The following is a 57671-nucleotide window of genomic DNA, read 5'->3' as shown; positions in this document are numbered from 1 at the left end:
ATTGCCCGTCGTCTCTGAAGACTCGACAGTTTCAGCGTCGTACTCAAGGCCAAGCCACCACGTTCGATACGCTGTCACCTCGAAGTCCTGTGAAACCACGTAGAAGGCTTCGTGATGGAGATAGTCAAGATACTCTGAGTGAACCTCGTCCACTGAAACTCCCACAGTAATCGGGTCTGGGTTGACTGGTGTCTGTGACTGTCGGTCCACGGCGTATGCGTCGGTGGTCGTCTCCGTGCTCGATTGCAGGGTGTCGTACTGGTCGTGAGTCCATTCCGATGGTTGGTCGCCACCGAAGGGCGTCTCCGTAGTGAGTTGGTGTTTCAACCGATAGTCGAGAGCTCCGTTATGCGAGTAGTGGAGAGAGTGCGATGCGTCTGACCGTTCGTAGGCGATGAGTGCGCGCGCGACATCCCCTGTGGAATCAGCGGGCAAATTGTGTGCGCCCGCACCCCTGTCGGGCGCACAAAAACACGGCCAATCGTTTACTTTGAATGGGTGATCGAAGACTGGTAAGCAGACAGGGTTGCGCACATATTGGACAGAGAGTATAGAACTCGGCCGGGATTGGTAGCTGGGTGGGAGTGAACGAGGCCGGGTGCTCGCGTCCGAAGGACGTGGTCGGCTCTCGAGCGACTATCTGGGCCGGGTAGTGCTGAGAGGCCCAAATATCTTGCAGAGCCGACCGCGAGCACCCGGGGACGTTCAAGATAGTCCTTGACGCCACTCCGATCTGCAATCGTAGCTTCCTGACCAGAAGGCTAGTTGGTAGCATGGCGTTTACTGTGTGATTTAACCAACAAACGGTTGGTGGTTCTCATGGCTGTTGGGCTACCACATTTTTGAACTCTTTCACATCCTGTCCAGAAGTCCACGGCTAGCGCAACGAGGGGTTGTCGCCCTCTACTACCCTGGCAAATAGGAGATTCAGTGACTGGGTGCTTTTACTGACCCTGTTTTCTGGATGATTTACCGGAGTTAGAGTTACCGCTGGTGGTTTGTTGCGCAAACTGCTCCCACTGCTCAAGTACGTTATCAACTACCTCCAACGTCTCCTGTTTTGAATATTCGTTCACCGTAGCCTCGTAGTCGTCTTTCAGCCACTTCTCCAGTTTATCACGGATGTCGTTTCGCAAGGTGTTGATTGCTGGTCGGAACTTCTTCTTTTCGACAAGCCGTTCACTCCGCTCAGATTTTTTGCGTAACGCCGTTTTTCGCTCTGGTGGATTCCGTGTGAAGCCACTTTCGGGAATCCACTCAATTAACGTGGACAACTGCTTGGCGGTCGGGACGACTACTGTGGTAGTTATCTCACCAGTGTTTGGTTCGGGAACTTCGAAGATCACTTCATACGTATCCGCAGGGTACGGAATGTTTGCTGTGACGGCTCTTTGTCGTGGCGTACGTTTTTCATCGGTGAAGAACGACACATACTGCGGGACAGTAATGCTTTCGAGGGTGTCCCCGTTGACGTTAATAACCCTTACCGACACACCGTCTTGGGCCGTTTGAACCAATCCTGAACCTATCTCCCTCATTTGGTCGACGAGCAATTCACTCGTATCCGTTATCGTCCCGGAAACAGACATTACTCGGTCTTTCAGTGTGCCTTCCTCTGGAACTGGATCGAAGCCGCTCTCAATGAGGAGTTTGAACGTTTTTGCGTCCATCCAGGAACCGTTGTGAGCCATAAACGAGTTCGCTCCCGTAATGGCACCCACGTGGCTTTGGGACAGGTAATACGTGGTTGAGTAGAGGTCAGGTGTAGCGTGAGCAGTATCGCCGTCGTCTGCTAAAGACGACGGATACTGAGTGTTGATGAAGTGGTGTCCTACCTCCATCTCGGCTGTAGCGGGCGGTGCACTAATCAGAACTCCTGTTGAGGCTGGGGGTTGAAGATCCTGCACGCCATCGCCGTCCGCATCTTCTGGGTAAATCGGTTCCACACCACGAAGACTAGACTCATCGAATTCCCACCAGTTGTGAAAGTCAAAGTACTTCTCAGGAAGCATTGCTATCGTTACATCGAATGCCGAGATTTCCATCTGGGGATTCTTAATCACGTCACCATTCTTTACAGAGAACACTTCTCCATCGTCACCATTCGTGACCGGTGTAAGGTCATTGAGCGTTTGTTGAACAAAAATGAAATCTTGCGCTCGGGAGAATGTTTTTTTGTATTCGCCTTTTACGTATCCCGCAGTGTACCGGTAGATATTGACCCGATGCGTCGGGAACAGGAACTGCATCTGCTTCGCAATTTGTTCCACCTTGTCCACATAGGAGAAACGCGAGTCTTCAAGCGTCCCGTAGTCGTCAGGCCGCTCGACGGGCATCACACCAACGTTCAACGCAGGCATCGTAACGATTGACACCTCACTCTCGTCCTCGCCAATTGTGAGTTCTTGGTCTGCCGTTTCCAACCCCTCTCCCGTCACTGTAAGTGAGACTGTATCGCCCTCCTCAACAGTAAACACGGGCGAATCGAAGTTTCCATTGTCCACCAGTTTATCGAACAGGGCAACATCACTTGTGACAACGTCTTGGACCGTCGCTGCTTGAATCATTAGCTCACCTTGTGTTTCTCCATTTACCGCAACAGACACAGTCACTGGACCGCCAAGTTGGTCTACGTTCTCCCCCGTGATGTCAAACATGAACGCGGTCGCCTTGTTTGCGACCAATGGGGGATCACTCAGGTGAGTGTCGTCGGTTAAGAATTCCGAATCATTAATCACATCTTTGTTATTGTCTAGACGGCTATTCTCCACACTTTGAACAAGTCGTGGATTCGTAATACTGATACTTGTTGTTGTCTTTGCGTTAGGCCTGACTGCGGCTTTGTAAATCGTTACGTCGTCAATTCGACCGGTGTAGTAGCGTGTGTTGGGGTACTCTGGTTGCCCACCAAGGTATGCAGGTCCAGTCGGGTTGATGTCTCCTTGGTGGTCGACTGCTGTGCCGATGGGCTCGTAGTCTACGTATAATTCGATTTGGTCTGCGTCAGTGTCACGAACGGCATCCACTCGATGCCACTGCCCGTTGGTATACGTGGTGTCCGACTTCACATGGTCGTTCCCAAGGGAGGGATCATCTTTAACTCTGAATGCCAAACGTCCCTCGCCTTCGCCGTTATCAAAAAGTGTGATCCGGAACCGTTCGTTGCTATCCCCTCGCTTCGCAAACAGTGTTTCATTCCCACCGCTTACACCGTCCGACTTGAACCAGAACGAAACAGTGTACGACCCATTGAGGGGATCAAGTGTATCTTCTTGGCCAAGACGGACGTAAGAGTTGTTAGATTTATCAAAATTGATGACGGTACCGCCGTGGTCGGTCACACGGTCGGCTCGTACAATCTCACCGGTGTGCCCGTTGCCACTTCGGTCAACCACGGTTGTTCCAGTCCCTTCAAAGTCATAGTTCGCCTCTGGACTCGGCGTGTCAAGATACTTCCCAAGCAGTTGGTATTCTCGTATCGGAACATCACACGCCGTATAGCAAAGATCCGGCGCCCGGTGTTCTGTGATGACTAGTTTAAATTGCTTCCCTTCGAGGGGGTCACTCTCGAATGTGTGCCGCACATCAGGCGTCCCATCACCTGTGACAGACCCTGAGAACACCTTCTTCAATGACCAAGAATCGGATGGAGAATCACGGGCGTAGAGTTCATATTCGGTAACGTCTCGGTCACCGCCCGTCCCAATTCGGAGGTAATCTTCCGTAACGCGGGCCTGATGTGGTAGCGTAAAAATAGCAATAATCGTGTTTGGGTTACCAGCCACCTGCCACTGCGTGTCTGGATCATCATCAATCATATCCACTGGGCTTCCTTTCCATGTATCTTGGGTGATGTCTGCTGTAGCTCCGTTTGTTTTGGCGTTCACGAATGTTTTCTCAGATTGCGCTGACACCGTTAGTGTAGAAAATCCAATAGTGGAAGCGAGAGTACCAGTAAGTTTCAACAAATCCCGCCGCGGAATTGAATGGGCGTTGTTTGCAGTATGACGCTGGTCACGTCCATATTCAGAGCCAAAGCCGATGTTGTCTTTGTCAGACATACCTCATCAATAGGGACAAAGTATGTTTGTTATACACTGTTTGAAATTCGACAAGTGAATCCTGAATATGGCCAACTTAATAGAGTGTAATTGAGATGACTTAACGGTAACGCTTTGCGGGCGAGAGATGAAACCACAGTTTCCGAATTAAGTACTTAAACCAGGCTGTGGCTCGGCAAAACACCCCAATAATACCTGAAAGATAATGTATTTATCAATATGCACGAGAGTCTTAACGTAAGCACGGTGCGTCGGAGGGCAATAGACGGGAACCCTGGTCCTGCAGGTTCAAGTCCTGCTGGGGCATGATGGCAGTTCGGAGAGTACTGTCATCAACTTACTCCGGCAAATAGACAAGGAAATTATCATTTCCGGCATTCTCAGCACCGCCTTTGCAACAACTGGCGTGGCGTTTCCGGTTATCCTAGCGCTCATCGCGTACATCGTCATTCAGGCGAAGAACGTTGCCCTCATTCCTTCGGCCGCTACCTGGTGAGAATAATCTATCTCACTCTGAAATTGGACGGCTTGTATCGATCCTGGTACTCAGTTCTCATTGTGGCGCTGCCAGCGAGCATCCTGAATGAGTTCAACCAGATAGCGACTTAGGCTTAGTCCTTCTTCGTCGGCTTCTTCCTGTCATTGGCCTTTGTGCTGGCGATGACAGTAGATATCGACGCTGGTCATTCCTTCGCCTATTCCCTTATTATCGTCCATCAGTCGACGGGGCACTAATGGTCCATCAGTCATCAAGAACCGCCATATGGTTAGATGGTTGTCTGGATATTAATGATACTGCTCGGTTGAGATTACGCGTCTTGAGTCTCCTCGGGGCCAAATTTATTTAGCAGGTCTTCAATGATGAGTTCTTCGCGCTTCTCAATGAACTCGGAGAAGTTCTCTAAGCGGTGGAGGTCCTCGTTCTGTGGGATGTGATGCTTCTCGAAGTAAGAGTCGTCCTGGGATTCCAGCCATTCGAGGAAAGACTGGCCGCTCTTTGAGCGGTTTTCGTTCTCGTTGAGAAGTTGGAGGTTGCCAATTCGGTCTTTGAGTTCCACGTATCGTTTTGCCTCAACAGGGTCTAGTCCATAGTCTTGAACCAGCGTTTCCGTGTCGAACTGGTCCTGTGGGAAGATGTGGTCGACATCATGTCGCGTGTTACTCCGGGCTGGTCCAGGGTGGTAGAGCAACGAGAGGAACGAGAAGGTCTTTCGACTCCCGTATTCAAGGCTGTCGAGTTGCAGTTCCAGTAGGTCACGGTCGAATCTGGAGACACGCCCATCGCTTCGTAGTTCACGGTGAATCTCGTCGCCGGGGAACGTCATAGCAGGCGCAGTCTGCATTAGTGACCGTGCTCGTTCGATGGCTCCTCGTCCGACAGAGAACGTGCCGTTGAGAATTGACGTACAGAGCCATTGATGAATCTCTTCTCTAGCTGAAATCTCCTCGTGACCGCTACTCCATTCGAGGTTCGGATTGTCGTTGATATAGAAGAAATATGCAACCGGGACGAGGGCGTTCCGACTTGTGAGACTGCGAGAGTCAAGGCCGAAGTCAACAATAAGGTCAACAGCGTTTCGTACTGCCTGCTGCATCTTGCCGTTGTCCGTCCAGGTCTGCTTCATCCTCTGGAGGTTCGATTGGTTGAAGTGACGAACTGATTCAGAGGTCGGCAAGTCGGAGCACATCAGGAGATTGCGAAGCGCGAAGTCAATATCGAAGCTAAACCCAGCGTCCTGGCGTCGACGATTGAGGTCGTCGATGAACTCTGTAATCTCCTCTCGAGCATTGATGGCGTTTACACCGCCTCCATTCGCCCACTGAGCAGTTGCGATAGAGAGCAGGACTTCGGAGGTACTGAGTTGGGTTCCGCCGCGATTTGTCCGAATGAACATATCAAGGACCTTCCCCAAGTCATCCTCTTCTTTCTCGTCGTAGTTGATGAGGCTGCGTTCGTGAACAGCGCGATAAAGAGCAGTGAGGTTCTTATTGATGAACTTCCACTGCGACGGATGGTCGATATTCTGCTCAGAGAGTTCGCCATCAATCTCTTCGGTGATATCGTGAATACCGTCGTATTCGTTGAGTTTGAGGATGTCCTTAGCCCGATACCAGTATTCGTCTTCAGACATCTCGGGGTCAGTTTTGAACTCGAGCTCATACCGCATCTTGAGGTCGTCGTCGCTAATCTCGTTGGGGTCAGAGAGAACGTTGAGATAGAGTTGCTTTCGGTCCCACGCGTTCGGATTCGTCCGGTGGCGGTGTTTCTGCTTGGTCGTCAGCGTCCCCTGTAATCCAATATAGAGCGCGGTGAGTCGCTGTTGACCGTCAAGGACTAATTGAATCCCGTTGGGAACGTCCTCGTAGTCTTCGACCTCGGGATTACGGTGATGGACGTTTCCCAAGCTCTCCGGGTGGACGGGGTCAGTGACGTAATGCTGAACGAATTTGTACTTGATTTGCTCTTGGGCGAGGTCACCCCGAACGCGCCAAAAGAGAAGAGATCCAATTGGGTAGTCTCGGAGGATGGAATCAAAGAGTTGGATGATTTGCTCATCGGTCCAGACAAATTCTCGCTGGATAGCGGGGACGAAGGTCGCCGTATTGAGTTCCTGAATGGCGTTGGCGATAGTTTTAGATTGGAAACTCATTGTCACGAAACTGGCGTGACCCAGCACTAAAAATACTCCCGTTAGATACTATAATTTACCCTACACATATTCCGTGCTCTCGATAGCCTCGATCACATCATCAAGACATGCAGGATCGTATTCCTCATTGACATGATTCACATTCCACAGTCCGGATTCGCAGATTTTCCCGCTCCGGCTATGATGACCTAGCCAATCATCTGGGCGAGCGTCAACGGCCTCTCGCTGGTAGTTACTGAAGAGTGCAATCGTGTTTCGCTCGATGTAGGCCCGTTGACTATCGGTGGTTCCGCGCATCGCTCCTCAATGCGTTCGAAGTCGGTCCCAGAGCGAAGTACTGCTTCCTTCGGAAACCGCATGAGTCCCGATACGAGTTACTCGAAGTTGGTCGCCAGATTCTCGATATTCGTCCGGCACGCAACAACTCTTATTCGGAGCCGTTTCCGAACAACCGCTTCGCCCGCCCCCAGACAGACTCCGACTGTGACTCCTCCTCGTCCGGACTCGCACCAACGACTTGCTCCTCATGGGTTTGATCTGTCGCTTGCTCACGCTCTGCGAGTTCGGCTGTGAGTTGCTCAAGTTCCGCTTCAAGTTCCTCGATGCGGTCGTTCTTCCATTCGAGGAGTGTCTCGAGTTCTTCGACACGCTCGGTCAACAGCCGATTCTTCTCGGTGAGATACGCTTGACTCCGCTCGGACTCGCCACGGCCAGTATCGACAGAGAAGTCCTGAGACGAGTCCTCTCTCGGTTCTGGGTCGTAGAACGCCGACGTATTCTGTACTGCTCGCTCAATCGTCTTCTCGCCATACGTCGACCCGTCGGCGTAGTGGACCTCGTCCTATTTGTCACGAAGTAACCCTGACTGGCGGAACAACTCGTCCATTCGGGGTTGGTCGCCGCCAGTCCAGAACGCCAGCATGTTACAGAGCGCCATATCAGCCTCCGACTGGCTATCGTATCCACCCGTGTTCCCCTTCCAGAGGCGCCCGAACTTCGCGCCATTCGACGCATTCATCGCCTTCTCCAGTAACTTCTCATCCGCAAGATCCACATCGACGCTGGATGGTCCATCCGTCGCGGACTCCTCGTCAGCGCTCTCACGTCGGTCTGGTTCGCCCTCCGAGTCGTCGTCGGTGTCTTGGACGTACTCACGATGGACTGCCGTGAGCGCGTCCTGTCGCCGTGCAACACGCGTCGGTGTCTCCTCAACATGGTCGCCGGTGACTGTAAAGAACCGCGCTGTATCGTACAGCTCGAAACTCCCACGCCGATTCCGACCATCGGGAAGTTCTCCTTTGATAAGCACGTGATACCCGGTGCCGGACGGCGACACCTCCGTGTACGAGTCGAGGCGCTCGATGATGTCCAGCGCCGCGTCGTCAGCATCTCCGGTTTCGGGGTCCCGGCAGTCGTCGAGATCCACGCCGACGATCGGATCATCGTCGGTAAAGACGAACCCGACGCCGTCCGCGTTCCCCGTTTCGATGTAGTCGAGAGCTGTCTCGAACACCGTCCACGTCTCCGAGTCTGTCGAGGACGCGAACTCGCCCGACCCCGGCGTCACCGGAATCTTCGTCATTTTTCCATCCCGTTGCTCTTCCTTCCAGCATACCCACTGCTCGCGCTCACACAACTCATCCGGAAGCACCGAGACCTCGACCAGTGACTCAGAATCCATCTTCATTCCTCCTTGTATAATTCTCTTGGAACATCGCACACCCACTATCACGACGATGATAAAACGGTTCCCGACGAGCAGGCTGACCGTTACCTTGTCCAACGGGTGCAACCCATTCTATAGTGGTTGAGCGCAGGCGGGGATTGTTGGCAGAGTGAACGGGGCTACGAGCATTCAATGGGTTTGAGGATAGCTAATTCGGCATCAACTTCAGCGGTAATATTGAGCCAATAATTCAGGAGTCTGAAGACTTCTCCCAACCACTAGGAGAGATCTGGACCGATGGACTCCAAGCATACCGGGAAATGGATTACGGTCACCAAACGGTCGTGCACAAGGAGACGTACGTATCGCCGGAAAGCGTCCATAGTGACCAAGCTGAGTGCCTATTTTCGCTCGTTCAACCGTGGCTACGGAAGTTCCGTAGCCTGTCCAAGCAGAGCTATAGGCCAGTCGCACCTTCGGCATCGTTCAGTCACTCCATCTGGCTGGCGAATCCATTGCGTCAATCATTGATTGTCTCGTTATCGGGGCTTTCCGCAGTTCTAGAGAAGAGCGCTCCGGTTTAACCAACGATGCGGAGGACTACGATTCTGTGTTGGTTAATTCGTGGGGGTTCAGAACTGATGAACGGGCTTCACGCGGAACGTATCTGGGTCACCGTTCGGCATCTCGTTGGTTCGATCCGAGGACGACTGCGAGAGTCGGTTGACCAGTTCGTCGCGAACCGCTTCACGGCTGACAGTTGTTTCGTGCCAGCCGAGACGCTCGTCGAAATACCGCTTCTGGAACTTCTCGCCGACGTCGTCGACGGCAATGAACTGCGTCCGCTTCACTCCCACAACGCTCGTCGAGACGAACTCAGCACCGACCTCTTCGTGGGTGAGTTCGACGAGCGCGCACTCGACAAAAGAGACGATGCCAGTCGGACTTCTGTCGTGAGGGAGCGTCAGTTCAAGATCTGCCCACGGTTCTTCGCTTGATTGCTCTATCTGTTCGCCACGTAGTCGAGATTGCTGTTGCTCGTGTTCGGATGACATGGTTGTTGAGTGGGTGCCTACGACGACCCCCTCGCCCCTCTCGGGGGCGACAAACACCACCGCGAATCGCATCACCAACCAATGAGCGACTTCTGATACATTTGTTGCAGACGTTCGTCGTTTGATGGCCCCTCGGCCAGAGAGAGCCAGCGGCATTTGCACCGGTGTACCCTAGCCTTCCTTTGGATGATTTTGAAGGTATAGAGGGTATCGTAACAGGCGTAGATTAGACAAGAGGCCCGTCGGGCAGTTTTCAGGCGGTAATGGTGACCTCGACGAACTTCAAGACACGGCTGACTGGAATAATTGTGCTTGACGAAGTGGTGAGAACCCCGAATTCGGGAGAATCGGTATCAAGTCCTGGGCGAAACTCGACAACAGTGAATTCCAGCAGTTGCCGGTAGCTCGTCGCGATTCGTGGGTCAATTACCCTTTTCGGTCGAAAACAAGCAATACAGGGCCTGAAAAGTGCATGACGGAGGTTCTGAACTCTTCGAACTGCTCCTTCTATAAAAATATAAAAATTATGGTAGTTTTCTTACAAACGACAGCTAGTCCTCACGTTCTTCATCCGAAAAGAAACCTTCTGCGTCAGAAAACAACGGGTCCAGGCCATTCCCAGTATTGAGGCCGGGTAGACCTACTATTTCTTCTTGCGATTCCGCAAACCCATCCAGCCCGAATACCTCCTCACCGAACCCTAGATCTACTTCCGGTTCTTCAATCGATATACTGGGTTCCCAATCGAACGCTCCAAAGCTGGATTCTGCCTGTTCAACAGACCCGAGTGCTGGGGTGGTGTGGTGAATATAGAGGATACATTCAGCACGGCGGTATCTTCAGATCACTTGTTTCACAGAATACGATTATAGTGTCTATGCTAGCGGACGACTGCTACAGGTGAAGATCTTGTACGACTGCTAGGTATTGAGAGGACAGCATCTACACCAGCGTGGGTACCCTGATCACCGTTTAACAGCTGACTTCGAAGCGGATGCACTAGATACCCAATTCATCATAGTTACACAGGCTACTCGGCCACCATCCCGTGCGTCAAGCGAACTAAGCTCCCACCTCTCGTTTTGGCCCACATGAACTACTCCAATCGAACTCGGGTACTGAATCGTCTCGTACTGATAGCGTTAAATTTGCGAGGTAGACGGACCCACAATGGACCCCGTGGAATCCGACAATGGTGTCGTTGCCCTCGTTTACAAGGACAACGAACAATACTTCATCATGTCTAATCTCCTTCATGACCGCTTCCATGCTCTCACCAGAATTGAGTGTGTACTCTCCATATAGATGAGCCGCGTCGGGGATTTCAACCGCTGTAATAGGGTCCTGCTTCACTGACCCAGAGCCAAACCCGTTTGCCGTTCCCAGTTCGAAAGTGTGAGAGTCACCACTCAATCGACGGACCGTCAATGATGCCCCGACCTCAGATATCCACACCTCGAATCTATAGGTATCGTTCGCTTCATTCCTAAGATGAACTGTCCGGAGCGGGTGCTCCCGAATTGGATGGATCGGACGTTCGCGTACTGGAGGTGCCGGGCGTTCGCGTATGGCCACCTCGAGTTGGACGCTTGATTCGGTGGATCCGAAGACATTTCGCCACTCCGTGACCGAGAGGTTTCTACCACCTAGTGTCACGAACGAGCTATTGACAGGTGGGCGCTCGTTGATACGAGATCGAACCGTCCGATTCGAATGGTTTGTTGTCAAATAGAGATATACTGTATCACCGGATTCGATCGTGCCGTTGACTGTCGTATGGCTACTATCGTGAGAAGTATCCAACACTAACTCAGGGTCAGATACTTTCGGTCCACGAGTATGAGTGAGAGCGACGATCGAATTGTTTGCGATGAGCGAGACGTTGAACTGGGCGACCTTATTAGTGGTCCACGAGGGGGGCGAAGTACTTGCTTCGTCGATACTTTCGACTGAGTAATGAGATTTGATGGTCACCGAATCTGTTTCAGTGGAATGTCTCTCCCGGACCGTGAACGAACGAATGATTCCTCGTTGGCTAATGGTGACGGTGGTATTGATTTCATCAGTTGTGGATACGCTCGGGACTGGCGCGACAGTCCACTCCGTACTTTCGTTGAACCCCGTCGACGAGTAGGTAAATAACGTTCTGTTGTTTTGAGTGGTTGTTCGGACGTGCTCGTAATCGAGATAGTGGAGATACGGATGAACGTACCGAGACGAGTAGGTGATCATATACGTATCAAAATCGGCGGGAAAACCGTTCCCCCGGGAGTACTCGAACAACGTCGAGGTAGGTCCCTCGTTCCAGGAAGTATAATTAACCATGGTCGCTTCATTGGAAAACCAGTAGCGTGTCGAGTCGTTTTTAGTGTCGACACGCACTTCAGTTTCGCTTCTGCCTTTCTCGACCTCTACAGTATACTGGTAGGTCGTGAATTTTCGATACGTTCCGTTCCCGGTCGGGAGGCGGTCGACTTCCTCCCATTCCGCTCGTTCTCTATACGACGTATCGTCCAATTCGGTCCGATGAGCCTCCATGAGTCGAGTCGTGTTCTCTATCCCCTCGGCAGAGACACCGGGAGGAAAAACGGACGTTACATTCGAGGACTCCGTTGAGGATACTGACTCCGATGGCATTGCTGCCGATTGGGTCGCGATCGGTCGCTGGGATACCAATGGTCCACTGAGGAGTGACCCCATCAGCACGACCAGCACGATAGTGACAGCGAAAACACGTTCACGAACCATGAAAGATCAGCAGAACCTTTGACAGTATTGAACAAAACTAATAGCCACTTATTGCAGGTGCGATGGGCATAACTGACTACTGGTTCTGATAGTCGCAGGTGCAGGTAGCGGTGTTTCTAAGGGTGGTTCGCTGCGCAAGATACATGCACTCTATTCAGTCTAATGAGTCATAAACGATTGAGAATCTTAACAGATTCGCTTTGATCACATTCTATTGGTTCCCAGCGGAGTTAGAACTCTTCGCCGGTAGATTTGGCCTCATCCAATTGGTCGTACATCTCTTCTGGGAAGGGAAGACTTCCCCAGATTGAGTATGGACACTGCTCTTGCCCGATGCAGTACCGCTGCATATCGTCGTTGTCGCAGTTCATCGGAAGCGGGGTGTCGCCTCCAATCGTATTCGAGAACTCGTAGCGAATCTGGTAGTCGGTGACCTGTTCGTCGTACCACGGCCACCGCGAGAAGACATCTTTGAGGTCCGCGACAATTGTCTCGAGGTCACTATCCTGGTACTGTGGCAGCCACATCACCATCCGAGAGAAGTTGTACAGGTCCTTCCGGACTGGCTTTTTCTCGTTGAGGCGTTCGGCCATATTCGCCATGCAGGGGAGTTCGAACAGATCCTCGATTGACTCGACGGTGAGGGGCTGAACCCCACGTGCAGACTCCTGAATCCGATAGTGGTTCGTGTTCCTGTGCTGTCGAATAGTGAGGCTTCGGTGGTCACGCTGGGATGCAAGGAGATTCCCGAGACTCCGAGGACTCGAGATGCGATTACAAACGTCTCGCTTCCAGTCTGCCTCCGGGTCGTACGCCTCCACTGCTTCAAACAGCTCCTTCGCTGAATGGAACTCCCCCAGTAAGACGACCTCGTCTGGAGCGTCTCGAATCGCGTCTCGAAGCACACGGATGGTCCGTTCACCTTGGTCCCAATCTCGCCAGATTCGTTCGTAGTGGCCCGTCTCGATGAAGCGGTCGATGCGCTCTGTGATGGCAGACTCATTCGTCGTTAGCCACGTGAGTTGGTCTTCGGAGAGGTTCTCCTCCTGGACTCGCAGGAGCTTCTTGAACGCACGTCTGGCGTACTCACGATACTTCGTGTCGAAATTACCCACCGGTACGTAGAGGTGGTTGTTCTTGACGCGGGTGAGCAGTTCCCCGGTCTCTCCTCTCTCGGTGTCGGCGCGAATGAGACAGTCCCTCGACGCCGCAGCCACCGGGATTTCAAGATACAACCCCTCACCGAACTCGGGCATCTCCTTGATCCCTGTACAAACGCGACCGGGGTGCGGACCATCCTCTCCGGGGTCTTTTGCGTACAACACCTCTGCAATATCCTGTTGAAAACTCCCGTCACCGAATTCTCGAAGAAGGGACGCGAGGTTGTTGACATAGAGCTCGCGAATATCGTAGAGGACCTGCACCTTTCGCGGTGGGGCGTGCTCGAACTTCGGGTGTGCTTTGACGCAGATCGCACTCAACGTCGCGAGGACGGCGAGAGTTCCGGGTTCGTCGACGAAGGGTTCCTCTGCGGCATCGGCCCTGACGTCTTCTTTGAACGCCGCTGTCCCGAACCGCTCGAGGTCGTTTAACAGATCGTCTGGTTGGTCTTCACCGTCGACGATGTAGCGATTGTAGCCCCGCGTGAACAGCTGGTTGATGCGGGTCGTGCCGTATTCGAGTGGGAGCGTCGCAACGCGATAGGCGGTACGCTCGTCCTCGACTGGCGTAGACTGACTCATGACTGGAGCACCTCCGGTGTCGCAGACTGAACGTCGAAGTTCGGGCTCTCGATTGGCGTGACGATACTGCAGACGTCAGCGTGCAACGAATAGGGTAGTCGGGCGACTCGACGACGGTCGGCTGTAACCACTGGGTCGATGGGGATCTCGTAGGTGTCTTGCAGAAGGTCGTTCAGCACTTCTCGACTCTTGGCGTCGTACCGATGAGCGGGGTCAGTATCGAGGAGATAGACGTGAACGCCCTGACCACTGTACACCACCATCGTCTCCTCGGCGTTGAAGTCATCCTCGAAGATATCTCGCACCTCGAAGCCGTACTCGATGGCTCGTTCGATATCCTCGAACGAATACGGGTAGCCTGCTGGGTCTGCTTCGAGAATCCCCGCGGCATCGAGCAAATCCTCACCGTCCCCTGTAGCATCCTCATCCGAGACTGCTTGCGTTGCTCGCTCTCGGGCTATCGTTTTTGCGTCGATATCGACGAGGAGCACCCACGGCCGTTCCCAGTGATCGAGGGCGTAGTAGACTGCATCGGGACGTGGATCTGGTTTATCGAGCAAGTCAGGATCTGCGAGCGCGAAATCGCTCTGTCCAAGTGGATCGTTTCGTGCTGGATGGCGGATGAACTCGAGGACATCGTCGAACTTATCGAATGCCGCTGTGGTTCGGTCACCAGCGGCGTTCATCTGCCATGTATCTCGTCGGATGAAGTCCTTATCTGGGACTCCGTCTTTCCGTACCGGGTGCGGTTCTCGAAACGCAAGTGCGTACTGTTTCGGCCCCTCTGCTGTGATGAACGCCGGTAGCTCGTCGACGTATGAAGGGAACTCCTTCGCGTAGTACTTGTAGATCTCCTCGCGGGTTGCTTGGCGCCATGTCATGTGTTGAGCTCCTGATCAAGTTTGTTGAAACTCCGAATCGTCGTCAGGCCAGTTGCGTCGAACAATTCAACGGCCTCTCGAATGTCTGAGAACGACCGGGCTGCACGGCCGCTCACACTGCTCTCTATCCGGTCGGCCTCTGAGAGGTGGTCTAACACCTCGACGGCTGTCTCGCGTCTGTTGAACGCCCAGACAGCGTTAGCATCCACTGCACTCTGCTTGTCGTAGTCGTCGACCGGCGCGTGTTTGTTGTTACTCGAGAATTCAGCTTCACCGACCCACACGAGTTCCCCGTCGGCATCGAAGCCAGCGACGTCGAATACGGTCTCCTCATCGTACTCGTAATAGGGTTCGACCTGCTCAACGTCGTCGCGGGCTTCTAACCACAGTTCGAGTAGCTTCACGCCGACTTTGTGTGGCGACTTCTCGCCGATGTCTCCCTGTCCAGGGCCGACCTTGAGCTTCTGGCCGAGCAGTTCACGCCCTGCCGGGAGGACAGTGTAGTACTTCCGACCGCACGCTCGTCCTTCCTCCAGCAGGTCTTGATCGGCGAGCCGTTGCACGTCCAGATCCTCAAAGTCGTTCTTAAATGCGCTCATCGAGTCCAAGAGTGTGTGGTCCGATGCGTCACGATTCATCACGTCGAGGACGCGAGTCAAGAATCGGATGTCGTCGTGAGTGAGTCCGCGCCGTCGGAGTTCGTCATCTGGGACAGTTCCACCACCGGCCTGGACTGGCGACGAAGTGGTTTCGTCGACGGCTGTCTCGTCTTTTTCACCGACTGATTCTCCCGACTCAGTTGACTCGAGATTTCCAAACAACGAGTCAACGGTATCCGTGTTTTTCTCCTCCTCTTCGTCGGCTGTTGAACTATTGGTTGCCTGTCCGATGAACGACGACTGCGTCGATTCCACAGGGCTAGCCGATTCTGCAGATGCCGACGCTTCATCGGTTGGTCTACTCCCCCATCCCTCGTCGTCAGCTGTCTCTGATTCGCTTGCGGTCTCCGAAAGTCCGTACTGGGTCTGTGTTCGCTCCGACAGTCGGGGGAGGGCAACGGTCTCGAAGTGATCCTCCTGTTCGACAGAGAGCGGTTGGTCGCTTTCTGGATGCCCCGGCGCAATCGGGAGCGGCTTCAACGAAAACGGGGCGGGGCCGGTTTCCCCGAACGACGGACTCGGGAGTTGGGCGATCCACTCGCCGCTCGGGAGCGTGTTAATCCGGTTTCGAAGGTCAGTCGGGCTGAGGTCTTCGTGAGCGAGCGACTCCGCGAGGTCGCGCTCAATCGAGATGTTGCCAATGAGCTTCGTCTTGATATTGTTCAGCACCTCGTCGTAGGCCCGCTCGCTCCGATTCCGCACCTGCCCGGGGAACTGCATCACGAGCCCCATGCTCAGGCCGAACGACCGCCCCTGTGGAAGCAGTTGCTCGGAGACGAGCTTCGTGGAAGCGACCGGGGCAGCCTCCTCGATGATGAGATTCGTGAGCTTCTCATAGTCGGTTTGGCCGTCACGCCGGCGTACTTGGACGGCATCCCAGAGGTTACTCAACAGGAGCAGCGTGATTGCTCGCTGTGCCTCCGGGCGGAGGTCTCCGAGGTCGAACAGGATGGTGGCGTCTTCATCGAGGAACTCGCGGAAGTCAAAGTGATTATCCACGTACTCGCCAGCCTCGTTCTGCTCGGGGGCGTGACTGAAGATATGCCGAAGATGCGCGTCTTCTCTGAGTTTGTCGAGACGGTTCCCGACCGCGTCCATCGACACCTGGAACTGGTGGTCATCCTTAGCGAAGTGGCGGGTCAACGATTCCTCGATGCTCTGGTTATCGGCTGAGACGGGGGGAATCGTCTGGTCGCGCTGCATCCGGAGGGCGGCGTCGAAGAGGTCGTCCAGCCCGAACACGTCGCTTCCGTACTCCTCGTCGAAGAGTGCCTTGATTAGGTAGCTGAGAATCTCGTTCGCGACGAACGCCTGCCCGTACTGCTCACGGCCCATGACCATCCGCATGATGTCATGGAAGTGGTCGACCTTGTCTTGAATCGCATCCTCGCGGTTACGCCCGGCTTCGAGCGCGGGCCGGATGTCGAAGAAGGAGAACGCAGGGAGAGTCTCTGGAACACGGAACTGGTAGACGTCGTCCAACCCGTTGAAGCGTTCGTAGTGACACCGCAGGTAGTTCTCGCACATCCCGTCCCCCTTTGGGTCGACGATGACGACAGGTCCCCCCGTTGTCTCTCGGAGAGACAGCGCGTCGTTGAGGATTGCTTTCGACTTCCCGCCGCCGGTCGATGCGAATCGGCCGTAGTGCGTCGTCAAGAGATCCGGGGGGATTCGGATCGGGTTCGGTCGCGGCTCACCGTTCTCGTCGAGCGCGTGCCCGATCGCCATCCCGTCTTGGAACTGTTGAACTAGATCTGGGTTAGGCCACGGAAGCGGATTTCGGCTTTGCTGTTCAGCGCGAGTGCCGCGTGTTCCCTCGACTGTGAGTTGCTCGGACGATGGGACGAGCACGAAGTTTGCGAGTTCCGCCCCGCTGAGGACGAAATCCGGTTGGGTCTTGCCTCGGCCGGTCGCAATCTCTCGATCAAGTAATTGCTGGAGGGCTGTCTGGGCGTTTTTCTCCTTCGTCTTTTCTCGAAAGCCGTCCACACGGAGTCGTTCACCCTCGACTTCGTAATAGGGGCCGTCGACCGGATCGAACACGGGACGAAGTGAGTTCATCTGGGCCGCAATTTCATCGCGGGCTTCATCTTCGGTCGGAACCCCTACTGCTCTGATATTGGCAGTGAACGACCGCTTGGGGTTCTTCGCGTCGATGTACTTAATGCGCTTTGCGACTGGTTCGCTGCGCTGTTTTTCGTCGTGATTACTCCGCTGGTCTTCGACCTCAAGGAGGGAGCCAACGACCTCTTGGAAAAAGGTGTCTCGCCCGTCGATGAGATCCTCTTTCCGGAGTTCAGCGTCGGACTGCCAGCTTGCCCGTCGCTGGAACACAACCTGAAACGCTACGGGTGACGCCGCTTCAGTCAGGTGGTCGACGAGTGACGCCAGAGGTGCGCCGGGCTGGTCGACAGCTACCAAGGCATCGTCACCATCGTCGGAGGCGAAGGGCGTCAACGACGTCATCCAGTCTTTCTTCCGAGTGGCTGAACCGGACCAGCGCACGCCAACTGGCGAGACTGCGTCGATAGTTGGCCGTGCGAGTATCGTCCCCCCTGTCGTCTCGGTTGGCTTTTCGAGCGTCGTTAATGGTTTTTCGTCCGGTATTGCGCTCGGTGGTGCAAGCTCAAGGGCGGTATCCTCGACCTCAACGAAGTGACCCTGGGATGAATCGGCTGTGGCACCACCATCTGCGAATGGGGAAGCCTCCGTCGATGGTGTCTGGTCTTGGTCACGGTCCTCGCTCGCAACCTCGTGCTGCTCGTCTTGATCAAATTCGTACTGCAGTTGCCCTGCTTCATAATGTTCGATGAACTCTGCTCGTGTGAGTTCGACTGGTTGGATAAGCCGAGCGGTGACATCGACGTCGACGCGTTCGATGTCGAACGTCTTTGGATAGATCGAACGAAGGCGTTTTTCGAGTGTGTCGAGATGCTCGTCGGCACCGTAGAAGAATTCGACAGGGTCGTCCGCTCCCCCACTTAGTGCGAGAAACTCGAACCGCGGCGGTGTTTCACTGTAGAGTGGGTTCAGCTTCTGAGCGAGACCCGTCGACTTTGCCGTCGTCAGTTTGTGCAGACTTTCGAGGACCCGAGGGATTCCCTCGGGAGCAAGCCCTTCGGATGTTGGCGTGACTCGGAGATACTCACTCATCGTCCTCCCCCTCTACTGAGCCACCGTCAGGTTTCGCAGAGACAGTTTCTGTCCCTTTTGACTGTCCGTGTGTCGCCTGCTGTTCCAGTTCCTCACGGAACTGCTGGACAGCTGTATCGACTGCTTCCTCACCAGCGCCGGGGAGGGAGGACCGCCGTTGCTCGGTCGGGTCGAAGTCGATAACCTGTTTTTCTTTGTCCATTGCTTGTACCTTCATCCCGCGCCACTCGCCGTCGACGCCGACGAGCGCCTCAGAGAACCCAGCATCCTCGTTACCGGGGACTGCATCCTGCACATAGCGCATCTGTGCGTAATTCAAGCCGAACTCGTCGGCCCACTCCTCGTCCATCCCGTCCAACCGATGGAACTGCTTGACGGCACACTGATCGAGGATAGCTTCGGCTTCGGCGTGTTCGAAGAACTCGTCGACGGTCTGGGTAACCAGTCGAATCGAGAGGTCGTGGTGGCGGTGATGTCGGAACACCGTTTCGAGGAACGCTAGACTCGCGGCGTCCTGCATGATGTACCGCGCCTCGTCGATATAGAACACGACCTCCTTGTCCGTCTCTTTCGCCCGCTCGTACACGAGCGAGATGAGCAACTGCATCGTCAGCGCCGTACTGCTGTCGACGCTACCCTCCTGCTGGGCAAGATCGAGATAGATGACCTTCTCGTCGCGGATGTCGAACTCCGAGGACTTCCCGAGGTTGGCGTGGCGACCATCGTCCTCGAAGGGGCGAAGCTGGTCAAGAAGCCACGTCGCGTCCTCGCGGATCTTTCCAGCCTCTTCGTCGGACCGGACGACGAACTCCTCGGGGTCGTCGACCATGTCCTCGAAGATGTCCATCATATCCCGGATGGTTGGGCTGAGGTTGCTGTGCGTCGAGATATCGTCGGTGATGTCGTTGCGCTTGTAGGCGCGCTTGAGTCCGAGTTCGAGCGTCGTCCGACGGTCACCGAGCGAGATACCGCGTAGTGCGAAGAAGTTCGTCAGGAAGCTCATCGCGTCGTCGAGTTTCTCGTTGAACGGACTCGCGTCCTCACCCATCGCTCGCTGGACGTGCTCGGGTGTCTGACGAATCTCTAGGGGATTCAGGCCGAGCGTCCCACCGACCGTAATGCGTTTCGCATCGAGGGCCTCGGAGACGCCTGCCCAGTTGTTGAGTGGTTCAAGGATAATGCCGATGCGGTCCTTGCTCTGCTCGATGGAGCGGATGAAGTTCTGTTTGGAACTGAACGACTTCCCCGAGCCCGTGTCGCCGACGGTGAACATCGCGTACCCGTTGTCACGGGCGAACGGGTCGATGACGACGGGGCTCTGGTTGTCCTTGTGAATCCCGAACTCGACTCCGCCCTCCTCGAGGATGGTCGCGTTATGCGGCGACGAGAGGAGTGCGCCCACCGCGCCACCGAGGGCGATGGACTCGCGGCCAAACACGTTGTCTCCGATGGGGGCTACCGACTGCAGCGCGAGGTCCTGCCGACAGATTGCGGTCTTCGGCGTGAGGTTCGCTGGGTCGTCGCGGAGAGCACTCTTGACCTTCTGGACCGAGTCCCTGAGGTCATCCTTGTCGGCGGCGCGAACCGTGACGAACATGCCCTGGTCGAAGACGTTCGCACCGCTCTCGACGGCCTTGTATGTTGCAGCGGCTTCGTTCGCTCGCTCTTGTAGATACGCACTCCGGACGCTCTGTTCGAGGTCGGCGTCGACTTGGAGGTCATCAGCGATGTCCTGCAGTTCGTTCCGCGCTCGCTGCTGGTTCTTCGGCGAGATGTGAGCTGTGAGGTCGAATTCGACGTCGGTCAGCTCGAAGAGGTCGCTCAGATAGCCGTCGTTCGGGTAGTCGGCGTAGTCAGCGATGTAGAGCGTCGTCGTCCACTGCTCGCCAACGCGTGCGGCTCGTGTCTCCCACTCGATAGCTGCCGGCGCCGTGACCGTCTTGTGAGATTCGGAGATGTCGTCGAGGAGTTGGCCTTCTGCATGACCCTCCTCAAGCGTCTCCTCGTCAAGGATGTCCGAGAAGTCGACTTCGGGTTCGTCGTCGGCGGTGTGTCGGTCCCAGAGGAGTTTACCGACGACCCCGAGGACCACAACCAGTAGGAAGTAAACTGCCATACCTTCGGGTGACGTTGGGTTCAGAAGCCACTCTGTGAGCTGGGTGAAGGTCCCGCCACCCGCCTGGAGGACGACGTTATGCATTGGTCTCGTCCTCCCGGCGCGAGTGGCCGATGATCGGTTGCTCGCGAACGACGCGGTCTGCTTCGTCGTAGTCGTGCTCTCGCCCGTTCCAGAAATCCATGTTCAGAACGAACAGTTCGACCGTACTGAGCCGGCGAGCAGACCAGCCGGACGCCTGCTGGATGAACTCGGCGCGAACGTCGTTGACGCGGCTGTCGAGTTTCTCGAACATCTGGGCGCGACGTTCGACATCGGTGAGGTCCTCACGTCGCGTCACGAAGGGATTGAACAGGAACCCGATGATAGGGAACTTAGTCAGTTTCTCGGCGGGTGTCCCTTCGTCTCTAAATCGGTCGTAGACTTCGAGCGGCGTGACCTCGACGCCAATGTAGTAGCGAACTTGCTGGATGCCTCGGTCACGCATCTCCTTGGGACGCGTCTCACGGTACTCTTCGAGGAGTTCCCGGAAGATCGGGTTCTGCTTGACGTCTTCGTCGCTGAGTCGGTCCTCGATGGTCTCGGTGATTTGTTCCACCGGGAATGACCGAGTTGTCGCGTGGAATTTGAGCTTCGAGTCGAGTTCCTTGTTAGCGAACTCTTCGCCCGCCTCTTGGAGTTGCGCCCAGTCATCGGACATGGCGAAATCCATGTTCCCTGGGTCAATTTCGATGAACGCCTCCATCGTGCCGTCTGACCGCTGAATTGCACCCGCGCCCGGCCACGCTCGCTTGACGTTCGTGAGGTCTTGCGTTCGCTCGTCCGGTTTGAACGGCGTGTAGTTCGCGAGCCCGCCGTCGTTTCGCTCTGTCTCGTTTGTACTACTGTCTGCTTCCTCTGGAGCACTGAACGTAACTCGCGGACGCTTGGCGTAGCGGTAGACGTCCTTCGTCCACGTCCATGCATTCAGGTGGTCAGGAGAGACGTAGATGACTGCAACACCGAACCCGAATCCGCCCGCTACGAACGGGAGGGAGAGTGATTCGATTCCAGTGAGGCCAGCAATGAACAGGCCGATAATCGGGAGAGCAATGAGTACGCCAACATCTCCTTCCTCAATGTTGAGGTAGGGAATACGGCTCTCTTCGCCGAACTGGTTCATGATGCGCCGCGCTGCCGCGTCTGGGTCTGTCGACATTAGTGAATACCTCGATCATACTCCATTCCGCGTTTGTCACTCGATACATCTGCTGTAGACCCGCTCGGGTCATTCTCTGTCCGACGGTACGACGGTGTACCCCCATCCTTGCTTCCGTGCCCGCCTCGATCGGCAGCTTTCTGTGCTATGGCTTGACCGGCTGCTGCTTTCGGCCCCCAGCGCGCTGCGGTCGTCGCCACACCAGCGCCGCCGACATACGCACCGGCTGCGACACCGCCGATAAGAGCAGCACCTTTCGTCGCACCTCCCACGACCTTTGCAGTCAGCGGAGTCGCGTACTTGAACGTCTTCCAGGTCACATAGAGGGCGACGAACGGTAGGGACGCAGCGACAAGGTACTTGAGAAATGCTGTACCTGGCGTTAGCGAGTCTCCAGCGTATATGAGGTCGTATCCTTTGAGAACCATTGCTGTTGGGAGTGGCAGGACAGCTAGGGGAACGAATCGTTTGGTGAATCCCATTGCGATATCCGAAATAATGGGGATATTTCCATAGGCGAGGGCGAACGCAATCGGCATTCCGTACAGGTAGACGTAGAGTAAGATCATACGAATGTAAAATAGGGCCTCCAAAGCCCACATCGAAACTCCACCAAAGAAGGCGAATAATAGGCCCAGACCAGGGTTGGTGATGGATACACCCAGGAACTGTAGCATTGCTGCAGCTACTGAGGAGAGGTCAGGCATCAAGGCGATAGTGAATCCATCAACCAGAAACAACGTAATAGCACCAATCCAGTACCACGTGATTATCAGGAATGCACCGACCCATGCCGTTTTCTTGGTTTTTCGGGCTTCGTAGGCACTACCCACGTTGAATATTCGAATAGTATGACGGCCCTGTACGTTCATTACGAGCAGTAGCAGAGCAATGAGCATAATTTCGCCACCGACGAGTCCATCTTGAATCGCTGGCCACGGTGCATTACTTGGCTCACCGAAGATGAACGTTCCATCTGTCTGTGGTGTTGGTGTTCCAAACATCTCCTCGGTCAGAGTCTGATACCCTGACCGGAGTCCGTCCATGAATAGACCAATAACCCACTCAACGACGTCCTTGAACCCTTCCAGTACGACATCTATCAGGTCCACCATCGTCAGGCCTCCGTGATCGTGACTTCACAATCACTCATCTCATTAGATCCAGAGTACTCCACATCGAACACTTTCGTGACCTCATTCCCACTAGCTCTCGTCTTGACGAGAACTGTGAATTGTCCACTATTGCCGTCAGGGGAACACCCCGTTCCTTTCTCAGACTCTGACCCAAAGGGGAACGAGTTGCTGAAGAGGTCTACTGTCTCTCCAGGGGCAACAACCACCTGTTCAGTTTCGTACATCCCACTTCCTTGGGGTTCTTCAATGGGATTTGGAACATCTCCGGAAAACACCAGTTCAACAACCGCATCTGGGCCTGTCCCGGAGTTTGTTATAGTGACGAACGCCTCACCGTTCTTCAACCGGTCTGTTTCCGTGTCACCGTAGACCTCGTCCCACGGCTTGTCAGGATTATTCCGGTAGAGTCCAACGTCCTGAATCTGAACCTCCGGTACGATATCCGTCGTGCTCTCTACGACTGTCTCCTCACCTTTCAGAGCGACGACCTGGTACTCTCCTGGCTCGTAAGCAGTTCCGACCTCGAACGAGACTTGTTGGACCCCTGCGGCCACATCACGCTTTCCGAATAGCTCTCCATTAGGCGGGATGAGGTTGACTTGGTCAACGTCGGCTTCTGTCGAGAGTTCGACGACGAGCGTCGTTCCATCGACGGCGACTCGCTTGAATGGTCCCTGACTTTCTGGAGAGGTTGTCTCGACACCGGGAGTTCCGGAGTTTCCGCTGTTGTCCAGACAGCCAGCTACGCTCACAAGCGTAGCGCCTGTGACTGTTCGGAGGGCGTTTCTTCGACTGATGTGTGGATGATCTCGGGTCATGAGTTTCGTTGGAAGATGTCTTCTGGACCGAGCATTCGGAGGAGGCGGTGTCCCGCGTAGAACATCACGAAGAAGGGGATGAACTGCCAGCCGACCTCGAAAATGAACGCGAACCAGCCATCGATGGTTCCGAGTGGATGCCACCGGGCGGTCGCCGTATCACTCACGTAGGCCGGGCGATGTCCGAGCCACGACCCAGGATGATACCGGGCCCTGTAGATACCGGGCTCAGTAATGGTCAGGATGGCTACTCCAGAGGAGTTGGTTTCGACCTTCCGATCGGCGATGGTGATGTAGCCATTACGTTGATTGCCGCCAATGGGGAATCGACGGGCACTATCGTTGAGGACGATGGGTGCGCCAGTCTGGTTGTCACGCAGTTCGATTCGGACTGTAGCCTGCGACTGGTTTTGCTGGAGTACTTCGACGGAGAGGTTACTACGCCGAAGCTGTCGTTCGGAACCGGCGTTGGGTTCGACAATGGATGCGTTCACGCCGCGAACGATGCCTGCAACGTGAAGTGCCTCTCTGTCAACGGCCTCAGCACGGACACCCACACCGTACGTCGTCTCGTAGGACTGATTGACGACCTCGATGGTGACGTTCTCACCGATGGTTCCCGCCGGGGAAGGTCGGTCAGTTCCCCACGTGTCGATGATCTCCGGGCCGTCCCGGACGGGTTCAGCACGCGGTCCGATCCGGGATGGATACGCGTGGACATACACGGGGATAGCATCGGACTCGACTTCGGCGCTGTCTGTCCGATTCGATTTGACGAGCGTATCCCAGTTTGTGTTGCGGGCGGTGTAGAACCGCCAGACACCACGCACGCTCGCGTTCCCCTCGTCGGTGAGCGTGTACCCTTGCCACGGCCGAGACTGGAAGATAGCCACGCCAGCATCGCCATTGGGGTACTCAGCGTAGTAGGGGGACGCAGAGAGGTCGTAGATCTCAACGTCGGTCGAGTCCGAGACGTTTCGCGTCTCCTCACGGTAGACGATGTCAACGTCAGTTCCGTTGACCACGTCGGTCCGTATCGTCTTCTTCAACCGAACGTGAATCTCCGCTTCGAGTGTGAGGGCCGCGCTCCAGTCATCATCTATCTGGTAGTCGATGGCCGGCGTGTGCGACCCACCGGTCCTCGCGATGGTCTCCTCGTCTTTCTTCAGGCGTACTTCCTCGATGTCGTGTTCCGTGAGCGACCACTCGACGGTCCTGTTCTCGGAGGAACTCCCGTTCGGCACGCGGACGCGATAATCGACGAGTCCGCGCATCGTCCCATTCGGGGCAATGTAGAGTGGGGTGTCACCGGATTCGAGGTGGCCACGGGTCGACGGTTGAAGCGCGAACACAGTCGCATGGGCATCCTCGATGAACACACCGTCGTCAAGCGATGCGTGAGGCGGATGCACAGACGTATCTGAACCTCCGGCTTCGAGGTCCTCGAAGTCGTTTCGAGTCCACGTTGCAGCAGTTGCGGGCGGCCGCTTGAACGTGATGTCCGTTCCGTTTGCGAGCTGGTGGATTGACGTCCGCTCGTCACCGTAGCGTTGGCGGTACTCCTCTTGACTGATGTAATTATCCGCGTCGCGCGACCAAAGTGTCGCCGACTCGTTCTCGGTGAGTCCATTTCCTTCCGTCCCCGGCCGCGGTGGGATTGCTGTGACGATACCTGTGACTAAGCTCGTCATGAACAGGACGGCCATGAGTATGGAGCGTTCTCGTTGTTCCATGAGGGCTCGCAATGGAGGTCGTGAAGTGGCTTACCAGGGGACGAGGTCGACACACTGTGCCAGCGGGAGGCCCATCATCGATCCGGCGACTGTGTAGAGTGGGCCGAGGACGACGAGGACAATGGTGGACTTCATCGCTGAGCGTTTGTGGCGCTTGAGGGCCTTCTTCTGCTCGGGATTGAGGGTGAACATCTCGATGAGGGAGTCGGCCTGCCAGACGACGGCGAGACCGACGATGCCCAGCCCGGTTGTCAGCTGGAAGAACCCCTCAATCATTCCAGGGAGGTTGTCAGCACTGCAGACCGCGCTCTGAGAGGTTACTGCATCTTGGGTCGTTTGTTGAGCGAGCGCTGGCTCAACTACTATGAGCGAGAGTACTGCGATGGTGAAGGGGAGTTTTAGACCAACAGTACTCCGTATCGTGGTCTTCGGCTTTTCTTGCAGGGAGTCGGTATCTGATTGTTGCATACGTGGCTGTGGTTGGCTGTTCCACCACCCGATTGATTGCGGGGGTATCGCGGGGACGTGGAATCAGCGTTCAGTTTTACCACAGACAGACGGGGTATATGAATCTGAACATACGAACGTATTTCTTGGTGTCTATTTGTATGTTCTAGTATTCTATAGGAGGTCTAGGGAACCAATCGGTAAGTATATACATCTGTTCGGATGAGAGTGAAACTATCCACATGTATCGAGAAGTTAATTGGGCGGTACCGGCTGACCCATACATTCTCGAAGAACTAGGGAAGTATGAGGGCTGGCACACAGCAAAGAACCTCGAAATCAATACGGACTTCAGCCGACAATGGATTTCCCAGCGCTGTCCAATCTTTGTTGATCACGATCTTGCTGAGCGTCATGGCGAGGAACCTGCGTACCGGATTACTGAACTCGGCGAGCAAGTTCTCGCTGGCGACGTCGAGTACGAAGAACTCAGCGAGACAGAAGATTGATTCGTTCCTGACGGGGAAACTGTCTAGTTTACCTCCTCGACTGGCGTTCGTTCATCGAGTGCCTGATGCGGTCGTTGAACGTTATATCGGGCGTGGTATTGAGCCTGTTCAGCGTATAATAGCCGCCGAATCCGAACGGTCAGACTTCGCCTTGTTTGTCGAGTTCGTTGCGCGCTTCGAACACGACGCTCGGATCCATGTTGAGTTCGTGAGTATACGACCTGCCGCCGCTCTGGCCTTGGTTCACCTCGTTGCGAATCAGGAACCCTCCCCTCAAGGAACGAGCTACGTCAGCGGCGAGTGAGTAGGATAGGGTAGTTCATAAACACCGTCTCCTAGCAACGAACACTCCAAATGTACTCTCACTATGTAACCACACCACGAGTACCGCTTGAACACTCCAAACCTACTCACTCCCTCTTTCGAGATACCGACCCTCCGAGACGCTTATCCCCCGCTAACACCCAAAATCTACTCTCACTCCAAGAGTTCGCCTCGGAACCGTATCCTCACCTGCCACGACGCCCACCGTATGACACGCCAAACAGCCACTGTCTCGACTGCCAGTACGTCTTCATCGTCAACCGAATGCCCGAGACGACCACCTGCGGCCGGTGTCGCTCTGACCACTAGTTCAGGAAACTCAAGTATTACTGCCAGAGCGAGGACGCCGCGGTAGGACCGGAACGCCGCCGGTTGGGCATATATCTCATAGAGCTAGAAGAGCTGGGCATCGATCTTGTAGAGCGGAAAGACGGGATTCAGATTCAATTAGCTGAGTTTGAGTTAGATATGCACTGGCGTGACGCTCTTTCAGTGTACGCTACTCGGCATGAAGACCACTGTACGAAGTTTGCTCGCGCAGTCTTTGAGCGTGCAGAGCGAGCGGATCTTCTCGATACAGTAGGGCCAACAAAGCAGAAGTTCATCGACTATCTGGAGTCTGGACTCGTCGAACGGGATTTCAGAGAACTGTTTTGATCAGTCGCGGAGGTCGGCGACCGACTGACCGACCTCTCGGACATGGTCACTTCGCTCAAGGTCAAGTTCCTCGGCGAGGTAATCGACCGTCTCTTCAAGGCTCATACCGGAAGAAAGTCGTCCAAGCGGTATGAACTTAGTGCTGTACTAGGTATCCTGATTTGATAGCGAGTTTGAGAAACCGAGAAGCTCGGAGGGTAGTGAATGGGTTCACCACGGCCGAACAGTTGAGATAATATTTACATGAGAAAGAACTTGCCAGAGGCGGGTGTCCTTATCCACTTGGAGTGTGGCTGTAGAGATATGGCACCACATCAGAGCGATCAAATCGATCCGAGAGTCGTAGATGCCATTAGCTCGCTTGGAAACTCTCAACGGTTGCGGATTTTACTTGCCTTGAGTGAAGTGGTGCGAGAACATCACGAACCGCATCACACAATGACATTCACGGAACTATATGATGCAGTTGGCATAGACAGCTCGTCGCAATTCTCGTATCATCTAGATCAACTCGTCGGGCAGTTCGTCACTGAAACTCCGAACGGATATCGCTTGACGGATAGTGGAACAAGGATTGTTCGTGTTATCCGCTCTGGAGTGTACGAAAGTACATCAGCGTTAGAGGACCGAGAGATTGCTGGCGCTTGTTTGTTCTGCGACGAGACGTCTCTACTGGCGACTCTCGACGCTGACCTGTTTCGTATTCGATGCATGTCGTGTGACGCGATTCTCATCACCCTTTCCTCTCCCCAGAGCCAAACGCGTAACCGGGCCCCTACAGAGATTTACGAGAGTTTCGGCTACCGCATATGGAGTATGTATATTCAGCTCCGAGGAGGTGTTTGTCCGGAGTGCTTCGGACCTGTCGATACAGAAGTCGATCAGTACGAACACGGTGAAAGCGTACAGTACATCCACAATAGCTCGTGTCGCGAATGTCAACATCTGGTCAGCATGCCGGTCGAACTACCGGTTGCGTTTCATCCCGCAGTTCTCTATCTGTTCTGGGAACATGGGATCTCCGTACTCGATATCCCCCTGTGGGAGCTGTACGAGTACACTACGTCCGACGTGTTTGCCACAAACATCGTCTCTATGGAGCCGTTCGTAGCCGACTTCACGATTACCTTGGAAGAAGAGGTTCTGTCCCTCAGAATGGACGATACTGCAACGGTCACACTCGAATCGTGGATTCAGGACTGATCATATCCTCGTAACTGCCATCCGCCTGTATTTCCATAAATCGGCATCAGATCGCGTGGATCCTCGCCGTCTGTCTCAAACTTCTTTGAGTTGTACCTCTGACAAAATGTCAGCAGAACAATAATACTTATCCCTATAACGACGTTGAGTGCCTCTATGGATAATTCAATACGGACAACAGGCGACGACAGGTTCGCTTTGAGGTGCATCAATGACCGCAATTGAGATCAACGGTCTCACCAAACGGTTCGGGGACGTCGTTGCCGTCGATGACTTTACACTCCGGGTCAAAGAAGGAGAGATATTCGGGTTTCTCGGCCCGAACGGCGCGGGAAAATCAACCACCATCGACATCTTGCTCGACTTTATCCGGCCAACCGATGGGACTGTGACGGTACTCGGCCACGATGCCCAGACTGAGGGAGAGGCGGTCCGGCGACGGACGGGAGTCCTTCCCGACGCGTATCACGTCTACGATCGACTTACCGGTCGGCAACATCTGGAGTTCGTCTTGGAGATTAAAGACGCGGACGAGGACGTGAACGCGCTCCTCGAACGGGTTCGCATCGCCGACGCCGCCGACCGGAAAGCGGGCGGGTACTCGAAGGGGATGCGGCAGCGGCTGGTCCTCGCTATGGCGCTCGTTGGTGATCCAGATTTGCTCGTTCTTGACGAGCCGTCTACCGGACTGGATCCGAACGGTGCCCGCGAGATGCGGGAGATCATCAGAGAAGAGAACGACCGAGGAACGACGGTGTTCTTCTCCAGCCACGTGATGGAGCAGGTTGAGGCAGTTTGCGACCGCGTAGCGATCATCAATCGCGGCCAGCTCGTCGCCGTCGATACCATCGATGGTCTCCGCGACGCGACCGAAACAGGTGAAGTTCTGTACGTGTCCGTCTCCAAACTCGACGAGTCTACCGTCGAGCGAGTCGCCAAACTTGACGGTGTTGGGAGTGCATCGATTGACGACGCCCGGCTCCGGGTTATCGTGGATGGTGCCTCAAAGTTCGCCGTCCTGCGAACAATCGACGCCGACGTCACGTCGGTTCAGGATTTCTCGGTTGTCGAGTCCTCGCTCGAAGATCTGTTCGTTCGTTACACCGGGGACGAACAGGAGGTCAGGAAATGACGTGGCTGGCGATTGCAAAGAAGGACTTCCGAGACGCCGTCCAGTCACGGGCGCTCTGGGCGCTCGTGGCAGTGTTCGTCCTTTTTTCTCTCATTTCGACGTATGCGTACGTTGAGATTCCTGAGATGTTCGGTGAATCGGCAGGGGCGACGTTCGCTGGTCTCGTCTTCTTCACAGTCGGTCTCACCGGACTGTTCGTCCCCCTTGCGGCGATCGTGGTCTGTTACAAGTCCCTCGCGGGCGAACGCGAACTCGGGAGTATCAAGCTGTTACTCTCATTACCGACCAACCGGCTGAACGTCTTCACCGGGAAGGTCGTCGGTCGGGCAGCCGTCCTTATGTTCGGTCTCGGCGTCGGCCTCCTCGCTGGGGTCGGATTCGGCTCTGTATTGCTCGGGATACTTGACCCCCTTTCGACGCTAGTATTCATTCTCGTAACACTCGGCTTTGCGGCGGTTTACGCGGGGATCATGGTGGGGCTTTCGGCGACGACTGGGTCTACCTCACGTGCAACTACATTTGCACTCGGGTTCTTCGTCGTCTTTGAGCTATTCTGGGACGTCGTACCGATGGCGCTCGTCTACGTCGTCAACGGGTTCAGCCTCCCGTCTACGATGCCCGAGTGGGTCTTCCTCATCGGTCAGGTGCCGCCGTCTTCGGCGTATCTCTCGACGGTCGTCGCTCTCTTGCCTAGGATCGCAGAGGCGGCCGGTGCAGTACCCACCCAGACGGGTGTCGGAGTGGAAGTAGCTGCAGCTGAGCCGGATCCGTTCTACCTGACCCCGGAAGTGGGAATCGTGGTTCTCGCACTCTGGCTCGTCGTTCCGTTCCTCATCGGGTACTACCAGTTCAACATTGCAGATCTGTAGCGCCAACTGTCCAAACACTACAGACCAACCACGATGATGACCAATGAACACACGGAGATCTCCCGCCCAACGAAGAAAGCGACTTCTCTCATTGGAGGCGTCTAAGGAGCCATGGCATCGCTAATCACCAAACGAATCGGACAGTACCGAATTACGTCGTTCTTCGTGCTGACGTACACGCTTTCGTGGACGCTCGATGCCATCCCGAAACTCCTCGAAATGGATCCATCGTGGGGGAGATGGTTCATCGAAGGATTCCTCAGCCCGCTTTCACCGGGAGTTGCTGCTGCAATTGTCCTGTGGGCGAGTGGCGAGAGTGTCAGGAAGTGGCTCAGCGACGTCTTTTCCTGGCGCATCCATCCGAAATGGTATGCCGCCGCGATCCTGATCCCATTCGCCATCACGTACGCGGCCGGAGCCGTCTCGTGGGCGCTCGGCGGTCCAATCGACTGGGCGGCCTTCGATTTCGATCCGATTACGATCGTCATCGGGATCATTCTCGGGACGTTCATCGGCGGTGGACAGGAGGAGTTCGGGTGGCGAGGATTCGCTCAGCCCGAATTGCAAGAGCGGTATGGCGGGTTGTCCGCGGCCCTCATCATCGGTGTATTCTGGGGGCTATGGCATCTACCTCAGTTCATTCCTGGCGGGTTCCGCGCAGACTGGCCGCTCGAGCTCATCGTTGCCTACTTCGTCGGGATTATCGCGTTCTCCGTGCTCCTCGGGTGGGTCTTCAACGGATCGAACGGGAGCGTTCTGTTGGCCATGCTGATGCACGGAACCGACAACGCGACGACCGGACAGGTTCCGCTCGATCTGGACGTCGTCCTCGTCGGTGAGGCCATCGACTGGAGCACGCTCGTCACGCTGAACGGATCACACGCGGTTATCACGTGGGCGGTCGTACTGCTCGTCGTTGTAGCGACCGGCGTCCACCTCTACGATTACCGAGTCAGCCCGGACTGGAACACCGAGACGTAAGCCGATCACTAATTAGGCATGGAGAGTAGAACTAACGACCACCCGCGACCCCTGAGCAGATTATAATCAGCTGTGAGCGCATCCCAAGAGTTGCCCATCAGGTAGCGGCCGAACCCGAACTCGAAGAGTATCGTCATTGCCGGCTACATGACTCCGATGGCAACGAGTTCCCTGACCGAGTGGTGGATGTACTGACCGAAGTAGAAGTGTGACACCACGAACAGGCCCGAGACGAACGTAATCGTGCTCGTGACGTGTCCCAAGTAATCGCCGACAACCGGAGAAATTAATCCCTCTCGAATCACTGCATTGAGTATTGCGAGGACCGCCAGTCCTACCCATACAGCGATTGCATATAGAAGGCGGCCCGGTCGAATCGTTCGCTATTGACGGTCAACTGAATTCCTTTTGGTCATGCCGTACTTCTAAGTTGTTAATCCGCACTCTATGGCGGCTTTGGAACGGTATCACGCTTTGTCAGGGTTTTCGGTCCCCAAATTCCCACGACGAGGAAGGCAAGAAGCACCCAGACGGGGTAGAAAAATTCGTCTGCAACCTCAATAGTCGTAGACACAAAATTCACCCATCCGTGTAAGATGATTATGCCGAGAATGCTCCGCGAGATGTGATTGTACACCCAGGTGAAGACAACCGAGAGCGCGACGATGCCAATCATGAACAGCCAGAATCCTACTGTTGCGAATCCAACCACCTCACGGTGAAACGAACCTTCGATGAAGAACAAGGGGAGGTGCCAGCCCGCCCAAACCACGCCTAGAATCAAACTGGCACTTAATGCCGACCAATCCATCTGAAGACGGTCTAATGCGTAGCCACGCCATCCCAATTCTTCCAAGATCGGTGGGAGTGTCGCAATGAAAAGTGCTGGTAGAATTGCCAAGGGATTAACACTCGTCTCTTGGACCACTTCGCCCCATGTTACACCTGGGCCTTCCAGGAGGAAATCCGCGATTCCTGCCACGACAGTCACGACGATTGGGACCAGAAGGATAACGAGGACCCATCCCACGCCGATTCTGCTAACCTCCTTGATGCGATTCCAGAAATCTGCCCTCCCCTCCTCGTCGTAGACAAGGTAGACAAATCCGATACCGGCAGCACTAGGGCCGATCAGGCCCAATAATTGCACCACAACTCCTTCAGCGGTCTGAAAATTGATACCCAACACTATCGCCAACAGTAAGACGGTCCAAGTAATGGCATACGTCACAGCGAAGAATACCCAAGGATTTCCAACTTCCACCGACGTACTGCCGATTTTTCGGCTTTCAGTTTCGCGCATTATCCAACCATAGGTGTCGCTAAATACATAATACTAAGCTTGAGACCTACGATTCGGAGCTATTCGGCGTTCATCTGCCAGATGCAGCCAGCGAGAAGATGCTAGCGACGTTCGAGGACACCGCTTTTCACATCTACATTTTACTAGGCTCGATCCCGATACTGCTCGTTTCCACGGCCATGCTCTTAAGCGACAATTCAACAACGTGACTGGCCTTATAGGGTTTCTCAGGAAGTGGTCGCGTCGGCCTCTACTGAAATCACAGACAAACTGCCGTTCTCTCTGTTCGCAGGACCATTTTCGTCCTTACGCAACGTGCTTTGATTGAGGCCCTGCGCTAATTAAGCGGATGCGGAGACTGCGAGCATCGTGTCGTCTCGCCATGTAAGATACGCGCGCTGTATCTTTGCACAGGGAGCGCAGACCTATAGATTAGTTGCTAGATTCAGTGGTTTGAACGGGCGATTTCGGCCGCCTCATGCCTCAGAGGTAGATTCGTTTGACAGTCAAACGAGAGCCTGTAGTGTTGATCCGATACCCACCCACCGAGAAGGTGAGATGTCCTAATAGCGTCAATCGAGGCCAACAACTTCGGGCCCGGGAATCTCGCCATCTGCGAGCCGTTCCCCCCCGTAAACGACCACGAGAAGAACCGCGAACAGGAGGAGCGGGACGGCGCCAGTCACCTCGGCGAGGAGGTTCAATGCCATGTCCGGGACTCCGCCGGGAGCCAATGCTTCCACGTCAGCGGGATGGAAGATGCCCATTCCGTTGATGCCGGCGTGAACCACGGCGACAGCCAGGACGCTACCAGTACTGTTGTACATCCAGGTCCAGATGATCGCGCCGGAGAGGATCGAGACGACCCAGATCAGCTGCTGGGAGAGCGGCCACGCGCCTTGGGTCGTGGCCGCGTTGAGGAACAGTGGGAGGTGCCAGGCGGCCCAGGAGACGCCGACGATGAGACTGGAGACCAGTGCACTGTACTTGTCCTGGAGGAGTGGGAGCATAAAGCCGCGCCAGCCGAGGTCCTCCTGGCCGCCGCCCCATATGGTTCCCCAGACCAGCACGAAGAGATAAATCCCCGGGAACGGGAACGAGTTCAAGTCGATGGGGCCGCCGAGCGCTACGAACAGGATGACTCCCGAGCCAAGCAGTATGAAGGGCAGTCCGAGCACGATCACCCACCACTTAGCACCGATACGCCATTTGAAGAACTGCCCGATCCACTTGCGGAGGTCGCCACCGCTGGCCCAGATGACGACGGCGGCTCCGACGGGTGGCCCGAACCCGCCGAAGCCGATGAGAATCGACTGTGTCCACGACGCCTCAAGCCCCATGGCCGCAACGATTCCCTGAATCATCCACGTGAACGAGTAGGTAATCAGCAGGAAGGCGACGAGGCGGTGGCGGTCTATCCACGACCGGACTCCGGACTGTTGGACCTCACCAGTCATCTTACCTCACCCGCACTCCGCGAAATTGATAACCTGTTTTTATGAGTGTCATGCTCGTAGCCGACTTCCAGGGTCCATTAAGAAAAGGATTGTTATTATCTCGATATTTTGTAAATTCTGAAACTCAAAGATTCTTGAAGACCAACAGACGCTGTCGGTTTACTGAGTTTGAGAGAGGGGTTGAGTGCGAGCGTCTTGTTGACTCGAAGGACTCCTCGATGAGAGTTTTGAGATTTGGATCTCGGCGGCTCTGGAGTTAGAATCTCGGTCGTATGGATTCCTGTTACTCCCCTACTGGTGACGGTTTGGGTGCTACAGATGCACGGGACAGTTGGCCGCTGACGACGAGAGCGGTGACAACGAGCACGAGGGCGGGAAGCTGAAATGGGAACATATCGTCGGCGAGACCGAGAAACTCACCGGTGAGGTTCATCAGCGAGTGGATCAGGAGGACAGCGAGAATACTCCGTTCCGTGTTGTTGTAGATCCAGACGAAAATTAGCGTGTGCAGGACGATACTCGGCATCCACCACCAGAGCGCTGGGTCGTAACTGGTGTTCGCGTAGTAGCCCGGAAAGAAGACGAACGCCGCGTGCCAAGCGGCCCAAGTACTTCCGTTGAGTATCCCGGCGACGACTGGACTGAACCGCTCCTGGAGCCGGTCGAGATAGTAGCCCCGGAGTCCAATTTCCTCGATTGCAGGAAACAGCAGGCCAAGTGCCAGCATGAACCCGAGCGTCGCAGGATCAGTCAGGATTGCCCAGACGACGCTGATCGGCCGATCTGTGACGCCAAGTGCGATTGCAGCCCCTGCGGTGAAGAGATTGAAAAGCGGCCAGAACACGAGGATGACGAGCCACCATCTCGCAGATATTCGTCCAACGTCTACGAGCCGACGACCAAGGTCACGAACGCGCTCTGTCCCACCCGTGAGCCAGCCCATCGTGAGGCCGGCGAGCAGCGGGCTCGCGCCGCCGATGAGGAAGAGCAGGAGGTTCGTCCCCTCCCAGACGGAGGTTCCCGAGCCGAAAATGGGGGCCCAGAACAGGTAAGCCCACCCGAGATAGAGGACGGGGAACCCCCACGGAGTAATCGACTGTGCCAGGGTTTCCAATCGGTCGGTTGCCGTCATGGTCGTGATAGCCCTACTGTACTACCTCCTGTCATCGGAATAATACGGGTACATCGCATCCAAGAGGACACGGAAAAACCGTGCTGCTACGCCGTACATCCCTGCTTCAGCAGTTCTCGAATGCGCCCGAGTTCGCCGAACATTCCGTTGGACTCGTTGCCTGGCTTTTCGTTCGGTGATATCGCCACTCATACTGCGACCTCTGCGAATCGATCATCTGAGGCGGTGAAAAGCGCCCTTCTAGTTTAAGCTCTCGTCAAACCAATTAGTGTGTAGGTGACCGAGATATGACGCAATTCAAATCCTACGACGGAAGAGCCTTCTCGATTCGTGGGTTCACGGTCGAGACGCAAAAACTGGCGGGTGTATTCTTCTTCGCACTCGCTGCACAGTTCATGACCGTCATCATGCTCGGGGCGGCGATGGTCCCTGGCTACGACTTCGGCGCGGCTGCCATCAGTGACCTCGGTGTATTCCCGGAGACGGCGCTCCTGTTCAACATCTCACTGGTCGTCGTCGGTATTTTCAACCTTCTCGGCGGGTACTTCTTCTATAGAACCCACGGCAAACGTTGGTTGCTGGCCATCTTCGCACTGGCGGGCCTCGGTGCGATCGGTGCTGGCCTCTTCCCACTTGACACCGGCGGCCTCCACGGACTCGCCGCGCTGCTCGCGTTCGTGTTCTTCAACGTGCAGGCCATCGGGAGCGCGACCCGCCTCAGTGGCGTCATGCGAGTACTGTCCATCCTCGCCGGCGGGCTCGGCCTCGTCTTCGTCGTGCTGATGGCCCTCGGCGATGGGGGTAACACTGCGGCATTTGGCCCCATCAGTCACGGTGGGACAGAGCGGATGATAATCTACCCAGTGATGCTCTGGCTGGTCGCCTTCGGCGGATACCTGTTGGGAATGAGCGACCGATTAGACGACGTCCAGGAGCCGGCATGACGCGAGTCAGCGTGATTTGGTAACCGGCCACTGCGGCCAATCAGGTTTCGCCACGGTCCGATTCAGGGGTCACACTCGAAGTAGCCCTTGAAACGGGAAATACCATGCAATATCGATACATTCAATCCATCGTCGTAGTTGCCCTGATCGTCGCTCTCGTGAGCACACCGATCGGAACGACAGCAGCTCCCGCCGTCCGCTCAGCTGATACCCTTTCTGACCAGAGCGAACTGACAAATCGAACGGAGACCGAGGCATGGCTTGACAAGACGATGGCCCGCCAGTTGGAGGAGTACCACGTCCCGGGTGCGGCCGTGGTAATCGTCAACGACGGGGAGGTGGTCCTTGCGAAGGGCTACGGGTACGCGGAACTCGAATCCCAGCGACCGGTCGTCGCGAACGAGACCGTCTTCAGTATCGGCTCGACCGGCAAGCTCGTGACATGGACCGCCGTGATGCAAGGCGTCGAAGACGGGCAACTCGAACTCGACCGCGATGTCAACGAGTACCTGGCTGACTCTACGGTCACGGTGCCGGACACCTACGCCCAGCCCGTTACGCTCGAAGACCTCGGTACGCACTCGGCGGGATTCGAGGACACTTTCTCGGGAATGGTCGCTGACGACCCCGACGAGATACGTCCGATGGAGGAGATTCTCACCGATCACCAGCCGTCGCGGGTCAGGCCGCCGGGCCAGTTCGTCGCTTACTCGAACTACGGGACGGCGCTGGCCGGACACGCCCTTGCCGAGCAGTCCGACGCGAGTTTTAGTGAGTTGGTCGACGACCGTATTTTTATTCCGCTTGGTATGACCGATACGACGTACGCCCAGCCACTCCCCGACCGACTGGAGTCACGCCGGGCCATCGGATATACCCACCAGAACGGCGAGTACCAATCCCATAAACCGGTTATCTGGACGCTTCCGCCCGAAGGCGGATCGCTCCGCACGACTACGACCGACATGAGCCGTTTCATGATCGCACACCTGAACGAAGGTTCTTACAACTCGGAGCAGATCCTGAAGGCCGCGACGGCCCGCGATATGCACCGGCGGCACTTCACGAAGTCCGAGGAGGTGCCGGAACTCAACGGGATGGCTTACGGGTTCATTGAGATGGACCGCAACGGCGAGACGATCGTCGGTCACTGGGGCGACACACCGCGATTCAAGAGTCTGCTGGCGCTCTATCCCGAGCGTGATACAGGGATTTTCGTCGTCTACAACAGTCCCGGCGGCGGCCCCGCTCGGTTCGAACTCCTCCAGGCATTCACGGATCGGTACTACCCGCGGTCGGACACTCCCGTCGTGGAACCACCGGCTGGTGCCGCCGAACGGGCGCGCGAACTGACTGGTGACTACCGCTCGCTAACCATTTCGGAGTCCTCTTGGGAGCGTGTCCTCGGCGTGATGACGCGGACCTACAGCGTCAGAGCCACCGACGAGGGATATTTGACGACCGCTTCCCTGGGGGAAGAAACTCGTCGGTGGGTCGAACGGCGACCCGGCGTCTACGAGGAGGTCGGCGGGGGCGATCTGCTGGTCTTCCAGTTCGACAAGAACGGGCGTGCGACCCACCTGTTCCGACACTCATTCGGGCCGGCTACGTACGAGCGCGTCCCGTGGTACGAGAGTCTCACCGTGCTCCAGTCCGTCCTCGGAGCAGGCATCGTGGCCTTCCTCTCTGTCCTTTTGCTATGGCTCGGCGGGCCGGTGTGGCGACGCTGGCGAGGGAGTGACATTCCGAGCGACCATGAGCGGGCAGCCCAGTGGGTTCTGGGAACGATGAGTCTGCTCTGGCTGGTCGTATTGGTGATCTTCCTGTTCGCCTGGATCAATTTCAACGCTGAAGCCGCCTCGCCGTCGTTGGCGCTCCAGGCCGGGAAGGTCCTTCGGTACGTCGCCCTCGCCGGTACAGTCGGGGCCATCGTGGTAACGGGCTTCGCATGGCGCGATAGTTACTGGAGCCGGCCCGCTCGACTGCATTATTCGGTGGTGACGGCACTCGCGCTTCTGTTCGCCTGGCAACTGTCCTTGCTCGGCATTCTGCCGGTATAAAATCTATCCAAAGAACACGATACCAGAAGCAATAATCGTCCCTCGGAGTATCGCACAATGAGACAGCAGATTCGCGAGCGTGTCGATGCCCATCCGGTTGCGGCGTTTTTCGCGTTCGCCTACGCCATCTCGTGGGTGGCGTGGCTGGGTCCCCTCTTAGAACTGACCGAGCCAATCAGAACCCTTGGATTCATCCTCAGGGGTACGGCCCGTTCCTCGCAGCCCTCGTCGTCACGTGGCTCGGGAGCGATTCGGTTCAGGCGTGGTCACGCCAGATCGTCGACTGACGCGTCGCGCCGCGGTGGTACATCGCTGCGGTGACCATCCCGCTTCTAATCATCGCACTAACGAGCGTCGGCCTCACCGTCGGCGGCGCGTCCGTCAACCCTGAACTGCTCCCTGAGCGCGTCTCACTCGTCTTCGTCTCGTTCGTCACAATCGCACTCATTGGTGGTGGGAACGAGGAACCCGGCTGGCGAGGGTTCGCGCTCCCGAAGCTCCAGGAGCGATATGCACCCGTGCCAGCGACGCTCATTCTCGGTGTTGTCTGGGCGTTCTGTCACCTTCCGTTGTTGGCAACCGTCCGACAACGTTCCACGGGCTGGCGTCGTTCGTTGAGGTCGCGCCAACGACCGTGGTCCGAATCCTGAACATTGTCGGCGTTGCGTTCGTTCTAACGTAGATTAACAACGAGACTGGGAGTGTCCTGCTCGCCATCCTCACACACTGGGTTCAACACGGCCAACAGCACCCTCGTCCCGCTTCCACTCGACGTCATCAGTACCGGTGATTCTACGACGATCCTCGTGGTCACGACGGTCGCCCTCTGGGTGGTCGTGGCCATGCTGCTCGTGGATACGCGCGGTCAGCCCGGATATGAGGCCGGGGGCGATGGAACGACGACGGCAACTGCTGGTCGCGGCTCGAATACACGATGAAGATGGCGAGGACAGTTCCACAACGCCTTTGCCGGCATCGGGAGTCGAGACCGCTATGCTCTCCATCGCAAGCAATTCCTCGTTTGGCAAGCGGTTCGGTGTGTCTCTGATATTGGGTCTGCCAGGGATCGTGGCGCTCGTCGGCTATATTTTCCTCACGACACCGCCGAGTGCCATCCCGACCGGCCTGACGCTTCTGCTTCTCGCCGTCTCTTCGGGTGTCAACTCTTTGCTTTTCCTCGGCCTCGCATGTCTATTCGGCGCATATGCAGCGCCCCGAGTGGGATTGCGGTCGTACGTCATCGACGGGACGGGAACTGATGGCGGAATCTGGCAACGTCTCCGGAAGGATGTTGGACTGGCCGTCAGAATCGGCATCATCGGGGGCGTCCTGATAGTCGTCCTCGACGCGTTGCTAATGCCCTTTGTCGCCCAGGACCTGCCGCAATCAGTAATCGGAGCGACGAGGCCGACCCTTCTGGACGTCTTCGCGTACGTACCGGTCCGATTCCTCTACGGAGGAATCACCGAGGAACTTATGCTCCGGTTTGGGCTCATGTCGGTCATCGCGTTCGTCGGATGGCGTGTCACCGGCCATCGGACTGATGGCCCGGGACCGGCCGTAATGTGGGCCGCGATTGTGGTCTCCGCCGTGCTGTTCGGCGTGGGTCACCTCCCCGCGCTCGCCCAATCGGTCGATCTCACTCCAGCACTGATCGCCCGGACGGTCCTTCTGAACGCAGTCGCAGGCGTCCTCCTCGGGTGGCTGTACTGGCAGCGGAGCCTTGAGGCGGCGATGGTGGGCCACGCTGCGTTCCACGTCCCGCTGGTGGTGCTCTCGCTCGTACAGGTCGCGCTGCTCTGACAGTGTTGTGGATGGACACTATATTGAGATTGTACTAGCATACCGCCTGTATGGAGGTCACGGAAGCTCAACGAGAGATCCGGTTGGTGTATGTCAACGGTGCCGTCGGGCAATCTGTCTCAGGCGTGATTTGGTTGTTATCGGCTAGTCTCGGGACCTTTTTATCCGTTCAAGCGGGGGTAATTTCACTATTTGTCGTTAGGGTGTTCATTTTCCCACCCACACAACTCACACTCCGGCTTAGTGGTCGATCGGCCACGCTCAGTAGTGAGAATCCGCTTGACGGGCTTGCGGTGCAGGTCGCCTTCATCGTCCCGCTGCTGATTCCGGTTATCGGTGCGGCGGCCCTTTACAACATCAACTGGTATTATCCTGCGTTTATGCTTGTCGTCGGCGTCCACTATCTCCCATTTGTGTTTCTGTATGGCATGAAGGCGTACGCTGTCTTAGCCGCGGTTCTGATAGGGGAGGGGTGACGATTGGGTGGACACTACCGGAGAGTTTCGCTGTTGGTGGCTGGGTCACTGCAATCGCTCTACTCGTATTCTCACTATACGTCTGGCGTCATGATTGACCTGCCGGGCATCATCTTTCCCTCAGCATTGCTGAGTATGATACGCTCACTACCCCGCACAGCTACCTAACGGCTGTTGCAGTAGAGAGAGTGTCGCACTACTAGGGTTTCAACAGAGCCTGAATCTCGTACTTGGCCACGAGAGAGGGTCGCCACGACCCATAAGGACCGGTCGATAACGGAGATACCTCGGGTGTTCGAGTAACTTGGTCAGTTCGATTCGAGTGTTTCTGCCCACTCGACGAAGTTGGCGAAGACGACCATCACCACGATGAAGAACACGAGGAACACCCCGCCATGGAAGATATTGAATTGCCCCGAGAAGGCCAGCGAGACGAACAGGAACGCAGCTAATGCAGCAATAGCCCCGGCGAGATACATCCGTACTTGAGTCTCCATACTATCGAAACAACTCCTGAGACAATAGAATTGAGGGAGATATTTCATACCCTCTCCTCGATACTCGACTCAGGACATGGAGACGAGCGGCTTTTATTGAACCCCTCAGACGCTAAAAAGTCAGAGGAAGCAATTCGTTAGGAACAGAGAATACATCGACCGGATAGTTCGGATAGGCGTAATTCGAAGTTCCGGAGGTTGCACGTACCTATTTACACGCCTTCTGTGATTTTGGAGTATGGCACCTTCCGAGAGTGTAGACGACGACCAATTTTTCGGTGGACGAAGAGGCGTCGTAGCTCTCGCCGTTGCGTACGTCTCAGTTGGACTCGGGTTGGTCTATAGTCTCGCTACGGGGTCGATAGACCTTTTCAGCGGCGTTCTTGTTGCGATCGTCGTTGTAGTTGGGCTATCACTGTATATCCTCTACAAACGGGAGGGGTTGATGACTGCTGAGAACAGACTCATTGGCATCTTCGTTCTGATCGCAATGGGACTCCTGTTTGGACTCCTTGAATTCACCGACCTACCGTCAGAGATCGTCTATGGGATAGTATTCGCAGTCGGTGTCGTGGTTCCTGGTTTACTCCGACAGTACACGGACTACGGGAGTGACTGACCGCTTCGATTGATTCACTCGCACGCCCACCTAACAGCTGTTCCACCGGAGATAACATCGAACTAATAGGATGTCAACAGAGCCAGACGAGCAATACACCGTTCTGTCGGTCGAATCACACTGGTCTCTTCCTTCGGATGCTCGTTGTGTCTCGCTTGGGCTGCCATTACGAAGGAGTGACTTATTTCGGGCCGGGGGACAATAGCGGTCCTAACGCCCTCCATGACAGCTATCGAAACCACCGCACTGACCAAACGCTACGGCGAAACGACCGCCGTCGACGAACTCGACCTCACCGTCTCCGACGGCACTGTCTACGGCTTTCTCGGTCCTAACGGGTCCGGCAAGACCACGACGATGCGGTTGCTCATCGGCCTGACGACGCCACCCAGCGGCATCGCGACTGTCGCCGGCGTCTCCGTCACCGACCGCGACACCCTCCGTCCTCACATCGGCTATCTGCCCGAGGAACCACCACTCTATGAGCAGGCCACAGCGTACGAACAACTTGATTACGTCGCCGGACTCTGTGACCTCCCCCAGCAGAACACTTAGGACCGCATCGACGAACTCTTCGACCGACTCGGATTGTCGCCGAAGGACGCCGCCACCCGCATCGCCGACTACTTAAGGGGAATACGGCAGAAAGTCGCCTACGTCCAGGCCATCCTCCACAGCCCCGACATCGCCTTCCTCGACGAACCCACCTCGGGCCTCGACCCTCGCGCAGCTCGGACCATCCGCGAACTCACCAACGAGGGGACGACGGTCTTCCTCTCTACCCACATCCTCCCGGTGGTCTCGTCGTGGGAGGCTTCGCAGGCCGGTTCGCCGATGCGAATCTCGATAGAGGCAACTGGGAGCTTCGTGTGATGGCGTTCACCCTGCTGGTGAGCCTCCTCGTCGGCGGTTTGCTCGGCGCGCTCACCGGTTCGAGTTTGAGTAGAGGTGTCGGGAGTCGGGGTCGAAGTTCAACGACTCGTCCCCAATGATGTCAACGAGATCGGCCGGGGTCCACCGCTTGATGGGCTGGCGAAATATCGTAGACCGAACCAGAGATCCTCTGTATAGTTCGGAATCCCGCTCGTATGGTTCAGGAGCATCTGCACGGTCACGTTGTCGGCATATTTGAGATCGAACCATTCGTCAATGAAATCGGATAGCGAGATAGTCCCCTGCTGGACCTGGCGCATCACTAGCGTGGCCGTGAGGAGCTTGGTGACACTGCCGATGTAGAGGTGATAGTCGTGCGTGAGCGGGTCACCGTGATCCGCATTCCCGGCGACGCCACGCCAGATGGTCCCATCGTCGACAATCACAGCCGCCTGTAACCCAGTATTCGATCGTCGTTCGCTGAAGCGCTGAATCTCGGCCAACAACATATCAGCCGGAATTACCTCCGAGCTCGGTTCGGAGACACGGCTACCGGTTGCCGGCGATTCTGAAACCAAGTTGGTTCAATCCCGGATCCCTTCGAGATACTCTGTCCGTCGTATCCACCCCCCAATACCGAGTACACCGATCAGACCCGCCCCACTGGCCGTCTGTAGAATCCGGCGACGTGTACTTCTGGGGGTGTTCTCTCCTGATGAATCGTCTCTGCCTTCGATATCGTCTGTCCCCGACCCAGACTCATCTGGAGAGTGTGTCACAGACACTTACCCATTTTGAAACACGCATATTAGTTGGTCTGTATTCAGGGCGGGCAGTAAAGTGTGATTTCCTATAATTATACAAGGAGCAGGGAAAGAATCAGGTTCGCGACGGTAACAACGGTGAGTCCCGGCCAGATGCTTTCGGTACGGTGTGCAACAGTGCCGACGATGATCCCCAGTCCGAATGCGTAGACGGCGAGATACAGTAACGCCTGAACTGGATCAAAGAAGAACGCCGGAATTGACTGAAGCAGTGTGAATACAAGGGCCTGTCCGATGATGGCGTTCCGAGCTCGTGTCCGACGTGCGAGTAACTGAAGTAGCCAACCTCTGAAGAACAGCTCCTCACTGTAGAGCGTCACCAGGCCGCTAAATACTACTAGTGTTACCCACCTACCTGGGCCGTCGATTCGAACCAGCCATGCGAACGTCGGGTCGGGGCCTTCGAGCGCCAATGAGAGAAGTCGGTCGTACACCCCCGTCCAAGGTTCAACTAGCACGAGGAGGAGTCCATACGCAATGCCAGCCGCGACTGCACCTCGGAGGAAACGCTGCCACGTCAGCGGACGGAATCCGACACGGTTCGCGTCGCGGTATCGAATAAGGTTTGCTAGCGGAATTACCAGCCAAACGACGTGGAATATTGGTACAGTTGTCCCCAAGACGGCAACGGTCAGGGTAAGGATTACGAGTGCGAGAAGGGTCCAGAGCACTGCGAGTTGAGTTCGATCAAGCGGGAGTTTATGTTGAGACGCTTCCGTTGTGCTCCCGACATTCATAGACGATATAATTCTCACTACGAATACATCGGTATTAGGCCTTGCTAAAGCTCATATGGGGAAGTAATTCCTTGTGAATCTTGAACACTTACAGAGTGATACTACCGACATTTGCTCGCTCACCAGTTCGTCCACATATGCACTGTGACTGCGAGTCTCAACTATTAGAAGGCAGAGTCTGTATACCGATATTTGGTTTACGCCATTTTGTCATGCTTTTGCTTGTTATAGTACTTAGTTCGGTTGTGTAGAAGTGTACAACCCAATCACCAAAACTATAAAATAGCTAGTACGAAAACCCAGCACCCAGAAATGACCCGCCTTAAAATCACCCACCCCCGCAGAAATCCAGCTATACCTCCATGAGCAAGACCATCAACTGGAGTCACCACGACCTCGACGGTCTCGAAGAGCTGTACTGGGATGAAATCGCGCCCGCGTTGCGCCGTGACGGACGCGACCCCCACACCCGACCGTCCTACGAGACGCTCGCCGACCTCGGATACAGCGGTATCAGCTATACCCTTCGGCAACATCACGACCTCACTATCAAAGAGTTCCTCACCGACGTGGTCGGCCTTGACGACCCCACTGTTTCCAGTAAATCACCGGATGACTACGCCTGGCAGATTTCGTCCACCGAAACCATCGACGAGTTCGAAGCCTACCTACGCGCACTCGACCGCCGCCGGAAGCTTGCCGACTCCACACTCGCCTCAAAACGCACCCATCTGGCGACCTATGCGCAAATCTACGAGGACCTCCACGAAACGTCGGACCTCCTTACGCCGCTGTCTGATCCGTCAGAGCAGGCCGCCGAAACAGAGCGCGCCTACCAAGTTGTGGAGGTCCTCGACGACAAACTCGCGACCGACGGCACGAAGTTCACCTACGTCGGGACGGTCCAGGGCTGGTACGATCGACTCGACCGACACGGTGCGGCCGCTTACAATCCCTTGGACGGCGTGACGACCGACTTTGGCTGGGAGCGCGCCGAACCCGACAATAAGGCACTAGCACCTTCGGACGTCCGCGCACTCAACAACGAAGCCAACGCGGCCGAGGACCGCCTCCTGCTTGTTGCACTCGCCGCGTGGGGATTACGGTCGGGCGAGGTCGCGCGACTCCACGTGAATCAGTTCGTCGGTGTCGACTCCGAAGACCCACACCTTGAGTTCGAGGAGCGGAAGAACGGCCCGAGTACGGTCAGCCTCCTCTATGGCTTGGACGCCTACCGGGAGCGCCAGCGCGAACTCGTCGACGACTACGACGAGTGGAATGGCTACCTCTTTCCCTCGACGCAGGCTGAGACTGGACACATCGACTCGGATACTGTCCGGAATCGATTTCATCGACTCGCCGAACAGGCTGATGTCCGCGTCGACAGCGGCCTCCCGAAACCCCACATGGCCCGCCGATTCTGGTACAGCCAATATCAGGATGCGCTTGCGGACGTGCTCGACCGCCTCGATATCATCGCTGACGAACAGGGGAGTTCATCCGCAGACGTAGTGTATCAAAACTATCTTTCTGAGGAGAAACGCCGGGAAGCCCGGCGGCCTGCGATGCGAGAGTTGCTCGCAGACGCGTTCGGCGAGTAGGTGGAATTGAACGGAACTAGACTCAAGATATTGGACGAACACAAACACCAGAATATCGTCATGCCTGGTTCCTAATTCGGTAGCCGGAGAACATCAACGAAGCCTCAAAGCGAAGCGGCGTCAACAAACGCACTATGTAGAAGATTCGACAGGCATGGAACGACCTCAGCAACGCTGAACAGGTAGAGCTCCTGAAGTTCCTGTCGCGGATCGCTACTACACGGCTCCACGAATAGAATGACACCGAGACCACGACCAAATCTCGCTCTTATGTAGAGCTGCGGAAAGCCCCTGTAGTTACACTGAGCTGGCCATAATTCGGGAGTATGTCGTCTGCTCAGCCAGCGTTCGGCGCAATGTTTCGAGAGCTGATCGAGCTGGGCGTTGTCAAGATCGACACCGAGCCGCTCGATGCCCGCATCGAGCGGCGACTCAAGGACTTCTGGGAGAACACGTCCTGTCCACGCTGCGGGCACAACTCGGTTCAAACGTGGCCGCATCTCGACCGCGTGTGGTGCCGAGACTGCAACTTCAAGCCGGTCTACACCTACGGAACGCCGTTCCACGAGAAGCACCTCACCTGCGGCGAGGTACTTCTCGCATTCACGCTCTACGCTGATACCTTACTCAGTATCAACCAGATCGCGCCGTTGGTCGGGCGAGCCTACAAAACCATTCACACGGCGATTCGGGAGGTGGAAGCCGCGATTCATCGCGGCTTCCCCGTCGTCTGGAGCCTCCTCGACCAAACCATCGACGGACCGATACAAGTCGACGAATCTGGTGAGATCTGTTCGGGCTACAAAGGCCAAGAGCCGCCGCGGCACAGCCGTTCTCGCGGCGGCTCGTCCCAGAGAGGCCGATCACGCTGGCGAGGGCGTCACGGTGATCAACTGACGCTCGTCGCGGCGTGCCGCGACTCGCTTCGCGTGATCCGCGGCCAACTCGGCATCGACTACGACGGTGATCTTGAGCCAGTGATTCAGGCGGCTGAAGACCTCTCCCAGCCACTGGGAGAGGTCTGGACCGACGGTCTCCAAGCCTACCGAGAGATGGAGCGTGACCATCGAACCGTCGTGCACAAGGAACGGTACGTATCGCCCGAGGGCGTCCACATTAATCAGGCTGAGTGCCTGTTTTCGCTTGTTCAACCATGGCTGCGGAAGTTCCGCGGCCTGTCCAAGCAGGGCTTGGAACAGGCCGCTCGTACCTTCGGCATTGTTCGCTCACTCATCCTGGCTGGCAAATCCGTCGACTCAACCATTGAGTGTCTCGTTATCGGGGCTTTCCGCAGCTCTACATAAGAGCGCCAAATCTTAACCAACAGAAACTAGCCAACGCGAGACGCTGATACCCAATCGACGCGGTTTACAAGACCACGGCCGATCTCGAGGTGACGACCTACTCCCGAAAGACGACCGGTACTGGGAGATCGGGCCCACACCCGCGACCGAGCCGATCTTAAGCGTAACCGCGACAGTACCATCTGCTTCGACACCTCGCTCAACTACTACGACCACGACCCAGATGGTTTCTGGCAACTGTACAGCGAAGTGGTGAAAGTATTGGAGTACGAGTTCCCTGAGGCAGAGCTATACTACAGCAACTTCGGGGGATTAACCTACGGAACAAGCGATGTGTTGGTTAACCGGGTGTCACGGGGCTACCGGTTAAGTCCGAGTACCGCGGTATCGATACACATGGGGTAGTTGGCCAAACTCGGGGGATACGTTGACGCAAATGACCCCCTCATCGAAAACGCCTACGGAGACTCGGTTAAATCAAAATATCTACTTAAAAGGAAACCCGGTTTTATTGCAGAAAACCTGTATAAGAAGGCTCCAGCAGATTATCTTGAGGAAAGTGAACAACCCCATTATCTCCTCAAGTCCGAAAACTCCGGACTAAAGGTTTTTACGGCAATAAAGGGACTCCTGACAAAGAATACTCTACCAGTCGATACAAATCGTTTTGTATTGTCACCGATGAACAGGTCCACTTTTTAATTGGCAATACTGGCGGAGATTACCATTCAAACTCCCATATACGGAAATCACCGATTGTCAGTGGGTGAATATAGCCCATAATAATAAATACGTATTTAAGACCGATGAATTCGAGTACAAGTTCACCTTCGACAGAAATCTAAGTAAATACGAACTCAGGAAAATAACCAACTATGTCCGGCAAAAAGCCGGGATAGAAACAGATTCCTTCCCTACCCCTGAAACCACCCCCACTAAGGAAGCGACCAACAGACTCACTGGGTTACCGAACCTCCACCACAGCATCCGTAAGACACTGCAAAAGCGTCGGAAGCAACATGAGAAATTCCGCGACTTCATAGTCTGCAAAGACTCCCTCCGGAATAAAAAACGCACCCGGCTTGTTCTCTCCTCACACCGAGTGCTAGGGGTTCAAATCAAGAAAGATACTCCCGTGTACGAGGTGGCGTTAAGCCAAATTTCGGAAGTGGAAATCCGTGGCGGGATAATAAAGGAACTTTGGTTGTTCACGACCAACGGGACGAGAAAGGTCTGGCAAGTCCCGCCCGACACGGGCCCAGAATTCAAAGATAAGATTGAAGATGAAATGGGGAAGCCGATACGGCGGAACAAAGCTGAGGTGGACGCCGACCAGTCACTGAATGTCTCCCGGTCGGAACTGCAGTCGTTGATGCAGAACCTGGACAGCTACGATTTTGAGTATTTTGTTGCAGATCTTTGGGAGGAGCGAGGGTGGGATACCGAAGTCAGTCCCCGGTCTGGGGATGCGGGCGTCGATATCGTCGCGACACGCGGCCATCAGTCGGAGCAGAAGCAGGTGATTCAGACAAAGCGGTATGGCCCGAATACGTCCGTCGGCGGGCCAGAAATCCAGCAGTACGCCAGTCTCCAGCTACAGTTCCCGGATGCTGATGAAGTCTTGGTCGTGACGACGGGGTCGTTTACTGGGGCGGCCGAGGAGCGTGCTGAGGAACTGGATGTACTATTGGTGGATGGCCGTGAGCTTACGTTGCTCGTTGAGGACCACGACTTTACCGCTGTTTTGAGTTCGTATCTAACAGACGCTCAGAAACAACAAGGTTGAATCGAGATTCTTTCCTTTCGGCTAACGGTGGACTTGGCTGACGACGAAGTGAGCCGGGTGAGAATTGACGCTAAAGGTGTTGGAATCCATCAGTTCACTATTCGTGCGCCAGCTACGGCAGCAGCAGTGTAGATGATGATTTTTCCTGGGTCATACCCCTTCATGACCCCTACGATAAGAATTACCACAAAGAACAGAGTCCACTTGAAGGAGCAACGACTGACTGCTGGCCCTATCCATTGTCTCCAAAGATGATGTCCGAGAACCTTGTCAAATCCTCGACCGCATTCATAAAAGAACGCGACTGGCCATATAAATCCAGGAGCAAAGACGGTTACTGGAAGAATAGATAATCGCAGTACAGTATGCCATATGAAGGCCTTGTGATACCGGCAACTCGACTCCGGTGGGAAATGCTTATTACGGGGTTTTTTGCCCGCCTTTGACGGACCGCCCTTACTCAACTATGCCGCGTCCAAGCTTCTGGCGGACGCGGCGCTCCGAAGGAAAGCTGACCTCCGATGGCGCGGGGAGGTCTCGCATAATCGCCATGTTAGAACGCTTGGGTTATCAAGGTTTCCCACGTGCGCGCACGGGAGATGGTGTGGTTGAGTTATATAATCCTTCTATGTCGGGGTTGATTCATCATGTTCATCAACACAGTCCGCCCAACGCCGGCCGGATTGAATCCTCCACCCGCCATGCTACGTTCGTAGGCTCCGTCGACGAGCCGGTCGTATCGGTCCTGATTCTCACGGCGGAAAGTTCAGGTATGGCTACCAGTCGTCTTTCCAGGCGTTGAGCTGGTCGCAATGGGTCGGTTGGTTCTGCCCATACCGAGATTGGTCCCTCTGCTGTAAAACATCGTAAGCCACACCAGCAACGGATGAGTGGACAGTTCGGTAGTGGATATATGCAACTCGGCGAGCGGCACGGTGATTTCGATGGCAACCGACAAGGTAGCTCCCACTGTTATCGAGTTCGGTGAGAAACAGCATTTTCACGTCCTGCTGGCACCGACTCTGATTAGTAGCTCGACGGCAACCGGCCTCGCCATTTGCGTACACGCATGATGGCGGTATCGAAATAATACAGTCGTGAGACAATTCATTGTCAGTCATGGTCGATTCGTACATGTTCACGGCAGTACTGTTCGTGTACCTGTTCTTGTTGCGGGTGCCGCCAGCGGAATTGCCGTGGTTTGACTCGTCGTTGACGGTTGGTCTAGTCTCCCGGTTGCTTGGTTTTGATAAACTGGCGTCTAAGAACGGCGAAGCTCCTTCAGTCTTCAACACCGATATCCGCCAAACCATCCTCAAGCATTTCTTTGAGCTCCTGATTCATTTTCTCGCCTTCCTTCCCATGATGAATTTGTTTGTGACAGGTAGGACAGAGAGCAACGACCGTATCCGGGTGATCAACACCACCTTCGCCAAGTTCATCCACGTGATGAACTTCAAGATACGGATCGCCATCATCAGTCAAGAACGGAGCAGAATCATCGCAATATTCACAGATGCCATCAGCACGAGTTTTAGCATACTGCTTAATAGCCGGTGCACGAACGTATCTTGACCCAACTAGTTCAGACGTGTCTCTTACTGGATCATCACTAGCAGCTGATTCAGCCTTCTTCCGTAATTCTACTAACTCACGATTTTTCGACCCGATTAGTTCCGAATTAGAGGAAGATTTATCCCCATCACATTCTTTATTTCGGGGTTCAATGTCACTCTTGTCATCTGAATCCCGTATAGATTCTTCTATTGCTTCATCTTCAACCGTTTCCGATGTCTTTTCTTGTTTACTGTCTTTTCTATGTGAGTCAATTCCTTGTGATTCTTCAGAGACCTCACCAATATGTTTAATATCTGATTTATGGTTTGCTATAGTAGATTGAGACTTAGGCCGATTTGATGTTGTAATCAATACAATTTCGTTACCTCGGACTACTGATCCTCCTACCTCAAGATTCAGATGTCCATCAAAGCTGTCAAGAGAACCAGAAATTGGTTCGGCTTCTTTCCGAACTACACTCACTTGCTCTCCGGCTAAATCCTCCAAGACGTCAATTGGGGTCACGGACACGTCCTAATGGTGTGAGAGATTCCGTTTAAGTGTACCGCCAAGTCGAAATCATATCTCCGGGTGATCGTATCTGTCGAAACTAAACCCGGCTTTTTCGGACAATTTAGTGCCGTTTGTGGAACTCCAGAACATCTTCTTTGATTGTTTTTCTATAAATTAATTTACTTTAGTGGTACCGCTCACTCCGGCTTGGATTCCTCTTGGTGAAATTCGGCAGGTTGTCGCCCAGGCTTGAGTGGTAGAATAACAGCCAAGAACAGATGGTAGCTGGCCAGATGGAGAGCATGTTGTGCGTCCAGGTGTAGGCAGGGTAGTGGTCACGGAGTTTCCAAGAGATCAGGAACGCGAGCACTCCTACTGTGTATGCCGCGTAGGTGTCGGGGTTGCCGTCGAAGATAGCGAATACGTTCTGTGTGCTGTAGACGTTGACAAAGGCTCTGCTGAGCAGGACAATCACTGCGAGCATCTGTACGACTGATAGTGGACCGAAGATTCCTTCGACAATGTTCCGGAGTTGGATGGATATGAAGACGGTTGAGCCAATAAATATGATGAGAGCTATCTGCATCCCGGTTTTGGAATCAGCACCGAACAATTGGAGGAAGTCATGGAGACTCTCGTCTGCCTGTATGCTTGACCATGCTTCGTGAATTAGCCCGAAAACTAGAATCAAGAAGATGTACTCAAGTAGGTAGTAGTTCTCGTGAATCCATCGGGAGAGGAGATGGCTAAGGCCGGATAAACTCAGTAGCACTAGGATTTGGGTATCGTATTTCTCGACAAATTCCATCCAGCTCATCAGTTCTTTTCGGTTATTTTCATTCATTCAATATGAAACCTATGTCAAAATCCGAGATGTCCTTGACGAGTCTACAGACGGTGGTACAGAGTGAGTAAGTATTCGACGGAGGTCAAATGCGCCTCCGCCCATCGGCGAACGTTAAAAATTCCAGTAGCTGGTAGTCCGAATTCATCACTTAGAATTATCTGTGGAACCTCTAGTAGACACTAAGCACTCATGTGTAGTTTTGGATAGCTTTTTAAACTCGGGGGTAAATTTTCTTGTAACTAAATAGAACCCAAAATGGAGAATGAGATTCAAGTTCCTTGGTCAGAGCATACTGTAATCGAGAAGTCAGAACTGCTGGATAAGCTCTCTGATGCTGGTGAATGGCGTGAGAATAAGATTAGGGCGTCCTCTTTTATCGTCAGCCCAAGTTACGGAACGCTGGATTATGATGGATTCGTGAATTTTCTTCGAAACAAATTCATGTTCTTTGCGCTGTCGGAAGAAGAGATTCAGGAGTACGATCGGCCTCATCTTGAAGCACAGCAGCTCTCAGACTACAGAGATGATGCTAAGATGGATGGTAAGTGGGGAGAGCTGATTCTATTTACAATGGTTGAAGGTTTCCTTGACATCCCCATGATGTCGCACAAGCTTGGGTGGAAACAAAACCCGACTGATCAGGTTAAGGGATCTGACGGCCTCTTCTTCGGGGAATACGAAGGATCCCCGACGTTAGGAATTGGTGAGGCGAAGATGTACACCGATTTGGACGATGGGGTTGAGGAAGCTCTTGACAGCACAGATCGATTCCACGGAGAAGATAGCCAACTCCGAAATCAGCACGAGTTAACGGTTGCTATGGGTAATCCGAGCGATAATCTCTCGAAAGAGAAGATCGAACTGCTCTCATCCCTTTTCACGGGGGAATCCCAAGATTACCAAATGCTACACCCAATTTTCGTCGGATATGAGGATGAGGAGCTGGAGGAATTCCAGACAAAGCCGGTCGAGGACGATCAGGAACTAGTAGACCAGCTCCAAGACCATGTCGAGGATACTGACTTACTCTCCAAAGTAACCGACTCTCTGGAGAGTGACTACAGTCACCTTCGAAAACACTGGCTGACATTCTTTTTCCTCCCACTAGAGGACAAAGATCGGTTTGTAGAGAACGTTAAAGCGGCTATCTACCCCTGGACAACGAACCACTAATGTCTACATACGAAAACGCAGCGGACCTGGAGTTCTTCAATGACTGTCTGGACACACTGATAAAAGATTTGCTCTATAATGATCTCGGCGTTACAGATTATCGTTGGGATCAGAATTCGGAGAGTAAACTCCAAAAGAGTGCTTGGGTGGCATCACTTCTCGCTTCCAGTGATGACGAGGAACACCAGTCCAAGGCCCTTTCCTTTGCGATTCTCGCATATATTGAGAAGCGAGGGACCGATGACGAGGAGATGTACGAACGGTACCTCTATATTGTTCTCTCTCGCATTGGCAATCTTCAAACGTTCAATACCGTTCGGCGAGAACAGGCAGATGTCAGCTTCGAGGAGAGGCTCATTTCATCGCTTGACTCTGCGTTAGGCCTCGAGCTGAGTTCTGACCTCCAGCAACACGAACTCGGTGATGGGACTGTGCTGTCCTCCTTCCAGAAGGATATCCTAAATGCGCTTCAGGCAGGGAAGGATATCGCGATATCCGGTCCGACATCTTCCGGGAAGTCATTCATACTCCGGAAATACATCCAGAGAGAGCTCGAAAGCGAGGATGTCTTCGAAGCAATCTACGTCGTCCCGACTAGAGCACTCATTGCGGAGGTGAGCGAAAAGCTCTCCAGTCTTAACGATGATCTAGACGGAGAGCAAGAGATTGAGGTCAGAACCGGCGCATATTTCGAGGAGGAATCAGAGGATCTGGAAACAGATTTGAACTCATTCTTAGTAGTTACTCCTGAGCGGTGTCTGCGACTCATCGACGAGGACACTAGGGCGAGGATTGAGCCAGACCTGATATTCTTCGATGAGATTCAGAACGTCCAGGACGGGCAGAGGGGTGTCTTATTCGAGGATATCATTCAATTACTCAGTGAATCCTGGCCGGAAACTCAAATCGTCGCCGCAGGTCCCTATCTTGAGGAGCCACAGGATACTCTAAGCAGCCTGACAAACCGAGAGGTCGTACAGATCAAAACCGCATTTACACCGGTCCTTCAAATGAAGGCGATTATTCGGTTTAAGAGAGCAAAAAACCAATCCAGATCTAGACGGATGGTTGATGTTGTCCTCTACAGTCCTTCTGGAGACAAATTAGAGTTCACGATAGCCGAACCGGACGACCTCACGTATACTACGGTCAACAATAGCAAGACTAGAGCACTGACCACCATAATCGATGAATATGGGCAAAATAGCCAGAATCTGGTATATGCCAGCAAAACCAATCTAGCCGAGGATCGAGCTGACGCTATCGCAAACAACCGGAACCGAGAGATAACGTCTGCGAGAATCGATGATCTCACCGAATTTCTGAAGAACACGATCCACGAAGACTATCCACTCATTGACCACCTCGAAAAAGGAGTGGCCTTCCACCATGGCCGAGTTCCGAAGATTGCGAGGGAGGAGATAGAAGACCTCTATCGCTCGAAGGTGGGGCTAGATACAATCGTATGTACTTCTACTCTATTGGAGGGAGTGAACCTCCCCGCAGAGAAAATCTTCCTAACCAGTGCATATCGAGGAGACGATGAGCTGTCAGAACTCGACTTTCAGAACCTCGTCGGACGGGTCGGTCGTGTTGATTCTCGCTTGTACGGTTCTATCTATTGCGTTGAGGCCGAAGATGACGAGTGGGTGGATGAGAAATTGGATAGCGATACGGAGGAATCGGTCAACCCCGCTACCTCGCAAGCTACAGACAACCCGAACAAACTCATCACCGCGCTCGGTAGCAACGACCTCCGGCAGCTCAAAGACGCATCGACGCGGTATACGTCGGTTCTACTTCGCTCTCGCTACCTCAAGTCCGACTACGATGTCGACGAATATCTCTCCAACAAGGGGCTCTCGGATTCAGATATCTCATCGGCAAAAGAGGAACTCGATCGGACTCTTGAAGACATCGAAATCCCGGAAAAACTGCTGAGGCGGAACCCAACTGTTGATCCGGTGGAGCAGAACACGCTCTACAGGCTGGTAATGAAGAATCCGGAAAGGTGGGTGATTGGTGAGAATACGGCAGAATACAGTTACGATAAACTTATGCGGATCACTCAGCAGTTGAATCAGGTATTCAAGTTCACCAAGGATGATGAATACGGGATCGACCCCCCAAACCGAGAAACGAAGCACGGAGCGCTGGAGCCGATCGTAGTAGTTGCTAATCAGTGGCTTCGGGGAGAGACGTACAAGTCCATGATCGATTCTAGGCAAGCAAACGTTGGGGATGAGGGTCTGAGTAAGTGTATTAGAACAATCCTTGACCTCGTGAACGACGACGTTCGATTTATTCTGGTTAAGTACTACGGGATGCTGGTCGATATACTTGAAGAATCTGACTACGAAATGGGTAAGTGGGCAAGCAACTTCGACCAGATGTTGGAGATGGGATCGATGAACTTCGGAGAACTGCGTCTTATGTCCAAAGGTGTAGATCGGTCAGTCGCGCTGCAGTTGAGAATACCGCCGGACGTCGATAATGTCGAAGAATTTCTTAAAAATCGTCAAGGGAAGATTCCCGAATTCTTCGCTCGGCACCTAGAGTCTCAGGGAGTCTTATAGGTCATCCGAATGCCGCACACTAACTCAGGGGCTGTGTTGAAGCCACCGTATGGGGACTCCTCCACGACTGTAGGGTTATGGGTAGTTCAGTCAGGACCCAGCAGTGAATGCGACATCACTCGATAGTGACCAGATGAAGGACGTCGACCCGTCCGGGCTTAGAGGCCGGAAATCGGTTTCGCCAGTCGGTTTTCGAGACGGTGACAAGCTGGTGATCAACTCCTCCCTCTAACGGTTTTGCGTAAATAGACAGTACCCGTGTTCTCAGTTTTTAATACCGACTGAATAAAGAAATCGTGCTGCCAACTATGCTAGAGCGATTCAACAGTCCCACAGAAATCTATTTATCGCCGATCTCGGAGAGTCGAACCTGAATTTCGTCAGCGTCGGCGTCCGAGAGGGCTTCGAGCCCAAACTGCACGAGGAGTGGGTAGAAATGCCGGTTCTTCTTGAATTCGTCACGACCGGCTTTCCGGAGTTTCAGTTGGGACTCAAGGTACGTATCCTCCAAATCATCGAGGATGTTGTCCGGGATGTAGATCGTCCGGCCGTTCCATTCGTCCTTGATGTTCGTCTTGCTCGTTTTATTCGTTTCACTCGATGAAGTCGTTTCCTTCGTTTCGTTCGGTGAGCTCGTCTTCTGTGTTTCAGTCGATGAACTGGTTTGGTCGGTTTCAGTCGCCTCGTTCGTTTCTTCTTCCTCGTTGTTTTCGTAGTTGCCTTCGATACCTGAGGCATCACCCCAGCCATCACTCATGTTTTCACCTCCTCCCGAGCAGTCTTCTCAAACGTCTCGTCAAGGAGATCAGCGATTTCAGTGAATAACTGGCGGGCATCCTCAACGCGCTTGTTCTCTTTGTCGAAGCCGAAAATGGACGTTCCTTGGCCGATTGATTGGGACAGGTCGGTGCGCTTCGGAATCTGGAAAACCGGTAGTGAATATGCTGATTCGATTTCTGCAATCGTATTCCGGTGTTCGCCATTCTGCTCGACGCGATTGCACATGATTGCGAGACGGTTGATGTCCCCGTAGGCTGGTTCGAGCGATCTGAGCTGTTTTGCGAAAATCTGGAGGCTATTGGCGTTTAGCTTCTCCGGAATCACAGGGATAATCACGTTTCCTGTAGCGACGAGTGCGTTATCGGTGAGAACGTTGAGTGACGGTGGGGTATCGACGATGATGTAATCGTAGTCTTTGTCAAGTTCATCGAGGGTCATACCCAGTCGCTCTCGACTCTTGGGAGCTTCGAGCAGCGTCTGGATGTTCTTATTGTTCGCGAGCTTCTCGCTGGCAGGGAGAATATCGAACTCCTCATGTTCGACGATGACGTCGTTCACTGCCTCCATTTGGTCGAAGTCGAGTACGTCGAAGAGCGTGGTCCGGTCTGTGTCGTAGTAGAGATCGTTGTAGCCGAGTGAACATGTGAGCCCGCCGTGGTAGTCGATGTCGACGAGGAGGACATCGTGTCCTCGTGCGGCGAGAGCGCCGCCGGTATGGATGACGTCCGTTGTTTTCCCGGCACCTCCTTTCTGATTCGCTACGGTGATTCGTGAAGTGTTCGTGTCGCTCATATCGGTCGTTATCTGTGATGAGTTCGTTGTGCTCGTTTTGTTCGTTTCGCTCGTTACGATTGGTGCGTTCAGTGCGGGTGTTTCGCTCGATGAATGGAATACCATCCTGTTAAATCCTACCGTTCGTTATGCTCATTGAATAGAACGTATTCGTTTTTATCAATTAATTCGTTATGCTCGTTTCTTTCGTTTCGTTCAACGAGTACATAGATAGTCGATTTCAGCGCCATCTAATTTAATCCGGAGAGCCGTTCATTACACTCGTTGCACTCGTTCTA

Annotated in this window: 43 protein-coding genes and 3 pseudogenes (1 of these 46 running past the window's edge); 20 read left to right on the top strand and 26 right to left on the bottom strand. The window is 54.7% G+C overall.

Going from position 1 to position 57671, the window contains the following annotated elements:
• The 6 genes and pseudogenes from P2T57_RS20320 to P2T57_RS19995 all read right to left on the bottom strand — a co-directional run.
• Positions 1-534 carry the 5' portion of a DUF6735 family protein gene (locus P2T57_RS20320; protein ID WP_337250819.1) on the bottom strand. Its footprint begins 213 nt before the window's first position, so the window shows 534 of its 747 coding nt (coding positions 1-534); its start codon is at positions 532-534; its stop codon lies off the left edge, out of view.
• 410 nt (positions 535-944) lie between these two features.
• Positions 945-4061: a LamG domain-containing protein gene (locus tag P2T57_RS20010; protein WP_276302754.1), complete on the bottom strand. Its 3117-nt coding sequence runs from the start codon at positions 4059-4061 to the stop codon at positions 945-947.
• A gap of 809 nt (positions 4062-4870) precedes the next feature.
• Complete coding sequence (locus P2T57_RS20005) at positions 4871-6712, bottom strand: DUF262 domain-containing protein (RefSeq protein WP_276302753.1); 1842 nt, start codon at positions 6710-6712, stop codon at positions 4871-4873.
• A gap of 60 nt (positions 6713-6772) precedes the next feature.
• Positions 6773-7009 carry a GIY-YIG domain-containing protein gene (locus tag P2T57_RS20450; RefSeq protein WP_474198315.1) on the bottom strand — a complete coding sequence of 79 codons (237 nt, stop codon included), beginning with the start codon at positions 7007-7009 and terminating at the stop codon, positions 6773-6775.
• 6 nt (positions 7010-7015) lie between these two features.
• Complete coding sequence (locus P2T57_RS20445) at positions 7016-7240, bottom strand: GIY-YIG domain-containing protein (RefSeq protein WP_474198314.1); 225 nt, start codon at positions 7238-7240, stop codon at positions 7016-7018.
• Positions 7140-8393 (bottom strand): annotated as a pseudogene (locus P2T57_RS19995) (phage NrS-1 polymerase family protein). The gene P2T57_RS20445 and the pseudogene P2T57_RS19995 overlap by 101 nt, the downstream one beginning before the upstream one ends.
• 200 nt (positions 8394-8593) lie before the next feature.
• On the opposite strand from P2T57_RS19995, the pseudogene P2T57_RS19990 reads away from it, so the two are divergent.
• Positions 8594-8940, top strand: a pseudogene (locus P2T57_RS19990) (IS1595 family transposase); the annotation flags it as partial.
• 70 nt (positions 8941-9010) lie between these two features.
• Here P2T57_RS19990 and P2T57_RS19985 read toward each other — a convergent pair.
• The 10 genes from P2T57_RS19985 to P2T57_RS19940 all read right to left on the bottom strand — a co-directional run bounded on the left by P2T57_RS19985 (position 9011) and on the right by P2T57_RS19940 (position 26085).
• On the bottom strand, positions 9011-9433 hold the full coding sequence (locus P2T57_RS19985; RefSeq protein WP_276302761.1) for a DUF8030 family protein: 423 nt from the start codon (positions 9431-9433) through the stop codon (positions 9011-9013).
• A 2978-nt stretch (positions 9434-12411) separates the two neighbouring features.
• Positions 12412-13923 (bottom strand): primase-associated protein, encoded by a 1512-nt coding sequence (locus P2T57_RS19980; protein WP_276302752.1) that lies wholly within the window; start codon positions 13921-13923, stop codon positions 12412-12414.
• Positions 13920-14804: a bifunctional DNA primase/polymerase gene (locus P2T57_RS19975; RefSeq protein WP_276302751.1), complete on the bottom strand. Its 885-nt coding sequence runs from the start codon at positions 14802-14804 to the stop codon at positions 13920-13922. The genes P2T57_RS19980 and P2T57_RS19975 overlap by 4 nt, the downstream gene beginning before the upstream one ends.
• Entirely contained in the window at positions 14801-18616 is a 3816-nt protein-coding gene (locus P2T57_RS19970; protein ID WP_276302750.1) for an ATP-binding protein, read from the bottom strand. Before P2T57_RS19970 ends, P2T57_RS19975 begins: the two co-directional genes overlap by 4 nt.
• The gene (locus P2T57_RS19965; protein ID WP_276302749.1) at positions 18609-20816 is read right to left on the bottom strand and encodes a VirB4 family type IV secretion system protein; all 2208 of its coding nucleotides are present in this window, start codon (positions 20814-20816) and stop codon (positions 18609-18611) included. The genes P2T57_RS19970 and P2T57_RS19965 overlap by 8 nt, the downstream gene beginning before the upstream one ends.
• Positions 20809-21930, bottom strand: coding sequence for a TraC-like domain-containing protein (locus tag P2T57_RS19960; RefSeq protein ID WP_276302748.1), 1122 nt, complete (start codon positions 21928-21930; stop codon positions 20809-20811). Before P2T57_RS19960 ends, P2T57_RS19965 begins: the two co-directional genes overlap by 8 nt.
• Positions 21930-23045, bottom strand: a complete 1116-nt coding sequence (locus P2T57_RS19955) for a TrbL/VirB6 family protein (RefSeq protein WP_276302747.1) — start codon at positions 23043-23045, stop codon at positions 21930-21932. The genes P2T57_RS19960 and P2T57_RS19955 overlap by 1 nt, the downstream gene beginning before the upstream one ends.
• A gap of 2 nt (positions 23046-23047) precedes the next feature.
• Positions 23048-23884, bottom strand: a complete 837-nt coding sequence (locus P2T57_RS19950; RefSeq protein WP_276302746.1) for a hypothetical protein — start codon at positions 23882-23884, stop codon at positions 23048-23050.
• On the bottom strand, positions 23881-25617 hold the full coding sequence (locus P2T57_RS19945; RefSeq protein ID WP_276302745.1) for a DUF8186 domain-containing protein: 1737 nt from the start codon (positions 25615-25617) through the stop codon (positions 23881-23883). The genes P2T57_RS19950 and P2T57_RS19945 overlap by 4 nt, the downstream gene beginning before the upstream one ends.
• 30 nt (positions 25618-25647) lie before the next feature.
• Entirely contained in the window at positions 25648-26085 is a 438-nt protein-coding gene (locus P2T57_RS19940) for a DUF7985 family protein (RefSeq protein WP_276302744.1), read from the bottom strand.
• 221 nt (positions 26086-26306) lie between these two features.
• Between P2T57_RS19940 and P2T57_RS19935 the strand changes: the two genes are divergently transcribed.
• The 6 genes from P2T57_RS19935 (at position 26307) to P2T57_RS19915 (ending at position 31739) form a co-directional block, all read left to right on the top strand.
• Positions 26307-26573: a hypothetical protein gene (locus P2T57_RS19935; protein ID WP_276302743.1), complete on the top strand. Its 267-nt coding sequence runs from the start codon at positions 26307-26309 to the stop codon at positions 26571-26573.
• Positions 26574-27269: 696 nt separating this feature from the next.
• Positions 27270-27554 (top strand): DUF8172 family protein, encoded by a 285-nt coding sequence (locus tag P2T57_RS20315; protein WP_474198313.1) that lies wholly within the window; start codon positions 27270-27272, stop codon positions 27552-27554.
• A 243-nt stretch (positions 27555-27797) separates the two neighbouring features.
• The gene (locus P2T57_RS20425; RefSeq protein WP_420028572.1) at positions 27798-28757 is read left to right on the top strand and encodes a winged helix-turn-helix domain-containing protein; all 960 of its coding nucleotides are present in this window, start codon (positions 27798-27800) and stop codon (positions 28755-28757) included.
• A 211-nt stretch (positions 28758-28968) separates the two neighbouring features.
• Positions 28969-29889: an ABC transporter ATP-binding protein gene (locus P2T57_RS19925; protein ID WP_276302741.1), complete on the top strand. Its 921-nt coding sequence runs from the start codon at positions 28969-28971 to the stop codon at positions 29887-29889.
• Positions 29886-30758 (top strand): ABC transporter permease subunit, encoded by an 873-nt coding sequence (locus P2T57_RS19920; protein ID WP_276302740.1) that lies wholly within the window; start codon positions 29886-29888, stop codon positions 30756-30758. Before P2T57_RS19925 ends, P2T57_RS19920 begins: the two co-directional genes overlap by 4 nt.
• A 111-nt stretch (positions 30759-30869) precedes the next feature.
• Positions 30870-31739, top strand: coding sequence for a CPBP family intramembrane glutamic endopeptidase (locus P2T57_RS19915; protein WP_276302739.1), 870 nt, complete (start codon positions 30870-30872; stop codon positions 31737-31739).
• Positions 31740-32184: 445 nt separating this feature from the next.
• Here P2T57_RS19915 and P2T57_RS19910 read toward each other — a convergent pair whose 3' ends face one another.
• The 3 genes from P2T57_RS19910 to P2T57_RS19900 form a co-directional block, all read right to left on the bottom strand.
• Positions 32185-33042, bottom strand: a complete 858-nt coding sequence (locus tag P2T57_RS19910; RefSeq protein WP_276302738.1) for a CPBP family intramembrane glutamic endopeptidase — start codon at positions 33040-33042, stop codon at positions 32185-32187.
• 572 nt (positions 33043-33614) lie between these two features.
• Positions 33615-34499: a CPBP family intramembrane glutamic endopeptidase gene (locus P2T57_RS19905; protein WP_276302737.1), complete on the bottom strand. Its 885-nt coding sequence runs from the start codon at positions 34497-34499 to the stop codon at positions 33615-33617.
• Positions 34500-34782: 283 nt separating this feature from the next.
• Complete coding sequence (locus P2T57_RS19900) at positions 34783-35631, bottom strand: CPBP family intramembrane glutamic endopeptidase (protein ID WP_276302736.1); 849 nt, start codon at positions 35629-35631, stop codon at positions 34783-34785.
• Positions 35632-35918: 287 nt separating this feature from the next.
• On the opposite strand from P2T57_RS19900, the gene P2T57_RS19895 reads away from it, so the two are divergent.
• The 5 genes from P2T57_RS19895 (at position 35919) to P2T57_RS19880 (ending at position 40914) form a co-directional block, all read left to right on the top strand.
• A complete protein-coding gene (locus P2T57_RS19895; RefSeq protein ID WP_276302735.1) occupies positions 35919-36575 on the top strand; it encodes a DUF998 domain-containing protein in 657 nt (218 codons plus the stop codon).
• A gap of 104 nt (positions 36576-36679) precedes the next feature.
• Positions 36680-38635 (top strand): serine hydrolase domain-containing protein, encoded by a 1956-nt coding sequence (locus tag P2T57_RS19890; protein WP_276302734.1) that lies wholly within the window; start codon positions 36680-36682, stop codon positions 38633-38635.
• 317 nt (positions 38636-38952) lie between these two features.
• Positions 38953-39285, top strand: coding sequence for a CPBP family intramembrane glutamic endopeptidase (locus P2T57_RS20420; protein WP_420028571.1), 333 nt, complete (start codon positions 38953-38955; stop codon positions 39283-39285).
• A gap of 343 nt (positions 39286-39628) precedes the next feature.
• A complete protein-coding gene (locus P2T57_RS19885) occupies positions 39629-40438 on the top strand; it encodes a CPBP family intramembrane glutamic endopeptidase (protein WP_276302733.1) in 810 nt (269 codons plus the stop codon).
• A gap of 50 nt (positions 40439-40488) precedes the next feature.
• Entirely contained in the window at positions 40489-40914 is a 426-nt protein-coding gene (locus P2T57_RS19880; RefSeq protein WP_276302732.1) for a DUF7010 family protein, read from the top strand.
• 308 nt (positions 40915-41222) lie between these two features.
• On the opposite strand, the gene P2T57_RS19875 is transcribed toward P2T57_RS19880, so the two are convergent.
• On the bottom strand, positions 41223-41411 hold the full coding sequence (locus P2T57_RS19875; RefSeq protein ID WP_276302731.1) for a hypothetical protein: 189 nt from the start codon (positions 41409-41411) through the stop codon (positions 41223-41225).
• A gap of 238 nt (positions 41412-41649) precedes the next feature.
• On the opposite strand from P2T57_RS19875, the gene P2T57_RS19870 reads away from it, so the two are divergent.
• Together P2T57_RS19870 and P2T57_RS19865 are read left to right on the top strand one after the other, a co-directional pair.
• The gene (locus P2T57_RS19870) at positions 41650-42030 is read left to right on the top strand and encodes a DUF7987 family protein (protein ID WP_276302730.1); all 381 of its coding nucleotides are present in this window, start codon (positions 41650-41652) and stop codon (positions 42028-42030) included.
• A 222-nt stretch (positions 42031-42252) separates the two neighbouring features.
• Positions 42253-42831, top strand: a pseudogene (locus tag P2T57_RS19865) (ABC transporter ATP-binding protein); the annotation flags it as partial.
• A gap of 170 nt (positions 42832-43001) precedes the next feature.
• Here P2T57_RS19865 and P2T57_RS19860 read toward each other — a convergent pair.
• Positions 43002-43412 (bottom strand): serine hydrolase domain-containing protein, encoded by a 411-nt coding sequence (locus P2T57_RS19860; RefSeq protein ID WP_276302729.1) that lies wholly within the window; start codon positions 43410-43412, stop codon positions 43002-43004.
• A 347-nt stretch (positions 43413-43759) separates the two neighbouring features.
• Complete coding sequence (locus P2T57_RS19855) at positions 43760-44464, bottom strand: CPBP family intramembrane glutamic endopeptidase (RefSeq protein ID WP_276302728.1); 705 nt, start codon at positions 44462-44464, stop codon at positions 43760-43762.
• A 362-nt stretch (positions 44465-44826) separates the two neighbouring features.
• Here P2T57_RS19855 and P2T57_RS19850 point away from each other — a divergent pair, with 362 nt between their 5' ends.
• The 4 genes from P2T57_RS19850 (at position 44827) to P2T57_RS19835 (ending at position 49155) form a co-directional block, all read left to right on the top strand.
• Entirely contained in the window at positions 44827-46065 is a 1239-nt protein-coding gene (locus P2T57_RS19850; protein ID WP_276302727.1) for a tyrosine-type recombinase/integrase, read from the top strand.
• Between the two features lie 326 nt (positions 46066-46391).
• Positions 46392-47369 (top strand): IS1595 family transposase, encoded by a 978-nt coding sequence (locus tag P2T57_RS19845; RefSeq protein ID WP_276302590.1) that lies wholly within the window; start codon positions 46392-46394, stop codon positions 47367-47369.
• A 405-nt stretch (positions 47370-47774) separates the two neighbouring features.
• Complete coding sequence (locus tag P2T57_RS19840) at positions 47775-48071, top strand: hypothetical protein (protein ID WP_276302726.1); 297 nt, start codon at positions 47775-47777, stop codon at positions 48069-48071.
• Between the two features lie 64 nt (positions 48072-48135).
• Entirely contained in the window at positions 48136-49155 is a 1020-nt protein-coding gene (locus tag P2T57_RS19835; RefSeq protein WP_276302725.1) for a restriction endonuclease, read from the top strand.
• Between the two features lie 1281 nt (positions 49156-50436).
• On the opposite strand, the gene P2T57_RS19830 is transcribed toward P2T57_RS19835, so the two are convergent.
• Positions 50437-51243 (bottom strand): HNH endonuclease, encoded by an 807-nt coding sequence (locus P2T57_RS19830; RefSeq protein ID WP_276302724.1) that lies wholly within the window; start codon positions 51241-51243, stop codon positions 50437-50439.
• A 166-nt stretch (positions 51244-51409) separates the two neighbouring features.
• Positions 51410-52042, bottom strand: a complete 633-nt coding sequence (locus P2T57_RS19825) for a hypothetical protein (RefSeq protein WP_276302723.1) — start codon at positions 52040-52042, stop codon at positions 51410-51412.
• 285 nt (positions 52043-52327) lie between these two features.
• Here P2T57_RS19825 and P2T57_RS19820 point away from each other — a divergent pair, with 285 nt between their 5' ends.
• Entirely contained in the window at positions 52328-53245 is a 918-nt protein-coding gene (locus P2T57_RS19820) for a HamA C-terminal domain-containing protein (protein ID WP_276302722.1), read from the top strand.
• Positions 53245-55821, top strand: coding sequence for a DEAD/DEAH box helicase (locus tag P2T57_RS19815; protein ID WP_276302721.1), 2577 nt, complete (start codon positions 53245-53247; stop codon positions 55819-55821). Before P2T57_RS19820 ends, P2T57_RS19815 begins: the two co-directional genes overlap by 1 nt.
• A 340-nt stretch (positions 55822-56161) precedes the next feature.
• Here the strand turns inward: P2T57_RS19815 and P2T57_RS19810 are convergent, their stop codons facing one another.
• Together P2T57_RS19810 and P2T57_RS19805 are read right to left on the bottom strand one after the other, a co-directional pair.
• A complete protein-coding gene (locus tag P2T57_RS19810; protein WP_276302720.1) occupies positions 56162-56578 on the bottom strand; it encodes a DUF8160 family protein in 417 nt (138 codons plus the stop codon).
• Entirely contained in the window at positions 56575-57393 is an 819-nt protein-coding gene (locus P2T57_RS19805) for a ParA family protein (RefSeq protein WP_276302719.1), read from the bottom strand. Before P2T57_RS19805 ends, P2T57_RS19810 begins: the two co-directional genes overlap by 4 nt.
• Between the last annotated feature and the right edge of the window lie 278 nt (positions 57394-57671).

Origin of the sequence: Halorussus lipolyticus, from assembly GCF_029338375.1 — an archaeon.
Classification (GTDB): domain Archaea; phylum Halobacteriota; class Halobacteria; order Halobacteriales; family Haladaptataceae; genus Halorussus; species Halorussus lipolyticus.
Note: the sequence above shows the minus strand (reverse complement) of the source record. Positions and strands in the feature narration are given on the sequence as shown.

Excerpts from the sequence above, each read along its gene's own strand:
- P2T57_RS20010 (WP_276302754.1), bottom strand. The coding sequence starts at position 4,061 with ATGTCTGACAAAGACAACATCGGCTTTGGCTCTGAATATGGACGTGAC.
- P2T57_RS20005 (WP_276302753.1), bottom strand. The coding sequence starts at position 6,712 with ATGAGTTTCCAATCTAAAACTATCGCCAACGCCATTCAGGAACTCAAT.
- P2T57_RS20450 (WP_474198315.1), bottom strand. The coding sequence starts at position 7,009 with ATGCGCGGAACCACCGATAGTCAACGGGCCTACATCGAGCGAAACACG.
- P2T57_RS20445 (WP_474198314.1), bottom strand. The coding sequence starts at position 7,240 with ATGAGGAGCAAGTCGTTGGTGCGAGTCCGGACGAGGAGGAGTCACAGT.
- P2T57_RS19985 (WP_276302761.1), bottom strand. The coding sequence starts at position 9,433 with ATGTCATCCGAACACGAGCAACAGCAATCTCGACTACGTGGCGAACAG.
- P2T57_RS19980 (WP_276302752.1), bottom strand. The coding sequence starts at position 13,923 with ATGAGTCAGTCTACGCCAGTCGAGGACGAGCGTACCGCCTATCGCGTT.
- P2T57_RS19975 (WP_276302751.1), bottom strand. The coding sequence starts at position 14,804 with ATGACATGGCGCCAAGCAACCCGCGAGGAGATCTACAAGTACTACGCG.
- P2T57_RS19970 (WP_276302750.1), bottom strand. The coding sequence starts at position 18,616 with ATGAGTGAGTATCTCCGAGTCACGCCAACATCCGAAGGGCTTGCTCCC.
- P2T57_RS19965 (WP_276302749.1), bottom strand. The coding sequence starts at position 20,816 with ATGCATAACGTCGTCCTCCAGGCGGGTGGCGGGACCTTCACCCAGCTC.
- P2T57_RS19960 (WP_276302748.1), bottom strand. The coding sequence starts at position 21,930 with ATGTCGACAGACCCAGACGCGGCAGCGCGGCGCATCATGAACCAGTTC.
- P2T57_RS19955 (WP_276302747.1), bottom strand. The coding sequence starts at position 23,045 with ATGGTGGACCTGATAGATGTCGTACTGGAAGGGTTCAAGGACGTCGTT.
- P2T57_RS19950 (WP_276302746.1), bottom strand. The coding sequence starts at position 23,884 with ATGACCCGAGATCATCCACACATCAGTCGAAGAAACGCCCTCCGAACA.
- P2T57_RS19945 (WP_276302745.1), bottom strand. The coding sequence starts at position 25,617 with ATGGAACAACGAGAACGCTCCATACTCATGGCCGTCCTGTTCATGACG.
- P2T57_RS19940 (WP_276302744.1), bottom strand. The coding sequence starts at position 26,085 with ATGCAACAATCAGATACCGACTCCCTGCAAGAAAAGCCGAAGACCACG.
- P2T57_RS19935 (WP_276302743.1), top strand. The coding sequence starts at position 26,307 with ATGTATCGAGAAGTTAATTGGGCGGTACCGGCTGACCCATACATTCTC.
- P2T57_RS20425 (WP_420028572.1), top strand. The coding sequence starts at position 27,798 with ATGAGAAAGAACTTGCCAGAGGCGGGTGTCCTTATCCACTTGGAGTGT.
- P2T57_RS19925 (WP_276302741.1), top strand. The coding sequence starts at position 28,969 with ATGACCGCAATTGAGATCAACGGTCTCACCAAACGGTTCGGGGACGTC.
- P2T57_RS19920 (WP_276302740.1), top strand. The coding sequence starts at position 29,886 with ATGACGTGGCTGGCGATTGCAAAGAAGGACTTCCGAGACGCCGTCCAG.
- P2T57_RS19915 (WP_276302739.1), top strand. The coding sequence starts at position 30,870 with ATGGCATCGCTAATCACCAAACGAATCGGACAGTACCGAATTACGTCG.
- P2T57_RS19910 (WP_276302738.1), bottom strand. The coding sequence starts at position 33,042 with ATGCGCGAAACTGAAAGCCGAAAAATCGGCAGTACGTCGGTGGAAGTT.
- P2T57_RS19905 (WP_276302737.1), bottom strand. The coding sequence starts at position 34,499 with ATGACTGGTGAGGTCCAACAGTCCGGAGTCCGGTCGTGGATAGACCGC.
- P2T57_RS19900 (WP_276302736.1), bottom strand. The coding sequence starts at position 35,631 with ATGACGGCAACCGACCGATTGGAAACCCTGGCACAGTCGATTACTCCG.
- P2T57_RS19895 (WP_276302735.1), top strand. The coding sequence starts at position 35,919 with ATGACGCAATTCAAATCCTACGACGGAAGAGCCTTCTCGATTCGTGGG.
- P2T57_RS19890 (WP_276302734.1), top strand. The coding sequence starts at position 36,680 with ATGCAATATCGATACATTCAATCCATCGTCGTAGTTGCCCTGATCGTC.
- P2T57_RS19885 (WP_276302733.1), top strand. The coding sequence starts at position 39,629 with ATGCTCTCCATCGCAAGCAATTCCTCGTTTGGCAAGCGGTTCGGTGTG.
- P2T57_RS19880 (WP_276302732.1), top strand. The coding sequence starts at position 40,489 with ATGGAGGTCACGGAAGCTCAACGAGAGATCCGGTTGGTGTATGTCAAC.
- P2T57_RS19875 (WP_276302731.1), bottom strand. The coding sequence starts at position 41,411 with ATGGAGACTCAAGTACGGATGTATCTCGCCGGGGCTATTGCTGCATTA.
- P2T57_RS19870 (WP_276302730.1), top strand. The coding sequence starts at position 41,650 with ATGGCACCTTCCGAGAGTGTAGACGACGACCAATTTTTCGGTGGACGA.
- P2T57_RS19860 (WP_276302729.1), bottom strand. The coding sequence starts at position 43,412 with ATGTTGTTGGCCGAGATTCAGCGCTTCAGCGAACGACGATCGAATACT.
- P2T57_RS19855 (WP_276302728.1), bottom strand. The coding sequence starts at position 44,464 with ATGAATGTCGGGAGCACAACGGAAGCGTCTCAACATAAACTCCCGCTT.
- P2T57_RS19850 (WP_276302727.1), top strand. The coding sequence starts at position 44,827 with ATGAGCAAGACCATCAACTGGAGTCACCACGACCTCGACGGTCTCGAA.
- P2T57_RS19845 (WP_276302590.1), top strand. The coding sequence starts at position 46,392 with ATGTCGTCTGCTCAGCCAGCGTTCGGCGCAATGTTTCGAGAGCTGATC.
- P2T57_RS19825 (WP_276302723.1), bottom strand. The coding sequence starts at position 52,042 with ATGAGCTGGATGGAATTTGTCGAGAAATACGATACCCAAATCCTAGTG.
- P2T57_RS19820 (WP_276302722.1), top strand. The coding sequence starts at position 52,328 with ATGGAGAATGAGATTCAAGTTCCTTGGTCAGAGCATACTGTAATCGAG.
- P2T57_RS19815 (WP_276302721.1), top strand. The coding sequence starts at position 53,245 with ATGTCTACATACGAAAACGCAGCGGACCTGGAGTTCTTCAATGACTGT.
- P2T57_RS19810 (WP_276302720.1), bottom strand. The coding sequence starts at position 56,578 with ATGAGTGATGGCTGGGGTGATGCCTCAGGTATCGAAGGCAACTACGAA.
- P2T57_RS19805 (WP_276302719.1), bottom strand. The coding sequence starts at position 57,393 with ATGAGCGACACGAACACTTCACGAATCACCGTAGCGAATCAGAAAGGA.